The 57,671-nt window shown below is 48.5% G+C and carries 48 protein-coding genes and 2 other annotated features (1 of these 50 running past the window's edge); of the genes, 45 read left to right on the top strand and 3 right to left on the bottom strand.

Annotated elements, in window-relative coordinates; genetic code table 11:
- From hemC to hemB, 3 genes are all read left to right on the top strand, one after another.
- Positions 1-894 carry the 3' portion of a hydroxymethylbilane synthase gene (gene hemC, locus B9Y93_RS22395; protein ID WP_085498471.1) on the top strand. Its footprint begins 39 nt before the window's first position, so only the last 894 of its 933 coding nucleotides appear in the window; the start codon falls outside the window, past its left edge; it ends in the stop codon at positions 892-894.
- Positions 895-898: 4 nt separating this feature from the next.
- Complete coding sequence (gene cobA, locus B9Y93_RS22390; RefSeq protein ID WP_085498469.1) at positions 899-2,476, top strand: uroporphyrinogen-III C-methyltransferase; 1,578 nt, start codon at positions 899-901, stop codon at positions 2,474-2,476.
- A 213-nt stretch (positions 2,477-2,689) separates the two neighbouring features.
- Positions 2,690-3,691 carry a porphobilinogen synthase gene (gene hemB, locus B9Y93_RS22385; protein ID WP_085498467.1) on the top strand — a complete coding sequence of 334 codons (1,002 nt, stop codon included), beginning with the start codon at positions 2,690-2,692 and terminating at the stop codon, positions 3,689-3,691.
- A 269-nt stretch (positions 3,692-3,960) separates the two neighbouring features.
- Here the strand turns inward: hemB and B9Y93_RS22380 are convergent, their stop codons facing one another.
- On the bottom strand, positions 3,961-4,638 hold the full coding sequence (locus B9Y93_RS22380; RefSeq protein WP_085498465.1) for a Crp/Fnr family transcriptional regulator: 678 nt from the start codon (positions 4,636-4,638) through the stop codon (positions 3,961-3,963).
- Positions 4,639-4,737: 99 nt separating this feature from the next.
- Here B9Y93_RS22380 and hemL point away from each other — a divergent pair, with 99 nt between their 5' ends.
- The 3 genes from hemL to B9Y93_RS22365 all read left to right on the top strand — a co-directional run bounded on the left by hemL (position 4,738) and on the right by B9Y93_RS22365 (position 9,038).
- The gene (hemL, locus tag B9Y93_RS22375; protein WP_088548567.1) at positions 4,738-6,036 is read left to right on the top strand and encodes a glutamate-1-semialdehyde 2,1-aminomutase; all 1,299 of its coding nucleotides are present in this window, start codon (positions 4,738-4,740) and stop codon (positions 6,034-6,036) included.
- 225 nt (positions 6,037-6,261) lie between these two features.
- Positions 6,262-7,152, top strand: a complete 891-nt coding sequence (locus B9Y93_RS22370) for an RluA family pseudouridine synthase (RefSeq protein WP_085498461.1) — start codon at positions 6,262-6,264, stop codon at positions 7,150-7,152.
- Positions 7,153-7,298: 146 nt separating this feature from the next.
- Entirely contained in the window at positions 7,299-9,038 is a 1,740-nt protein-coding gene (locus B9Y93_RS22365; RefSeq protein ID WP_085498460.1) for a LysM peptidoglycan-binding domain-containing protein, read from the top strand.
- A 316-nt stretch (positions 9,039-9,354) separates the two neighbouring features.
- On the opposite strand, the gene B9Y93_RS24715 is transcribed toward B9Y93_RS22365, so the two are convergent.
- Complete coding sequence (locus B9Y93_RS24715; protein ID WP_169026474.1) at positions 9,355-9,519, bottom strand: hypothetical protein; 165 nt, start codon at positions 9,517-9,519, stop codon at positions 9,355-9,357.
- A 187-nt stretch (positions 9,520-9,706) separates the two neighbouring features.
- Positions 9,707-10,012 (top strand) — a binding site (T-box leader).
- Between the two features lie 134 nt (positions 10,013-10,146).
- Here B9Y93_RS24715 and B9Y93_RS22360 point away from each other — a divergent pair.
- The 4 genes from B9Y93_RS22360 (at position 10,147) to B9Y93_RS22345 (ending at position 16,765) form a co-directional block, all read left to right on the top strand.
- Complete coding sequence (locus tag B9Y93_RS22360) at positions 10,147-12,813, top strand: valine--tRNA ligase (RefSeq protein WP_085498458.1); 2,667 nt, start codon at positions 10,147-10,149, stop codon at positions 12,811-12,813.
- Positions 12,814-12,947: 134 nt separating this feature from the next.
- A complete protein-coding gene (locus B9Y93_RS22355) occupies positions 12,948-14,324 on the top strand; it encodes a bifunctional folylpolyglutamate synthase/dihydrofolate synthase (RefSeq protein WP_085498456.1) in 1,377 nt (458 codons plus the stop codon).
- Between the two features lie 3 nt (positions 14,325-14,327).
- Entirely contained in the window at positions 14,328-15,701 is a 1,374-nt protein-coding gene (gene murC, locus B9Y93_RS22350) for a UDP-N-acetylmuramate--L-alanine ligase (RefSeq protein ID WP_085498454.1), read from the top strand.
- Between the two features lie 110 nt (positions 15,702-15,811).
- A complete protein-coding gene (locus B9Y93_RS22345) occupies positions 15,812-16,765 on the top strand; it encodes a serine/threonine protein kinase (protein WP_176229005.1) in 954 nt (317 codons plus the stop codon).
- Between the two features lie 89 nt (positions 16,766-16,854).
- Here B9Y93_RS22345 and B9Y93_RS22340 read toward each other — a convergent pair whose 3' ends face one another.
- Positions 16,855-17,052 carry a hypothetical protein gene (locus B9Y93_RS22340; RefSeq protein ID WP_085498450.1) on the bottom strand — a complete coding sequence of 66 codons (198 nt, stop codon included), beginning with the start codon at positions 17,050-17,052 and terminating at the stop codon, positions 16,855-16,857.
- Positions 17,053-17,416: 364 nt separating this feature from the next.
- Here B9Y93_RS22340 and B9Y93_RS22335 point away from each other — a divergent pair, with 364 nt between their 5' ends.
- The 35 genes from B9Y93_RS22335 (at position 17,417) to B9Y93_RS22165 (ending at position 57,293) form a co-directional block, all read left to right on the top strand.
- Complete coding sequence (locus B9Y93_RS22335; RefSeq protein ID WP_085498448.1) at positions 17,417-18,754, top strand: SPOR domain-containing protein; 1,338 nt, start codon at positions 17,417-17,419, stop codon at positions 18,752-18,754.
- 287 nt (positions 18,755-19,041) lie between these two features.
- Positions 19,042-19,659, top strand: a complete 618-nt coding sequence (locus B9Y93_RS22330; protein WP_085498446.1) for a Maf family protein — start codon at positions 19,042-19,044, stop codon at positions 19,657-19,659.
- A 91-nt stretch (positions 19,660-19,750) separates the two neighbouring features.
- Positions 19,751-20,437 carry a RadC family protein gene (gene radC / locus B9Y93_RS22325; RefSeq protein ID WP_085498444.1) on the top strand — a complete coding sequence of 229 codons (687 nt, stop codon included), beginning with the start codon at positions 19,751-19,753 and terminating at the stop codon, positions 20,435-20,437.
- A gap of 98 nt (positions 20,438-20,535) precedes the next feature.
- Positions 20,536-21,570, top strand: coding sequence for a rod shape-determining protein (locus tag B9Y93_RS22320; protein WP_085498442.1), 1,035 nt, complete (start codon positions 20,536-20,538; stop codon positions 21,568-21,570).
- A gap of 96 nt (positions 21,571-21,666) precedes the next feature.
- The gene (gene mreC / locus B9Y93_RS22315) at positions 21,667-22,578 is read left to right on the top strand and encodes a rod shape-determining protein MreC (protein WP_085498440.1); all 912 of its coding nucleotides are present in this window, start codon (positions 21,667-21,669) and stop codon (positions 22,576-22,578) included.
- Positions 22,575-23,105, top strand: coding sequence for a rod shape-determining protein MreD (gene mreD / locus B9Y93_RS22310; RefSeq protein WP_085498438.1), 531 nt, complete (start codon positions 22,575-22,577; stop codon positions 23,103-23,105). Before mreC ends, mreD begins: the two co-directional genes overlap by 4 nt.
- A 206-nt stretch (positions 23,106-23,311) precedes the next feature.
- Positions 23,312-23,968, top strand: a complete 657-nt coding sequence (minC, locus tag B9Y93_RS22305; protein ID WP_085498436.1) for a septum site-determining protein MinC — start codon at positions 23,312-23,314, stop codon at positions 23,966-23,968.
- Positions 23,969-23,973: 5 nt separating this feature from the next.
- A complete protein-coding gene (minD, locus tag B9Y93_RS22300; RefSeq protein ID WP_085498434.1) occupies positions 23,974-24,768 on the top strand; it encodes a septum site-determining protein MinD in 795 nt (264 codons plus the stop codon).
- A gap of 6 nt (positions 24,769-24,774) precedes the next feature.
- Positions 24,775-25,929: an FtsW/RodA/SpoVE family cell cycle protein gene (locus B9Y93_RS22295; RefSeq protein ID WP_085498432.1), complete on the top strand. Its 1,155-nt coding sequence runs from the start codon at positions 24,775-24,777 to the stop codon at positions 25,927-25,929.
- A 199-nt stretch (positions 25,930-26,128) separates the two neighbouring features.
- Entirely contained in the window at positions 26,129-27,121 is a 993-nt protein-coding gene (locus tag B9Y93_RS22290) for a M23 family metallopeptidase (protein ID WP_176229004.1), read from the top strand.
- Entirely contained in the window at positions 27,114-27,998 is an 885-nt protein-coding gene (locus B9Y93_RS22285; protein WP_085498428.1) for a M50 family metallopeptidase, read from the top strand. Before B9Y93_RS22290 ends, B9Y93_RS22285 begins: the two co-directional genes overlap by 8 nt.
- A gap of 114 nt (positions 27,999-28,112) precedes the next feature.
- Positions 28,113-29,357 (top strand): Rne/Rng family ribonuclease, encoded by a 1,245-nt coding sequence (locus B9Y93_RS22280; protein WP_085498426.1) that lies wholly within the window; start codon positions 28,113-28,115, stop codon positions 29,355-29,357.
- 79 nt (positions 29,358-29,436) lie between these two features.
- Positions 29,437-29,520, top strand: a sequence feature (ribosomal protein L21 leader region).
- A gap of 11 nt (positions 29,521-29,531) precedes the next feature.
- A complete protein-coding gene (rplU, locus tag B9Y93_RS22275) occupies positions 29,532-29,843 on the top strand; it encodes a 50S ribosomal protein L21 (protein WP_085498424.1) in 312 nt (103 codons plus the stop codon).
- 8 nt (positions 29,844-29,851) lie between these two features.
- Positions 29,852-30,184, top strand: coding sequence for a ribosomal-processing cysteine protease Prp (locus B9Y93_RS22270; RefSeq protein ID WP_085498423.1), 333 nt, complete (start codon positions 29,852-29,854; stop codon positions 30,182-30,184).
- Between the two features lie 14 nt (positions 30,185-30,198).
- Positions 30,199-30,510 carry a 50S ribosomal protein L27 gene (gene rpmA, locus B9Y93_RS22265; RefSeq protein WP_085498421.1) on the top strand — a complete coding sequence of 104 codons (312 nt, stop codon included), beginning with the start codon at positions 30,199-30,201 and terminating at the stop codon, positions 30,508-30,510.
- A 160-nt stretch (positions 30,511-30,670) separates the two neighbouring features.
- Positions 30,671-31,414, top strand: coding sequence for a Spo0B domain-containing protein (locus B9Y93_RS22260; RefSeq protein ID WP_244903539.1), 744 nt, complete (start codon positions 30,671-30,673; stop codon positions 31,412-31,414).
- 15 nt (positions 31,415-31,429) lie between these two features.
- On the top strand, positions 31,430-32,746 hold the full coding sequence (gene obgE, locus B9Y93_RS22255) for a GTPase ObgE (RefSeq protein ID WP_085498417.1): 1,317 nt from the start codon (positions 31,430-31,432) through the stop codon (positions 32,744-32,746).
- A gap of 37 nt (positions 32,747-32,783) precedes the next feature.
- Complete coding sequence (locus tag B9Y93_RS22250) at positions 32,784-33,926, top strand: GntR family transcriptional regulator (protein ID WP_169026482.1); 1,143 nt, start codon at positions 32,784-32,786, stop codon at positions 33,924-33,926.
- A 383-nt stretch (positions 33,927-34,309) separates the two neighbouring features.
- The gene (locus tag B9Y93_RS22245; protein ID WP_085498413.1) at positions 34,310-35,728 is read left to right on the top strand and encodes an ABC transporter substrate-binding protein; all 1,419 of its coding nucleotides are present in this window, start codon (positions 34,310-34,312) and stop codon (positions 35,726-35,728) included.
- 82 nt (positions 35,729-35,810) lie between these two features.
- A complete protein-coding gene (locus B9Y93_RS22240) occupies positions 35,811-38,753 on the top strand; it encodes an extracellular solute-binding protein (protein ID WP_085498411.1) in 2,943 nt (980 codons plus the stop codon).
- Positions 38,754-38,842: 89 nt separating this feature from the next.
- Entirely contained in the window at positions 38,843-39,736 is an 894-nt protein-coding gene (locus tag B9Y93_RS22235) for a carbohydrate ABC transporter permease (protein WP_085498621.1), read from the top strand.
- Between the two features lie 6 nt (positions 39,737-39,742).
- On the top strand, positions 39,743-40,612 hold the full coding sequence (locus B9Y93_RS22230; protein ID WP_085498409.1) for a carbohydrate ABC transporter permease: 870 nt from the start codon (positions 39,743-39,745) through the stop codon (positions 40,610-40,612).
- Positions 40,613-40,624: 12 nt separating this feature from the next.
- Positions 40,625-42,688 carry a YIP1 family protein gene (locus B9Y93_RS22225; RefSeq protein ID WP_244903538.1) on the top strand — a complete coding sequence of 688 codons (2,064 nt, stop codon included), beginning with the start codon at positions 40,625-40,627 and terminating at the stop codon, positions 42,686-42,688.
- A gap of 12 nt (positions 42,689-42,700) precedes the next feature.
- Positions 42,701-45,310, top strand: a complete 2,610-nt coding sequence (locus B9Y93_RS22220) for a DUF5696 domain-containing protein (RefSeq protein ID WP_139829211.1) — start codon at positions 42,701-42,703, stop codon at positions 45,308-45,310.
- Complete coding sequence (locus tag B9Y93_RS22215) at positions 45,307-46,194, top strand: carbohydrate ABC transporter permease (protein WP_085498405.1); 888 nt, start codon at positions 45,307-45,309, stop codon at positions 46,192-46,194. Before B9Y93_RS22220 ends, B9Y93_RS22215 begins: the two co-directional genes overlap by 4 nt.
- Positions 46,195-46,208: 14 nt before the next feature.
- Positions 46,209-47,159 carry a carbohydrate ABC transporter permease gene (locus tag B9Y93_RS22210; protein WP_085498402.1) on the top strand — a complete coding sequence of 317 codons (951 nt, stop codon included), beginning with the start codon at positions 46,209-46,211 and terminating at the stop codon, positions 47,157-47,159.
- A gap of 151 nt (positions 47,160-47,310) precedes the next feature.
- Positions 47,311-48,489, top strand: a complete 1,179-nt coding sequence (locus B9Y93_RS22205; RefSeq protein ID WP_244903537.1) for a LacI family DNA-binding transcriptional regulator — start codon at positions 47,311-47,313, stop codon at positions 48,487-48,489.
- Between the two features lie 9 nt (positions 48,490-48,498).
- Positions 48,499-49,476 carry an aldo/keto reductase gene (locus B9Y93_RS22200; protein WP_085498400.1) on the top strand — a complete coding sequence of 326 codons (978 nt, stop codon included), beginning with the start codon at positions 48,499-48,501 and terminating at the stop codon, positions 49,474-49,476.
- Positions 49,477-49,683: 207 nt separating this feature from the next.
- Positions 49,684-50,121 carry an ACT domain-containing protein gene (locus tag B9Y93_RS22195; protein WP_085498397.1) on the top strand — a complete coding sequence of 146 codons (438 nt, stop codon included), beginning with the start codon at positions 49,684-49,686 and terminating at the stop codon, positions 50,119-50,121.
- A 33-nt stretch (positions 50,122-50,154) separates the two neighbouring features.
- On the top strand, positions 50,155-51,441 hold the full coding sequence (locus B9Y93_RS22190; protein ID WP_085498396.1) for a homoserine dehydrogenase: 1,287 nt from the start codon (positions 50,155-50,157) through the stop codon (positions 51,439-51,441).
- Positions 51,442-51,666: 225 nt separating this feature from the next.
- Positions 51,667-52,737, top strand: coding sequence for a threonine synthase (gene thrC, locus B9Y93_RS22185; RefSeq protein WP_085498393.1), 1,071 nt, complete (start codon positions 51,667-51,669; stop codon positions 52,735-52,737).
- Positions 52,734-53,699, top strand: a complete 966-nt coding sequence (gene thrB / locus B9Y93_RS22180) for a homoserine kinase (protein WP_085498391.1) — start codon at positions 52,734-52,736, stop codon at positions 53,697-53,699. The genes thrC and thrB overlap by 4 nt, the downstream gene beginning before the upstream one ends.
- Positions 53,700-53,746: 47 nt before the next feature.
- The gene (gene pheA / locus B9Y93_RS22175) at positions 53,747-54,628 is read left to right on the top strand and encodes a prephenate dehydratase (RefSeq protein WP_085498389.1); all 882 of its coding nucleotides are present in this window, start codon (positions 53,747-53,749) and stop codon (positions 54,626-54,628) included.
- 2 nt (positions 54,629-54,630) lie between these two features.
- Positions 54,631-55,512: a branched-chain-amino-acid transaminase gene (ilvE, locus tag B9Y93_RS22170; protein WP_085498387.1), complete on the top strand. Its 882-nt coding sequence runs from the start codon at positions 54,631-54,633 to the stop codon at positions 55,510-55,512.
- Positions 55,513-55,805: 293 nt separating this feature from the next.
- Entirely contained in the window at positions 55,806-57,293 is a 1,488-nt protein-coding gene (locus B9Y93_RS22165) for a LysM peptidoglycan-binding domain-containing protein (RefSeq protein WP_085498385.1), read from the top strand.
- The last annotated feature ends 378 nt before the right edge of the window (positions 57,294-57,671 follow it).

Genomic DNA, 57,671 nt, shown 5'->3' with positions numbered 1-57,671 from the left:
GCGCTGACACAAACAGGACAAGTGATTCATGAGCTTGAGCGATTATGTGAAGAATATAACCTTCCATTTACTTTTGAAACTCATAAGATTGTCACTAAAGGTGACCGTATTCTGGATGTCACTCTTTCCAAGGTTGGAGGCAAGGGCTTATTCGTAAAGGAAATCGAGCAGGCTCTTCTTGATCAGACGATTGACATGGCTGTGCACAGCATGAAAGACATGCCTTGGGAGCTTCCGGAAGGACTCATCATCGGTGCGATTCCAAAGCGTGTGGATTCGCGGGATGTGCTTATTATGAAATGTGGAACATCTCTTGATGATTTGCCACCTGGAGCAAAGGTAGGGACAAGCAGCCTTCGTCGTGCATCTCAGCTTCAGGCACTTCGAAAGGATCTTGTGATCGAGCCGGTTCGCGGCAACATCGACACGCGCATCAAGAAGCTTGAGACGGAAGGGTTTGATGCGGTTGTTCTGGCAGCAGCTGGCCTTCATCGAATGAACTGGGAGGACCGCATTACATGCTACCTCCCTAAGGAAGTATGCATTCCAGCTGTTGGACAAGGGGCATTGGCAATTGAATGTCGAGGCGAAGACCAAGAGCTTCTTGCTTTGTTAACGAAGTATCATCATGAGGAGACGGCTCTGCATGTTCGCGCGGAGCGGGCTTTTCTTGGCAAGCTGAACGGGGGCTGTCAGATTCCGATTGGCGCTTATGCAGAGCGTGATGAAGAGTCGGGCGTCCTTAAGCTGACCGGCTTGGTTGGCGCGCCAGAAGGGGATCCAATCCTCATTGCTGCAATGTATGGGGAAGATCCAGAGCAATTAGGCAATGCTGTAGCAGATAAGCTCTTGGAGGCAGGGGCAGATCAGATATTGGATCGATTGCGAGGTTGATGTCATGGGAGAACGTTCGAATGCAGAAGGGATCGTCTATTTAGTAGGAGCAGGACCAGGGGATGCAGGACTGATTACAGTCAAAGGCATGCGTTGTCTGGAAGAAGCGGATATTGTCGTATATGACCGCTTGGCAGGCCCTCGATTGATTCAAATGGCTAAGCCGGACGCGGTAAAGATATATGTAGGCAAACGGCCTGATCATCATGCCATGAAGCAGGGACAAATTAATCAGCTGCTTGTAGAGCTGGCTAGAACAGGCAAGCGAGTGGTTCGGCTTAAAGGTGGAGATCCTTGTGTATTCGGACGTGTAGGAGAGGAAGCGGCTGTTCTGAAGCAGCATGGCATTCCTTATGAGATCGTGCCCGGTGTGACTTCTGCGGTTGCCGTGCCGGCCTATGCAGGCATACCGGTTACCCATCGCGATCGCGCTTCTTCTTTTAGTGTCATAACAGGTCATGAGACGCCTGAACGCTTGGAGGAGAGAGTGGATTGGGACGAGCTGGCTAGAGCGACAGGCACCTTGCTGTTCCTAATGGGTGTCGGGCATATTCGCTCGATTGCAGAGCAGCTGATGCGGTGTGGACGCTCGCAGGACACGCCTGTAGCGCTTGTTCGCTACGGAACTCGTGCTGAACAAGCGACGCTTGTGGGCACGCTTGCGACGATAGCAGATGAAGTGGAGCGAGTAGAGTTTCGCGCTCCTGCTGTAATTATCGTAGGAGAGGTTGTATTAGAGCGTGAAGTGATGAAGTGGGCAGAGAGCCGTCCTTTGTTCGGACAGCGTGTGCTGGTTACGCGCGCGCGAGCTCAGTCAGAATCGTTTATACGTGCTATTGAAGCATTGGGCGGCGAGCCGTATGAGTACCCTGTTATTGAGACGAAGCTCCCTAGCGACGCTGCTAGACTGGCAGACATAGAGGAGGCCCTCTATGAGATATCCTCGATGGATTGGCTCATTCTTACGAGCGCCAATGGCGTACATGCGTTCATGGATCATATGAAGCGAGTGAAGATGGATGTGCGCAAGCTAGCATCCGTACGCATCGTGGCTGTAGGTCCGAAAACACGTGAAATCATTGAATCCTACGGACTTATTCCAGATTATACGGCCGAGCAGTTCAGTCAAGAAGGCGTCTTTGAACTACTTAAGGACAAAGTAAGCGCGGGCGAACGTGCACTCATTGCAACTGCAGATCTAGCTAGACGCTGGCTGCGCGATCAATTGCAGAATGAGGGGCTAGAGGTTATCGATCTAGATACGTATCATACAGTGCTGCCAGACTATGAAGACTATCATATCGCTGAGCTGCTGCTGGAAAATAGCATACAGCTCGTTCCGTTTACAAGTTCATCAACGGTCACTCATACGCTTGAGATGCTTAAGCGCCATCGTGTGGAAGATCCAGTGGAGGCGCTTAATCGTACGGCTATCTTCTGCATTGGCGAACAGACGGCAAAAACAGCCCTTGAAGCAGGATTAAAGATTGCAGCTGTAAGCGAAGCATCCACCATGGATGGCTTGCTTCAAGCGATGCTTCAATGGGTACAAAGCCATCATCAGGCAGCCGCATGGTCTTGATGGTCCATAATTTCAGCTGATAGACAAGAACAGTCATACACATAATCATGCAATAAAGCGAGAGATTCGTGCGCAGCGAAGCAGATGTGTTAGCAGAAGCAGAATGGGCTTGCGAAGGTCTTGCTTTACTTATAGATATTTACTGCTCCTAAGAACAAACTTCTTAAGAGAACCGCACAGCACGGTAATAAAGGACCAAGGAGGAATACGAAGATGGCATTTCCAACAACAAGGCTGCGCAGATTGCGCAAAACAGCAGGTATTCGCAACATGGTACGAGAGACAAGCTTGAGTGTGCATGATCTTATCATGCCTATTTTCGTTACACATGGAACAAATGTGATGGAACCGATCACTTCGATGCCGGATGTATACCATTTCTCATTGGACAACTTAAATGATGAGGTGGATCGAATCGCAGCGCTTGGCATTCCAGCGATTATTTTGTTTGGGGTCCCAGATCATAAGGATGCGACAGGAAGCTCAGCTTACGATCATAATGGCATTGTGCAGCAGGCAACAAGACAAGTGAAGGCTCGTCATCCTGAATTGGTCGTTATTGCGGATACCTGCCTGTGTCAATTTACCGATCACGGGCATTGCGGTGTTGTGCATGTGCATGAAGTGAATGGCCATCAGATTGGTGAGGTGGACAATGATGCCTCCCTTGCTTATCTTACACAAGCGGCAGTCGCTCAAGCAGAGGCTGGTGCTGACATTATTGCGCCTTCGAATATGATGGACGGCTTTGTGCATGCGATCCGAGCAGGACTTGACGAGGCGGGATATCAGGATGTTCCGATTATGTCATATTCGGTCAAGTACGCCTCTGCTTTTTATGGTCCTTTCCGTGATGCCGCTCATTCGACTCCGCAATTTGGCGATCGCAAGGCTTATCAGATGGATCCTGCGAACGTCCGTGAAGCACTGCGCGAGGCGGAAGCTGACGTTGTTGAAGGTGCGGATATGCTAATGGTGAAGCCTGCGCTTGCCTATATGGACGTGCTGCGCTTATTGAAGGACCAATTTGACCTTCCGTTGGTTGCTTACAATGTAAGCGGTGAATACTCAATGGTAAAGGCTGCTGCAGCGCAAGGATGGATTAATGAGAAGGAGATTGTGTCCGAGATGCTGCTTGGCATGAAGCGCGCAGGGGCCGATCTTATTATTACTTATTTTGCAAAAGATATGGCAGAGTGGCTGCAGAAGCCTTAATGAATGCAGCGGGGGCGTTGCAAAGTGCCGGTGGATCGTGCATCCTAGCAGTCAAGGGATTGGATTGGCATTCTGAGACGGCGGAACAAGCTTCTAGGTACATATGCTTTCTTTATAAGCAGCTGCCCTGCTTGCCAATGCTTACTCCGTGTGGCGGCACATGTTCAAGCTAGTGCTGAGCTTGCATGGCTGCTGCCTGCATAATTAAACAGGTCGGTGTAAAGAGCGCGCTGAGCTCTTTTGTTACCGACCTGTTCGTTCATAAGGCATTATAAAATATAATTGCTGTCATACAGCTTCGCTAAATCAATCGAATACTGATGTTCTTCAATTGACAGAATGCCTTCTTCTTGCAGATCTTGCAGCACCTCATCCAGAATATGAAGCTTGACGCCGGCGAGGCCTGCGGTAGCTTCTCTGCTGAAGGGCGTATGTACGATGAGCTTGTCCTCGCTTCGCTCGCCATGAAGCTTAGCGCTGCGGATCATATTCTTCACAATGCGGGCTGACGGCTCAAGAAAGGCCAGATCGTAGACGTGCGTATTTGTGGCTCTTAATCGGCTGCACAATTGAATGATGACCTTCTGTGCGATATCATAGTGCGCACGAAGGAGCAAGTGGAAGCTTTCATTGGTAACGGTAAGGAGAATCGTGTCCTCTAGGGTTTCGACTGTAGCGGATCTCGGCTTGCCATCGATCAGGGAGAGCTCGCCGAAGCTGTCTCCTGGATGGAATACGGCCAGAATCTTCTGATGTCCCTCGTCATTGGACGTGTATACTTTGACGGAGCCTTTTACGACAATGCAGAAGGCGCTTCCAGGGTCGCCGCGTTCAAACAGCACCGTATTCGGTTCGAATTCGAGCTGAGATGTAATGGATGTAATGATATCCAGCTGATCATCGGATAATTCGGAAAACAATGGCACGCGTTTGAGCAATTGGATCATGATCTCTTCCCTCATTTTATGTTATTAACGTATGATCGTTTTTTCTAAATAGTTTATCATACTCATAAGGGCAAAATATAGACAGGAGTGCATATGTTCATGGAAAATAACAGAGTTCGGCGCGATGAGCGCTCAAAAGCAGCTTTTGAAGAAGCTAAGCAGGTTATGCCAGGCGGCGTGAATAGTCCTGTGCGCGCATTTAAGTCTGTAGGCCTGACGCCTGTCTATATGGAGCGCGGGGTAGGCTCCCGCGTATTTGACATTGACGGCAATGAATTTATCGACTACGTAGCCTCTTGGGGACCGCTGATCCTTGGTCACGCACGTCCTGAAGTCATTCAAGCTATTCAAGAAACTGCTGCAAAGGGGACAAGCTTTGGTGCTCCGACGGAGATTGAAACCGCGATGGCGCGCCTTGTCTGTGAGCGTGTGCCATCAGTGGATATTGTTCGTATGGTGAATTCCGGCACCGAGGCCACAATGAGTGCGATTCGATTGGCGCGCGGTGTGACGAAACGCAATAAGATTGTTAAATTTGAGGGCTCCTATCATGGACACGCAGACAGCTTGCTGATTAAGGCGGGGTCTGGTGTTGCCACGCTTGGATTGCCTGACAGCCCTGGCGTTCCTGAGAGCATCGCTAGCAATACCATTACGGTTCCTTACAATGATCTCGATTCAGTTAGACTCGCCTTTGACAAGTTCGGCGAAGAGATTGCATGTGTGATTGTAGAGCCTGTGGCAGGCAATATGGGCGTTGTGCCGCCGGTACCGGGCTTCTTGGAAGGTTTGCGTGATCTGACGACGACCTATGGCAGTCTGCTAATCTTCGATGAAGTGATGACGGGCTTCCGCGTCCATTACCACTGTGCGCAGGGCCGCTTTGGCATTACACCGGATCTGACCTGCTTTGGCAAAGTAATCGGCGGCGGCCTTCCTGTTGGTGCTTATGGCGGTAAAAAAGAGATCATGGAGCAGATCGCCCCTAGCGGCCCGATCTATCAAGCAGGGACGTTAAGCGGGAATCCGCTTGCGATGATTGCAGGCTATACGACGCTGTCGCTGCTTACTCCTGAGGTCTATGACAATCTGGAGGCGAAGGGCGCGAAGCTGCAGGCAGGTATTGAAGACAATGCGAAGCAGCTTGGCATCCCTAGCACAGTGAATCGTGTGGGCTCGATGGTATGTCCGTTCTTTACGGATCAAAGCGTAACCAATTATGATGTGGCGAAGAACTCTAACCTGGAGCACTTCAAGGCGTATTTCGGGCATATGCTCAATCATGGCGTGAGCGTGGCTCCGTCACAGTTTGAGGGCATGTTTGTGTCTAATGCTCACACAGACGAGGATATTGAGCTTACGATCGAGGCGCATTACCAGGCCTTGAAGCTATTGTAATTTATTAGTTGGTCACATATGAGAATTCAACATGGGCATATCCTGCAGCTTGGCATGTCCGACATATGTGAAGGATAAGAGATAGGGGCCGCGTTAACTCGTATCATCATTCATACAAAATGGATGATTTGTGGATCATAACCATGAATGCGGCCGTTCATCGCCAAGACTTGGGCGTTATGCCATGCGCTTAACATATCGCATCGATGTGAAAGGAACGTGAAGATGCAAGTTAGACACTGGAGAAGACGAGGGGAATGGCTTGAGCTTACGCCAGGCCGCTCGGTTCTAAAGGATGAACAACAATTAGAGCACTGGATGAGGCACACGCTTGGTGTGCCTCTTCATATGATCAAGACATGGAAGCATGAGAAGAGGCTCAGCGTTGCGGGAGATCGTCTCCGGCTTCCTGTCTTTATGCCAGAGCAAAGTGATGCAGCGCCCGCAGACGAGCCTGCTCAACTTCTGTATGAAGACGACAGCTGTCTTGTGGCATACAAGGAAGCGGGGATGCCTGTTCATCCTGCTGATCAAGAGCAGGACCAAGCGCGAATGGCGCTGTCTCATGCAGTGGCTTGTCATTACGCATGGACAGGCCAAGAGGTGCGAATTCGGCATATTCATCGACTGGATGCGGATACAACAGGACCGGTGCTGTATGCCAAGACCGCGCTCTCTCATGCTATCTTAGACGAGGCGATGAGAGAGAAGCGCATTCATAGAACGTATCTCGCTGTCGTTGAAGGTGAAGTCAAGTCATCAGAAGGAACTATAGAAGCCCCGATCGGCAAGGATCGTCATAAGCGCAATCGCCGCGTTGTTACACCTGCAGGAGATCACGCCATCACGTACTACAAAACGCTAAAGTGCTCTTCTCAACTATCGCTGGTTCAACTTGAGCTTGGGACAGGTCGCACCCATCAGATTCGAGTACATATGGCCCACCTCGGACATCCTCTTGCAGGCGATGTCTTATATGGGGGAAGCAGCAAGCTTTTTCACCGTCAGGCTTTGCATGGCCTTTCGCTACGGTTTCCTCATCCCTTCAGCGGGGAGGAATTGATCGTTGATGCTCCTCTGCCTGAGGATATGAACCTATTGATTCAAAAAATATAGTCATGCTCTCCAAGCACCGCCCATATGATGAGAGTAAGGAACGGTCTCTGACCTATGGTGCACCTATACTTCAATCGTACGAGCGTACGTAGATCTCATGGGCATCTGTCAGATGGCATGATGAACTGCGGGAGGAGGAGCAGTCTGTGTATGATGAATCTTATGGTTTAAGATTTGATATTTATGAGCGTGTTCACTTATCAGACGATCTGGTAGGTATTGATCAGTTAGAGGAGGTAGAGCTTACCCCTCATATTCAGGTCATCCCTTCAGGAGAGCAAGTAACCGTCAGAGGGAGTCTATTGCTTGCTGGTGTGTATGTGGGTTCCTCACAAGAGCGAAAAAGCGAATCACTGGAACATTGGATCCCTGTCGAGATTACGCTTCCGTTGAATCGCGTTCGCAGCTTAGAGGACATATGTGTGGATATTGAGCATTTCGACGTCGATCTCTTATCGACCCGTTCACTCAATGTTACAGGCGTGCTGTCGCTTAAAGGGATTACGGTCGAGGAGCCTTCAGCTCCAGCGTGGGAACCCGAGCAAATTACGGTCATGCATGAATCTGCAAGAGAAGGAGAGGAGCCTGTATGGATAAGAGATTATGATCAAGCAGGTGACCGGCCATACTTAACGAATGAGGTTGTTCCGCAAGCGTCGCTGCGAGCGACAGAGGGACCGCCACAAGCACAGATCTCGAGTGCTGCCGAGGATACGCAAGCGTCTCAGCCAGCCGAACAGCAAACCGGCGATATCGGGCAGGTTAGCGAGCAATACGCGAGTACGTTCTATCAGCAGCAGCTGAATCAGCAGCCGGCACCTAGCGAGGTGACAGCCTTCACTGATCGTATTGGCGAAAGCTCATCAGGCCAGGAGGCGAACCCGGAAGCGATTCAAGCACAGGATGCAAGTGCGATGGTGGATGCAGATCGAGACGAAGCCTTGAGGCAGGAGTCTGAGACGGCTTCTCCTACTGTCTCACAGTCTGTAGAAGGGACACCTGAGCCGCTGCAGGCCTCCACTGCACAAGAAGAGGAGGAGCGAATCTTTGCTGTGAACAAAGAAGCGCTCACAATGGAGACGGAGACAGAGCAGCCGCTATGGGGCGACCTGCTTGCCAAGAAGGCGCAGCAGCCTATGAAGCCAGAAGCCAAGCCGGAAGCTGCCTCTCAGGCACAAGCTCAAGCTGTCGTATCCGGTGAGTCGTCCACATCATCCGCAGCGTCCGTGTCACAGCCGTCGACCAACCTGACATGGTCAGATACCCCGTGGTCAAAGGCAAGTGTGGCGCCAAACGCGAATGAAGCGGTTGAGCCGGTTGAGGATTTAAGAGGCGAATCGGAGAAAGCGACGGAGCCTGTGGACATTCCTGAATCCACGATTGAAGAGGTTCAGCGCGAAGCGGAAGCCATTCTGTCGGCAGAAGAGCAAGAACGCGAGCAGTCTGAAGTCATGGAAGCTGAGGCTCACGAACCTGAGCTTGAAGCAGCACCTGTTGTTCAAGAGAAGAAAGAGATGAAGGTGGCTATTGGCAGCTCCAAGCCAACCTCCAGCGCTCCAGGTACAGAGCCAATAGGCTACAGCAGCATTCTTGCATCAAGCAAGCAGAACAAGGAGAAGGAACGTGAAGCGGAGCAGCGTATCAATGAAGAAGAGCAGCAGATGGATGCTCCAGCCGCTGAGGATGTGAATTGGCAGTCCTTGTTCCTTAACCGCGTGCAGGATGATCGAGGGTTCCGCAAGGTGCGCATGTGCATTGTGCAGCGCGATGAGACGCTCGATACGATTGCAGGCCGTTATGAGATGAATCCGCGCGAGATTGCCATGTACAATCGCTTAGAAGAAGATGCTCTAACGCAAGGCCAAGTTCTGTATATTCCATCTTGAATAGGTGCATAGCTCCCCTGTCAACAATAGCGAGGCGGGGGAGCTTGATTTGTTAAGTGATGATGGTACAAGTGAGTATTCAGGTAGATATTGAAGTAAACGAGCGATATCTGAGCTGATTAGCTTGGAAGGTTAGAATCGTATGCGTTGGATGAAGCTTTGAAAAGCAAAGCGAAAAAGAGGCGGTCGCTCCCATGCTTTATTAGGGGAGCACGCCTCTTTTTCATGGGATAACATAAGGCCGGGTATCGCCATATCCCTATTTACCTATCATGATGATGACGGGCTGTCTTGCGTTCTATAGCCGTTACGACGACTAGAACACCTCGAATAAGATGCCCAGATAAAGCAAAAACATTGCGAATAAGAGCAGCACATCAAAGCCTGTCGGGAACAATAGTGTTCGAATAAATTGAAGGCATATGAGTGGGAAGATAACGCTTTTGACCGCATATCTAGCTCGCATCCACCAGCGTTCCATGGCAGCACGCTCCTTTTTAATCCTCAAAACACTCCTTTCTAAGAAGGTATTTATACAAGCCCTCAAATAGTACAGGTTATAAGAAACGTTTTTTTAGGAGATGCTGGGCAATAGAGTCGAAAATACGCGATCTTCTATTGACTTTGCTATATTGGCAAATGTACAATATGGTGTAAATGTTTAGTCAATAAAGACATAGAACAGGAAGAGTAAGCATGACTGCCCCTTACAGAGAGCAGTGCAGCTGGTGGAATGCCTGCAGGAGTGTGGATGCTGAAGTCGCCTGGGAGTTGTCCTGTTGAACACAGCGCTGATTCATGATGAATCAAGGCGTCTTGAGTAGGCAGGGACGGTAGCAGCCGTTATGTGCGAATGAAGTGCTGCAGCTTGGCTGTATTCGAAGCATCGATGCGAATACAGTTGTGACCGGCTTAAGGAATTGAGCCCTGCAGAATGAAGGTGGTACCACGGAAGCAATCCTTTCGTCCTTTGCGGCGAAAGGTTTTTTTGTGTTCAGAGATAAGCATGGGCTCTAACAGATGCGTACCTGTTCGCCTCAATAGCACGGTGTGATCTTCGTCATCACCCTAACATAACATGACTAGACCATTAATGGAGGGATTAAACATGGCTGACAATCAAGAACAGCTGTCTATGCCGACAACGTATGATCCGAAGGCAGCAGAACAAAAATGGTATGACTACTGGATGCAAGGCGGCTATTTCCAAGCAGGCCGCAATAAAGACGCGGAGCCGTTTACAATCGTGATTCCGCCTCCGAACGTAACAGGCATGCTCCATATCGGTCATGCCTTGGACTTTACGCTCCAGGATATTATTATTCGCTCGAAGCGCATGCAGGGCTATGATGCGCTCTGGCTGCCAGGCACAGACCACGCAGGCATTGCGACTCAATCCCGTGTGGAAGCCACTCTTCGAGAAGAAGGCATCTCCCGCTATGATCTTGGCCGCGAGCAGTTCCTTGAGAAAGTATGGGAGTGGAAGGATACTTATGCGAACCGCATCCGCTCACAGTGGGAGAAGATGGGGTTGTCTTTGGATTACTCCCGCGAGCGTTTCACACTCGATGAAGGCTTATCGAGCGCTGTTCGCGAAGTATTCGTAAAGCTCTATGAGAAGGGGCTTATTTATCGCGGAAAGTACATCATCAACTGGGACCCGGCTGCGCGTACTGCGCTTTCTGATATTGAAGTAGAATACAAAGAAGTTCAAGGTGCGCTCTATCACCTGAAATATCCGCTCGCCGATGGCTCTGGCTCCATTACGGTTGCGACTACGCGTCCGGAGACGATGCTTGGCGATACAGCGGTTGCGGTGCATCCGAAGGATGAGCGCTACCAGCACATGATCGGCAAGACGCTCCTGCTTCCAATTGTGAATCGTGAGATCCCGATTATCGCGGATGAATATGTAGACAAAGAATTTGGTTCTGGCGCTGTTAAGATTACGCCTGCTCATGATCCGAACGACTTTGAGGTTGGCCTTCGCCATGATCTTCCTCAAATTCTAGTGATGGACGAAAGCGGCAAGATGAATGATCAAGCAGGACCGTACGAAGGCTTGGATCGTTTTGAAGCGCGCAAAAAAGTGGTGGCTGATCTTAAAGAACAAGGCGTATTGATCCAGATTGAGGAGCATGTGCATCAAGTCGGACACAGCGAACGCAGCGGTGCTGTTGTTGAGCCTTATTTGTCTACTCAATGGTTCGTGAAGATGAAGCCGCTCGCGGAGCGTGCAATTGAAGCGCAAAAGTCCGGCAAAGGCGTAAACTTCGTTCCTGATCGCTTTGAGAAGATCTATTTGAATTGGATTGAAAATGTGCGCGACTGGGTTATCTCAAGACAGCTGTGGTGGGGACATCGCATCCCGGCTTGGCACTGCCAAGATTGTGGACACATCAATGTAGCTAGCGAAGACGTTGCGGCATGTTCTTCTTGCGGCAGCCACAACTTGCAGCAGGATAACGACGTATTAGATACGTGGTTCAGTTCTGCACTATGGCCATTCTCGACGCTTGGCTGGCCGGACACGGACAATGAGGACTTCAAGCGCTACTACCCGACCAATGTGCTTGTAACGGGATATGACATCATTTATTTCTGGGCTGCTCGCATGATCTTTACGGCGCTCGAGTTTACTGACCAGATTCCATTTAAGGATATTCTGTTGCATGGACTTGTGCGTGATGCGGACGGTAAGAAGATGTCCAAATCGCTTGGCAACGGGGTAGATCCTCTAGAAGTCATTGATCAATATGGCGCTGATGCGCTTCGCTATATGATCTCCACCTCAAGCACGCCTGGTCAGGACCTTCGCTTCCGTTGGGAAAAGGTAGAGCAAGCGCGCAACTTTGCGAATAAGATCTGGAATGCTTCTCGCTTTGCGCTTATGAACCTGCAGGGCTTCACGTATGCTGATATTGATATTACGGGCGAGCTTGGAACAGCGGACCGTTGGATTCTCCATCGCCTGAACGAGACGACTCGCGATGTGACGCGCATGCTTGATGCATATGAGTTTGGCGAGACGGGACGCCTTCTTTACAACTTCATCTGGGATGATCTTTGCGACTGGTACATTGAGTTTGCGAAGCTTAGCTTGTATGGCCAAGATGAAGTACAGAAGAAGCAAACGAAGTCCGTGCTTGCCTATGTGCTTGATCGTACGATGCGCTTGATTCATCCGTTTATGCCATACATCTCCGAAGAGATCTGGCAGCATCTTCCTCATGAAGGGGAGACGGTAACCTTGGCAGCATGGCCGACTTACGATGAGAAGCTGGAAGCGGCGGGTGCGGTAGCAGAGATGAACTTGTTGATGGATATGATCCGTGCTGTACGCAATATCCGCGCTGAGGTCAATGTCCCGATGAGCAAAAAGGTTGAACTTATGGTGAAGCCTGCGGATGAGAATACCTACAACAACATGAACCGCAACATTGAATTCATAGAGCGCTTCTGCGGAACGTCTAAGCTTGATATCGATCTAGCGATCGAAGCTCCAAGCAAAGCGATGAGTGCGATGGTGACAGGGGCGGAGTTATATTTGCCGCTTGCAGGTCTCATTGACATCGAGCAGGAGATCGCTCGCTTGAATAAAGAGATGGAGCACCTGAACAAGGAAGTCGAGCGAGTAGAGAAGAAGCTCTCTAACGAAGGCTTCATGGCGAAGGCTCCAGAGAAGGTTGTTGCTGAGGAACGTGCGAAAATGAATGACTACAGCGACAAGCGCGATAAAGTTAAAGCGAGAATTCAAGAGCTGCAAGAGGTATAATAGGATGGAAAGGGCGATAGCCTTACTTCACGTAAGGCTCGTTCTTTCCTTCATGCATTTATGAGCCTTAATCGTAGATGCGCCATCATGGCGATCTATCGTAAGGCGATCACTTCGCACAAAGGATGATGATCATGGTAGCAGCGAATGGAACAGGTACATATGTCCCTTTCACAGAGGTGGAGCAGGCGATCGATTGGATTAATTCCCTTATTCCTTTCGGTATTCGTCCAGGACTTGAGCGCATCGAGCTGCTGATGGAACGCATAGGCCACCCTGAACGCCGTCTCAAATTTATTCATGTTGCAGGGACAAATGGCAAAGGATCCACATGCGCAATGCTGACCAGCGTATTGATGGCCGCAGGCTATGATGTAGGTACCTTTACCTCTCCATATATTGAACGATTTACGAATCGATTCAAATTCAACAATGAAGATATTAAAGACGAGACCTTAGTTGAGATTGCGAATCGGCTTCGTCCGCTGGTGGAAGAGATAGCTGCAACTGAGCTTGGCTCGCCAACGATGTTTGAAGTCGCTACAGCCGTAGCGCTGGTATATTACGGCACGGTAGTGTATCCAGATGTTGTTGTATTGGAGACGGGACTTGGCGGCCGTCTTGACGTGACGAATATCGTAACGCCTATAGTGTCGGTCATTACGAACATCGGTCATGACCATATGGATGTGCTGGGGGATACGATTGAGAAGATTGCCTTTGAAAAGGCTGGCATTATAAAGGCAGGCGTTCCCATTGTTACGACAGTGGAACAGCCGGAAGCACTTGAAGTCATTCGCAAGAAAGCAAGCGAGATGAAATCCACGCTGTATGCCTTGAAGGAGCAGTTTAGCTATGAGGCCGTTTCTTCTTTTGAAAATGAACAGATCTTTTCTTTCAACGGGCCCTTCCGTCAGATTGAAAAGGTGGGCATAACCCTTAATGGTGCTCACCAAATCACGAACGCGGTGTTGTCCTTGATGACGCTTGAAGTGCTTCGCCAGTACATGGCATTCGTGATCGACGATGAGGTGCTGCTTGAGGGCTTTAAGCGTGCTGCATGGCCTGGCAGACTGGAGATGATCCGCACCTCGCCAAGACTGCTGATCGATGGGGCTCATAACCCGGAAGGAGCAGAGACCTTGGCGCAAGCGCTTCGGGATACGTATCGTTACGAACGCTGCCATATCATGATGGGAATGCTGTCAACCAAGCATCATCATGATACGCTTCGTCATATACTGCCATTAGCGGATACGGTGATCTTTACCGAGCCGAACTTCCGTAAGAAGATGGATGCTGAACAGTTGGAGGCGATCGCTGAAGAGGTGCTGTCTTCTGAGGCAAAGCGTCCAGAGATGATCATAGAGCCGGATTGGAGACTCGCGCTAGAGAAGCTGACGGCATTAACGAAGCCTGGGGACTTGTCAGTTGTCACAGGAACGTTATACTTAATTGCTGATGTGCGTTCGCATATCTTATATCATACTGAATCTGAAAAGGGCTGGTGAGTCGTGTTGAAGACGTTGGAGCATGTTCATTTTATTGGCATCGGGGGCTATGGAATGAGTGCTATTGCCCGTGTGATGCTGGAAATGGGCTATACGGTCACCGGATCGGATGTCGCTAGACAAGATTTGACGGATAAGCTCCAAGCAAAGGGAGCCGTTATTCATATTGGGCATGACCCTGCTTATGTGCAGGATGCAGATATTGTGGTATATTCTACGGCCCTTCCAAAAGATAATGAAGAGCGTGTAGCAGCGGAGCAGCGAGGCATTCCAGTGCTGCATCGTTCTGAGATGCTGGCGCGCCTTCTGAATGCCAAACAGGGGATTACGATTGCAGGAGCGCACGGAAAGACCACGACCTCTTCCATGATCGCATTTGTGCTGGATCGCTGCGGGGTAGATCCTACCTTTATTATCGGTGGCGAAGTTACGAATCTAGGCACGAATGCGGCGGCAGGCCGCGGCGATTTTGTTGTGGCCGAAGCGGATGAGAGCGATGGCTCCTTCTTGGCTTATCATCCTCAGATGGCGGTTGTAACGAATATTGAAGCTGACCATTTGGAGAATTATGGCGGGGACTTTAATAATCTGAAGGCAGCTTATGTGCAGTTTCTCAGCCAGATCAAAGAGGATGGAGCAGCGGTGTTATGCGGCGATGATCCTATCATTCGCGAGATGATGTCAGAGCTCAAGTGCAATGCAATCACGTATGGCATTGATGAGAAGGCAGATTATCAGGCTGTGGATATAGAAGCTGTGGATCGTCATATTCGTTTTACGATGATGAAGGGAGAAGAGGCTCTTGGAATGGTGGAGTTGTCTATCCCAGGAAGACATATTGTGCTGAATGCGATGGCAACCATCATTGTCAGCATGCAGGCGGGAGTAGCCTTTGAACAGGCTGCTGCGGCCATTACAGACTTTACCGGAGCGAAGCGACGCTATCAAATTATTGGCTCAGCCCAAGATGTCCTGATTGTAGATGATTATGCGCATCATCCGACGGAGATCGAAGCGACGCTGCTTGCTGCTAAGGCTTCAGGGAAGCGAATCGTTGCGGTGTTCCAGCCGCAGCGTTACTCGCGCACCTACTTCCTGTTCGACCAATTCAGTCGCGCATTTAGCCATGCTGATGAGGTGCTGATTACCGATATATATTCACCAGCAGGAGAGCAGCCTATTGAAGGGGTTCATTCCTCGAAGCTCGTGGAGAGCATTCGCGAGCATAGCAACGAGCATGCACAGTATATTGCGGATAAAGAAGAAGCTCTCTCTTATTTGAAAGAGCATACGAAGCCAGGCGATCTTGTCATTACGATGGGAGCGGGAGACATTTGGCGCGTAGCTTACCAGCTGGCGGATTACTATAAGGCATAAAGCATAAGCTTCATTACCAAAAGCATATCATCTAGATGCTTTCCAACCTGACAGACTGCGAGACTTCACCCTGAAGGCGCAGTCTGTTTTTCGTAGCGAGGAGGATGGTTGTGCTGTCTTTAATTCAGAGAATGCGAGATAGATGGCTGGATTTCCCTTATCAGGATAGCCGCGAGATTGGACAAGACCGATACCGCATAGAGCATGTTATTGGGATGGGAAGCTATGGTATAGCCTATTTGGCTAAGCAGACTGAGAAGAGCATGCCTTGTTTGATCAAGCAGAGCCGGCCGAGCAAGAAGGAGAAGGGGCGAGAGCTTCTTCGAAGAGAGGCGGAATTTCTTAAACGGATGAACCACGACCGTGTACCTCAATGTGTGGATTACTTTGTTGAGGGCAGGGATGAATGCTTGGTCATGACCTACATCCAAGGATCAACAGTGGAACAGCTGCTTTTTGAGGAGAAGAGGCCATTCACTGAAGCAGAGGCGTTGTTGTTTATACGAGAACTTGGGCAGCTTGTGTATGCGGTGCATCAAGCATCGATTGTGCATTTGGATGTGCGTATTCCCAATGTGCTGGTGCGAGCCGGCGAGCTGTATTTGATTGATTTTGGGTTGGCAGAGACTTATGAGCCTGAAGCTGTTCATGCTGTACAGCAGCAGCTTGGAGAGCGTGGCTGGAGAACACAAAGGAAGACCCTCTTTGCCGCCAGAACCAAGCAAGAAGATGACCTATTGAAGCAGCAGATGAGAGCGCCTTTGTACAGCAGTGACTGGTTTGCTGTAGGTCATCTGCTGCTGTTTATCCTCTATTCCAGCTATATGGAGGAAGACGAGCAGGAGGAGCATCCTTGGGAGGAGGAGCTTGATCTGCACCCTGCCACAGTGAACCTGCTCAACCTCTTGCTTCAGCGCGAGAGCGAGGACGATGCGGTGTATCAGCGTCACATCGAGCAAGCCTGCGAGGCGCTTGAAGTGAGTCGTTACTCGCTAAAGCAGGCGCTTTGTGGTCCAAATGTTCAAAGTAAAGTTATACCCCAAAATAGCACCCTATCCACGTAGAAGCGCGGGACAGTCTAGAGTCCTTCGTGCCGTGGAATAGGGTGCTTTTGATTGGCTGCGTATCATGTGCTCTCTTTATTTTAAATGGATTAACTGGAAAAATAACTGCTAAAGCTCTTGGATTTGCGCTTGTAGTGCTTATGCCCATAACGCTGCGGTGGATAAGAATGATTGTGGTTCTGAAACGGACCACGATGCTTTTTGTATTTATAATCGCTGCTGTCATATTTATGGTGTTGGTGTCCTTTCACGGAATGCATTAATCGCTTCAACATATTCTTAAGCATGTATTCACCTCCTCCATGCTGCAGTTGAACTGCATATTTATTATGTACATACGGAGGATAGACAGGTGTGTTTCGGAAAAATTGAAGAGCACCTCCACTCCTTACAGCCAGAGGTGCTCTTCAAGCGCTGTGAGAAACACGAAACGAGAAACGCTAGCATAGTTAGTGCTCAGTGCTCATGAAACGAGGGGTGACGCTTCTCCAACTGCCTCTGTTCTCTATCCCTTACATCCTATGAATGGCTGCTAGATTATGCTTCCGCGAATCTAGAATAATCTTTAAAAAAGGATAGAGCGATGCGTTCTATTTTCTATGAATCTACCATATACGTAGTAATAACCAATGGATCGAAGGATGGTGAATCATGATGGAGCGCAATACAGCCAAATTAACGTTTCGCTTCCCTGTGCAAGCGGACGACAGCAATAAGCAGGACATGAAGAGCGAGGAAGTGAAACGGCAGTCGATCGACTGGAGCGACTGGCAGTATGAACAGATGGAGGCAGGCACGGATAAGGAGAAGGATATAGAATCTACTAAGATAAATGCTTTGGAAATCGCAGAGGATCCCCATGATCCCGTTTTGCAAGATGAAGAGAAAAGATTGCTAGCACAAGAGTCGCCTTCCATAATAATACCGCCTAAGGACGTTGAAGATGAGATTGATCGCATTGAACGCATGATTCGGGAGACTGGCGGCACGCAAGCGGATAGAGAAGAGATAGTTGTGTCAGCAGAAGAAGCGTCATGGGGCAAGACGGACAAGCTGGAAGAGGAATGGACAAGAGAAGCGCCCAAGCTCGAATATGCGGCGATCAGCCAGGCGGGCGCAAGGTCTTCGCGTCCAACGTTGATTCGAGTGGCCTTGTCTGTCTTTGGAGCAGTTGCAACAGGACTTGCTCTTGGTCTTCTGACCTTGTCATTATTTAAGGGGGACACACCGCTTCCCGACCTGAATCGAGACATGGCTGTCATGGGAACGGTATCTGATAAAGATGCAGGTGCGAACCATAACGATGAATCGGCAGCCGCCGCGCAGAATGAGCCCTCTAAGCTAGCTGATGCCGTGAGCCTTAGCATACCGGCTCGAACTACACATGTTCTGCAGTATGGGGTGTTCAGTCAAGCCGAGGGAGCTAAGAAAGCAGAAGAGGAGCTTCGTTCGCTTGGGCTTGCAGCAGTTAGGGTTCCAGGAGAAGAGAAGGGAACTGAGCGAGTATTTGCCGCTATTGCCGATAGCCGCAATGCTGCTATGCTTCTCAGCGATGCATTGAAATCACAGGATCTGGAGTTGTATGTGCGTCCTCTAGAGCGTAAGGCGTACGAGACGCTCTATTTTACGGGAGATGCTAAGCTTCTAGAGACGTTCGTCAGCAAAGGAGACGTTGTCTTGGACTGGCTGATTGTGGAGTCTTCCTCCATGCTGCAGGCCAAGACCCCAGCCGCCTTTGACAAGGCAAGCATGGAGAACTTAAGAAATATCCATCAGCAATGGACAGAAGAAGGCCAACGCTTGAAAAAGACACTCAATAGCGTGGATGAGAAGGAATGGGCAAAAGTTGTTCAAGCGATGAACACCGCCATTAATGGAGTAAACGAATATAATAAAAAGCCTTCATCTGCTCAGCTCTGGAACATTCAGCAGGCCAGTATCCAGTATTCCCTGCTGGAGGGGACTTGGCTCAGTCGCTTGGCAGGATAAGGACCACGAAGACCTCCAATCGCTGCTGCAAGCAGGATAGGGGTCTTTTTTTGACAACAATAGTACGTCTTGTTCCATAGTAATTTGAACCACATTCTATGAGCGTAGAAACCTACCTCTAAACGGGATTATTCATCTGTTGGATGGCCACGACAAAGGATTTCTCATGCACGCTGACAGCTTGTGTTAACGAAGTGCAGAAGATGCAGTAGAAGCAGAAGTCTACATGGTGTATACTATTTGTCAAGCTGCAAAACAGAGCGTATAATAAGGAAAGGTGTCAAAAAATGGAGAAGATTCACCGAAATACAGAAGATTTGCCTCTTCTTGTCCTTGCATCCTCCTCACCAAGACGACAGCAGTTAATCCATCTGTTAGGTCTGCCTGTAGAGATTGAGACAAGCGATGTAGAGGAAAAGGTTGAGGCGGAGTGGACACCTGCGCATGCAGTGGAACAGCTGGCAAGAATGAAGGCTTCTGCTGTGGTAGAGCAGCGTGGAGCAAGACAAGTGCAGGGACTTGTTATCGGGGCAGATACAGTTGTTGCGCTTGAAGATCAGATTCTAGGGAAGCCGACAGATGATACGGATGCACTTCGGATGCTGAGAATGCTTCAAGGTCGGGCTCATGATGTATATACAGGTATCGCATGTATGGATATGGTTACGGGAACGGTGTTAGTAAGGCATCGTCGCACGCGTGTGTGGATGCGTCAACGGACAGATGAACAGCTGCTCTCTTATATTGCGACAGGAGAACCTCGGGACAAAGCAGGTGCTTACGGGATTCAAGGCGTAGGCTCAACAATGATAGATCGCATTGATGGATGTTACTTCAATGTGGTGGGTCTGTCTGTATCCCTTCTTTCAGAGATGCTGGAATCCTTCGGTATCGAAACTCCTTGACCTTCTTGCAGTATAATCTTTATGGGCTGTTATTTGTGAGGCATCTGCCAAGGCTAACCATCTTAACAATAGGTTGAGAGGAGCGCTTGGAATGACACACCAGCCAATGCTAAGGGATTTGCCAGAAGAAGATCGTCCAAGAGAACGAATGAAACACGCTGGAGCAGAAGCGCTCAGCCTTGTAGAGCTGCTCGCTATTCTGCTTCGGACAGGAACGAAGAATGAATCTGCACTGCTCGTTGCACAGCGAATCCTGAATCATACAGGCAGTCTGCATAACCTTGCGGATATGACGTTTGCGGAGCTTACTGCCATTAAAGGAATTGGGACAGCGAAGGCGCTTGAATTGCTTGCTTGCCTTGAATTGGGTCGGCGCATGGCCAAGACCCGTATGGAGGAGCAAGCGCTTATTAGACGACCGCAGGATGCTGCCATGCTTGTGATGGAGTCGATGCGCTATTATAAGCAGGAGCACTTTGTTTGCTTGTTTTTAAACATTAAGAATAAGGTGCTGGCCCAAGAGACCATCTCCATTGGGACCTTGGATGCCTCCCTTGTGCATCCTAGAGAGGTGTTTCGCGCAGCGATTCGTCACGGGTGTGCTTCTGTGATCTGCATTCACAATCACCCAAGCGGGGATCCAACGCCAAGTCATGAGGATATTGCCATCACGAGAAGGCTGATGGAGGCGGGCGAGCTAGTCGGCATTGAAGTGCTGGATCATATTGTCATCGGCGATAAACGCTATGTAAGTTTGAAGGAACAAGGGCATATGTAATATAATGTTTAAGTTGTTTACATCTAGAGAGAAAAATACAGAATATTGAAGTTGTTCAAGGGTAGCTTGAATACGCAAGTTAAAGGAGATTAGACATCATGTTTGGTGGTTTTAGCAAAGATTTAGGTATTGATTTGGGCACTGCAAATACATTGGTATATGTTCGTGGAAGAGGAATTATCGTACGGGAGCCGTCAGTTGTAGCGATTCGCACCGATACGAAGACGATAGAAGCAGTTGGTGAAGATGCAAAGAAAATGATCGGGCGTACACCAGGCAACATTCGCGCGATTCGTCCAATGAAGGATGGGGTTATCGCTGACTTCGACACCACGGCTACGATGATTAAGTATTTTATCAGACAAGCGCAGAAGCAGCGCTCTCTTTTCCCGCGCCATCCTAATGTGATGGTCTGTGTACCGTCTGGCATTACTGCGGTGGAGCAGCGTGCGGTAGAAGATGCTACGAAGCAGGCAGGAGCGAGAGAAGCGTATACCATAGAAGAGCCGTTTGCAGCCGCTATTGGCGCGGATCTTCCTGTCTGGGAGCCTACAGGCAGCATGGTGGTCGATATCGGCGGCGGAACGACAGAAGTAGCGGTTATCTCCTTGGGCGGCATCGTGACAGCACGCTCGGTGCGTGTAGCTGGCGATGACATGGATGAAGCGATTATTCAATACATCAAGCGCCAATACAACTTAATGATCGGGGAACGTACGGCTGAGCAGTTGAAGATGGAGATCGGCTCTGCGCTGCAAGCCGAGGAAACGACAACGCTGGAGATTCGCGGACGCGACTTGTTGACGGGCTTGCCGAAGACACTGACCATCTCCTCTAACGAGATTACGGATGCACTGGCTGACACCGTGAGCGCAATTGTGGAAGCAGTGAAGGTGACATTGGAAAAATGTCCGCCTGAGCTCGCTGCGGATATTATGGATCGCGGGATCGTGCTGACAGGAGGCGGGGCACTGCTTCGCAACCTAGACAAGCTGCTGGCAAAAGAGACGGGCATGCCTGTTATTGTCGCGGAGAATCCGCTCGATTGTGTTGCGATTGGAACAGGCCGCGCGCTGGACAACATCCATCTCTTCAAAGCACGCAGCAGTTCCGCCCTTCGAATGAAGCGTTAAGCACCGGTATGTATTTATGGCGCCGCACTGGACCGTTCCACCAGTGCGGACCCATATGTATAGAGCCACGGAACGAATCTGCATGACGATGAGAAGGTGTTGACACTGTTTAAGCTGTTAGGCAACAAGCGTTTGTTTATTTTGATGGTTGGACTTATTGTATTTATCGCAATCATGGGCTTTACGCTTGGAGCCCGCGGTAAGGTGTCATGGCCGGAGAAATTCGTGCACGACACCGTTACGTTCGTTCAGAAGATATTCTACAAGCCAGCGTCAGCCATTTCTGGTTTTATTGATGATGTCTCGAAGTTAAAAGAAACGTATGAAGAGAATGAGAGATTGAAGGTTGCTTTAGCGCATTATACTCGCGACAAGGGTGTGTACAACGCCTATAAAGCAGAAAATGAACGGCTTAAGGAAGATTTGAAGTTCACAGAACGCCAAAAGCAAAAAAGCGATCCTTATGAGTATCGCATTGCTCAGGTAAACTCGATTAACGTGGCCGATCCATTCAACCAGACCATCAACATTGACCTGGGAGAGAGCGACGGCATGCGTGTTGGAATGCCTGTCATCTCGATTGACGGCGTTGTCGGCATGATTAGTAGAGTTTATCAATTCACCTCTACAGTCGAGCTCTTGACGAACATGGATGACAAGGACCCGAATTCACGTTCAATCGCGGTGACTGCGCTTGGAAAGGAGAACAAGTCCTTTGGGATGATTGAATCTTATGACCAAAGCGAAGGCATGTTCTTGATGACCCGGATTGAAGAAGATGATCCGCTTGAAAAAGGGGACATTATTGTATCGTCGGATTTGGGACAGTATTTCCCGCGAGGACTGGTCATTGGTAAAGTAAAATCCAAAGAGCCGGGAGACTTCGGATTGACCTATACGGCAAAGATCGAGCCAAGTGCCTCTTTTGAGAATTGGAGGGAGCTGTTTGTCGTTGTCGATCATGCCGCTAGGGATGATGAGGCAGACAAGAAGGAGAAGACCCCATGAATCGTAACTGGATGATTCTCTTTATGTTCCTTTTATTCTTGATCGAAGGAACATGGCTGCCCTTTGTGATCCCAGACGTATGGTCTGATCGCTTATTCCCTCAGCTTGTCTTCATCGTGGTGCTGTACCATGCGGTGTACAAGCATCGTCATACAGCGCTGATGATGGGGCTTGGCTTCGGATTGCTGCAGGATATTGTGTATTATGGCCATATGATTGGTCCGCATACCTTCTCGATGGGGCTGCTTGGCTATCTTGCAGGCTTGCTGTTCTCCACCCGAAACACCTCCATGATGGTCATGATGATGATATCCTTTATGGGAAGTTTCATTTATCAAACGATTATTTTTGGAATCTATGCGCTGTTTAGCGTTCAGCATTTGGAATTCAAGGATGCGCTGTTGAATTACATGATCCCTAGTTTGTTTATTCAATTGCTGTTTGCACTCATTATTTATGTGCCGATGCGCAAATGGTTTGAAACTGCTCCAGTGACTGATTCCACTGAGGATAAAGAAGCGTCATAGCCGTCTTGGAATCAGATCCGGGCGGCTTTGTTTGCTGTTTGACAGGCTAGAGAACTGCAGAGGCATGGAAGTACGAGCTTATTGAACCGTCAACATGAATTGACATTTTGCAGGGGATATCTCATCGTTTTTCCTATGATTTTGTAAGTCGTTGCAGGAACTTGCCTCATGCGTAACGAAAGAGATTACGTTGGGAGGGACGAACGATGACGGCCAAGTCACTAGTAACGATAAAAGGTGTCAAAGACGGCCTCGTGTTCCTGCTTGACGATAAGAGCGATTTTAGCGATGTGCTGCATGATTTGCGCGCTAAGCTTGAACATACATCTCAGTTCTTTAGTGGACCTATCGTGTATGTGGATGTCAAGTTGGGGGCTCGCTCCGTTGTAGACGAGCAAAAGACAGCATTAGTAGAGATATTGAGACAGAGAGGAAATTTGCTCATACGGTCTATACAATGTGATGCTGAGTCTAAACCGCAAGAAAAAGGCTATCAGGTACAGACTTTGACAGGAATTGTACGATCGGGTCAAGTATTACGACATGAGGGCAACTTGTTATTTTTAGGTGATGTGAATCCGGGTGGACTGATTGAGAGCACAGGGGATGTCGTAGTATGTGGCGCATTGCGCGGAACCGTGCACGCTGGTGTTAATGGTGATGCGAATGCCGTTATCGTGGCGAGCTTGTTCGCACCAACGCAGCTCCGAATTGCTGATGTCATCAGCCGACCGCCAGATGAGTGGGGAGTCAAGCAAGCTCAGATGGAATACGCCTATGTGCGGGAGGGGCAGATGCAGATTGATAAGGTTGCGCATTTGCACCGGATTCGCCAAGACCTGAATATGTTCAAAGGAGTGTAGATTGCATGGGAGAGGCCATTGTCGTCACTTCGGGAAAAGGCGGTGTCGGTAAGACGACGACATCTGCTAATCTAGGTACAGCCCTTGCACTGCAAGGCAAGAAGGTGTGCATGGTAGATACGGATATCGGACTTCGCAACCTTGATGTTGTGATGGGACTTGAGAATCGTATCGTTTACGACATCGTTGATGTTGTAGAGGGCCGCTGCCGCTTGAATCAAGCGCTGGTGAAGGATAAGCGCTTTGATGAGCTGTACATGCTGCCGGCTGCCCAGACGAAGGATAAGCTTGCGGTGTCGCCGGAGCAGGTGAAGGATATTATTTTGGAGCTTAAGAAAGAATTTGAATACATTATTATCGACTGTCCTGCTGGTATTGAGCAGGGCTTTAAAAATGCGATTGCAGGAGCTGACGCAGCCATCGTGGTGACGACTCCAGAAAATGCTGCCGTTCGTGATGCAGATCGGATTGTAGGCCTGCTCGAAAGTGCGAACTTGGGGTCGCCGAAGCTGATCGTGAACCGCATTCGCCCCAATATGGTCAAGAGCGGTGAAATGCTCGATATTGAAGATGTGCTGCAGGTGCTTAACATCGATTTGATCGGCATTGTGCCTGATGATGAGCTCGTCATCAAAGCGGCGAACAGCGGAGAGCCTACGGTGATGAATCCTAACTCCAAGGCAGCGATTGCTTACCGCAATATTGCTCGTCGTATCCTGGGAGATACGGTGCCGTTAATGCAGCTTCATCAGAAAAAAGGGATGATGACGAAGATGAAGAAGTTTTTTGGAATAGGATGATAAGCCTTGCTGAACAAGATTAAGCGAGTAGATTGGATTATTGTTGGAATATTGCTTTGTTTCGCCGTGTTCAGCCCATTGCTTGTCTACAGCTCTACCCATGGCAGTACGACGATGGATGCGTATTCCATGGCCATGAAGACAATTATTTTCTTTGCGATAGGCTTTGGCATGATGTTTTTGATCGCACTGGTGGATTATCGACTTTATTTAAAATGGTGGCCTGTCACATTCGGCATTACGATCCTGCTGCTCGTTGGGCTGTATTTCTTTGGCGCTTATATCAATGGTGCGAGAGGCTGGTATCAGCTAGGCTCATTAAGCTTTCAGCCTGCCGAGGTGGCGAAGATCGCGATTATATTCGCCGTTGCGCAGATGCTTGGCAAGCGCAACGGCGAGCCCCTCACGTTTACAAGGGATCTTGTGCCGATCGGGCTTGTCGTGTCGATTCCATTTGGTCTTGTTGTAGCGCAGCCAGACCTTGGGAATGCTGTCATTTATGCTGTGATCCTGATCGCGATGCTGTGGATTGGCGGTCTGAAGTATCGTCATATGCTGGTAGGCACCTTAATCGTCGTAGGCTGTGTGGCACTGGTATTTTTCAGCTTTACAAGCTTCAAGGATCAGACGGAGGCTTTCTTTAAGGAAACGCTTGGTCAGCAGCACTGGTTTGAGCGTATTAATACCTTTGTTAGCCCGGATTCGGCATCAAACGATGAACGCCATCAATCGGAATATGCGATGACAGCGATTGGCTCTGGCGGCTTATCAGGAGATGGCTATCTGCAAGGGGAGTTGAAGCGAAGAGGGTATGTGCCGTTAACCTACTCCGATGCGATCTTTGTCGTGATTGGAGAGGAGTTCGGTTTTCAGGGCGGCGCGATATTGCTGCTGCTGTATTTCCTTTTAATTTACCGCATGATACTCATCGCCTTCCAGTGTTATGATCGCAGGGGCTCCTACATGATTATTGGTATCGTAGCGATGTTTGTCTTTCAGATATTTGAGAACATCGGCATGATGATCGGGCTTATGCCGATTACCGGGATTACCCTGCCATTTATAAGCTATGGTGGTACTTCGCTCATGCTGAACATGTGCTGTATTGGACTTGTCATGAGCATCCGGATCTATCAGGAAAAGTATCAGTTGGAGGATTAAACCCGGGGCTGATTGCAATGAAATATAGAGTTTTGCCAGGCACGCTTTTAATCTACACCGTATCGGTGAGGTGAAGGCGTGTTTTTTGTGCTGCATCCGTGTAAAAGCAAGGATGAAGCTTAAATGCTAAAGCATATTCGCTTCTCATTGTCCATACATATAGCTACAAGAGGAAATGGACAAGGTGGGAGGGTCGAGCATGAAAAAAGATATAAGAAAGCGAAGACAAGAGCGGATACGCGAGTTGATGATGGGACAAGCGCCTGAGCATGCAGAAGAGCGTTGGAAGGGAACCAAATATTCTTATCAATCGGATCGTTCGATAGAGATGCCAAAGCCAGCAGATGATCCGTGGAACAGCGAGCCAAGAATTCACGTGGAGCCATTAGGTGAGCGGGGATTCCAAGTATCGGGATTAGATGGTGTCGGGATGGAAGCTTGGCCTTCGGACGAGACGGGCAAATTCGAGCGTTCACAACTTGATGACCCCGAGCAGGCATGGAAGACTTCGCGAGCAAGCTGGGAGGAGCGTTATGGCTGGAGTGATAAGCCTGATAAGCCTGGGAAGCCAGTCGCGCCGCGTTGGCTGCGTACGCTGAAGTGGCAGCTGGCGGGAGCCCTCATCCTAGGGATAGCAGCCGTAGCTTCTGTTCAGCTGACAACGCCGTGGCAGGCAAAGGCAAATGCCTTTTTGAGCGCATCCTTAACGGAGAACATGAATTTGGAACCAATTGCTGTTTGGTATAGAGAAACTTTTGGCGGCTCACCTGCGTTTATTCCTATATGGGGTTCTCACGCACAGGATACGAAGGAGGTTCAAGCAGCAAGCAAGCTCACACCTCCGATCGCTGGACAGGTCGTCCAATCATTTGCTGTGAATATGAACGGGATCGAGCTGGCGCCGACAGGTGCAGACCGACTGGTGCGCAGTGCGGCTACCGGACGCGTGATCAAGGTTGACCTGGATGACAAGGAGCACATGACAGTAACGATTCAGCATGCGGATGGATATTATACGGTTTATGGTCATTTGGCCTCAACTGAGGTGAGCAAGGACGATTGGGTGGAAGTGGGAACGGAGCTTGGCACGCTTTATGAAGATTCAACAACGGATCAAGAGAAGACCCTATACTTTGCTGTCATGAAGAATGGGCAGTACGTTGATCCGGTGGATGTGATGGATCTTGATTAATTGGGGCGGCACCACTTACTCCATTCATCCGCTCTTTGTGATGCTGCTTGCCTTGTCTGCCATCACAGGGCATATCCTAGAGCTGGTTACCCTATTTGTTATCGTCATCGTCCATGAGATGGGACATGTGCTTACGGCGAAAGCCTTCGGTTGGAGCATTGAGGAAGTAAAGCTGCTTCCTTTTGGCGGTGTTGCTGAGACGAAGGATGGTGCGGTTGCGCCTGGATGGCAGGAGTGTATCGTTGCAGCGGCTGGACCGCTGCAAAACGGAATCATGATTGTGATTGCCCTATGGTTTGCCCACATGGGCATTTGGTCGTTAGAATGGGCGAATTATTTTATCGAAGCCAACATGCTGATCGCATGCTTTAATCTGCTGCCGATCCTGCCGCTGGATGGGGGACGGATGCTTCAAGCTAGCTGTGGAAGGCTTGTCAGCTATCATCGTATGCTCATTATGGGCGTGTGGTTTAGTTTAGTATCGAGCACTCTGCTTGGAATATTTGCTCTATTGCCGCTGTTCAATAAAGAACCCTTGCACCTGAACATGCTCGTGCTGTCTATCTTTTTAGCATGGAGCAATTGGGTGGAACGCAAGCATATTCCATATCGCTTTGTTCGCTTCTTAGTCAATCGCCCGAAGCGGCTGAGACGCTGGGAGCAAGAGATACATCTTGGGCAGCCGATCATCACGGAAGCAGATAGGCCAGTATCTGCGATCTTAAAAAGATTTCGAAGAGATATGTATCATTTGATTTATATCATGGGCCAGAATGGCCGTATTGAAAAAATTATTCCCGAGCAGCAGTTGATTGATGCATACTTTGATGATCCGAATTCTTCGCCTGAGCAGAGCCAAAAACCTACAAAGAGATAGACAAGATGAGGTGAAGAGGATGAAAATTATTACAACGTACGTTAAAACCTGCATGTTCATCACTTCCTCCTTCATGTTACAATGGAGTGAACGCGCTTGAGTAGAGGTGATGCCATGAAACAATTAATTGTTCACTGTAAAGATCAAGTGACACAGATGGCGTTGTTAGAGCATGGGCGTCTCGTAGAATATACAGTTGAACGAGCCGAAGGCACGACGCTTGTCGGCAGCTTTTACAAAGGTCGCGTAGTCAATGTACTTCCAGGAATGCAGGCTGCATTTGTCGATATTGGGCTTAAGAAAAATGCTTTTCTATACGTGGATGATTGCTTGCACCCTCATCTAGAGAAGCAGCCAAAGGAGAAACCCTCCATTACAGAGCTGCTAAAGCCAGGCCAAGAGCTCATCGTTCAAGTGATGAAGGAGCCGCTTGGCGGCAAAGGCGCACGCGTAACGACTCATTATTCGCTTCCAGGTCGGTTCTTGGTGTATATGCCAAGTGCGGACTATATCGGGGTATCGAAGAAGATCGAGCAGGAGTCTGAGCGCAGTCGGCTGAAGCATCTAGGAGAAGCTATTCGCATGAATGAAGAAGGGGTCATTCTTCGAACGGCAGCAGGGGATGAGAGTCATGGGGCATTGGAGTCGGATATTCAATATTTGCGTGAGCTGTGGTTGAAGATACAGGAGCGGGCGAAGCAGGCTGTTGCTCCTTGCTTGATTCACCATGATCGCAATGTGATTGAACGCTATATCCGCGATGCCTTCAATCGCGAGGTACAAGAGCTCGTCATTGATGATGAGCGACAAGCGAAGCAATTGCTTGCTTATGTACGAACATTTGCGCCAGAGCTTAGCAATCGCGTGCACGTGTACCGGGGCAGAGATTCTGTCTTTGAGCGATACGGCGTTCGGGACAAGCTTAATAAGTCATTTCAACGGAAGACATGGCTGCATAGCGGCGGCTATCTTGTATGGGACCAGACCGAAGCGCTGACTGTTGTGGACGTGAATACGGGAAAGTATACGGGAACGAGTGATTTGGAGGAGACCGTGTATCTGACCAACAAAGAGGCCGCAGAGGAGCTTGCGCGTCTCATTCGTTTAAGAGACATTGGCGGAATCATTATTGTGGATTTTATCGATATGTCTTCAGAAGAGCATCGCGAGGATATTGTCCATGTGCTTGAGGAACATATGAAGCGTGATCGCACAAAATGCCTTGTTGTAGGCTGGACGAAGCTCGGGCTTCTAGAGATTACACGCAAGAAGGTTCGCGAGCAGGTGATGGATCGTATGTATACGCTCTGTCCTGCATGCGAGGGGACAGGCAAGAAGCTGAACTCCTTTCCTACATAGGTCTTTTCCAAGTCTTATCATTGACTTATGATTAACATCGTGTTACTATCATCAAGTATGTGTTTAGTTATAAGCTGCACACATGCTGTAACCGCACGGAACAGGTATGAAGCATGGCTGCTTGTACAGCCATCACCTGAATAAGGCGAGTCTGAGACATGAGGAGGTGCAACAATGTACGCAATTATCGAAACAGGTGGCAAGCAGTACAAAGTTCAACAAGGTGATGTATTGTACATCGAGAAGTTGAGCGCAGCAGACGGCGAAAGCGTAACTTTCGACCGTGTATTGGCAGTGTCCAAAGACGGAAGCCTAGTAGCAGGTACTCCAGTTGTAGCGGGTGCAACAGTTACAGGTAAAGTTGAAAAGCATGGTAAAGGTGCAAAAATTACCGTGTATAAGTACAAGCCTAAGAAAAACTACCGTCGTAAGCAAGGTCATCGTCAACCTTACACTAAGGTTACGATCGAAAGTATCCAAGCGTAAGGTGTGACATGATTCGTGTCACGATTACTCGGAATCCCGACGGTCTGATTGATAGCTTCACGATTCGCGGACATGCAGGATTTGCTCCTCATGGAGAAGATATTGTATGTGCTGGCGTTTCCGCTGTAACGGTGGGCGCTGTAAACGCGATTGAAGCATTGACTGGCGTGTCCTTGGACAGCAAGGTGAAGGATGGGTTCCTGAACGGCTTCGTGCCGAGGCTTCAGGATACCAGACAGATCGAGCAGGTTCAACTGCTGCTGGAATCCATGATTGTCAGTCTCAAAACAATTGAAGATTCATACGGAACGTATCTTCAAATAAACGAACGAAATAAGTAAGGAGGTAGACTACGATGATGAAACTTAACCTTCAGTTGTTCGCATCCAAGAAAGGTGTAGGTTCCACGAAGAACGGTCGTGATTCCCACTCCAAGCGTCTTGGTGTGAAGCGCGCTGATGGCCAACTCGTTACAGGTGGTAGCATCTTGGTTCGCCAACGCGGTACTAAGATTCACCCTGGAACTAACGTAGGCATCGGTAAAGATGACACTTTGTTCGCGAAAGTAGAAGGCGTTGTGAAGTTCGAACGTTGGGGTCGCGATCGCAAGAAAGTGAGCGTCTACCCAGTTGAAGTAGCACCAGTTGCAGCAGCTGTGGAAAAATAAGACGTTTTCTAAAACCCTCGGCTCATGCCGGGGGTTTTTTTGCGTGGATTTGCTTGATCGGAAGGATTGGCACGGCGCCCTTTTGGACGACTACTCCTAGACATGCTATACTGTATGACGAGAGTTGGTAACTATTTGGTTAATGAGTGAGGGGCATGCAATGGGGAAAGCCTGGAACGTGCAGTGGATCTGTGGTCTGCTGGCATTCGGATGTGCCGTGGCACTTGGCGGTTGGAACCTTACGATGATCTGGCGAATTCTTGCCATGCTGCTGCTGATAGGCAGTATCGGCATAGGAGCGCTGCTTTATTGCAAAGCGAGAATAGCCAGTGAGAAGAAGAAAGTGCACAGCGCTTATCAGAATGCGTTAGATGTCATCAATCATCAGCGTCATGACTGGATGAATGAGCTTCAATTGCTATATGGCTATGTACGACTCAAGAAGTTTGATAAACTGCCGGATTGTGTGGAAAGCATAAAGGAAAGAATGGCGGAAGAGAGCCGGATATCGAAGCTGGGATCTCCCGAGCTTGTTATCTATTTGCTGCGCAATCGAGTGTCGGGCCTGATGATGCCGCTTGAGGTGGAGATATCCGACACGATTGAATTACCGCGCATCGGTGCCGATCAGGATCAATTAACGGATCTCATCATCGATGCAGTTCAAGTGTTTCGCTATGCACCGAAGATTAACGGACAGCATGTATCTCCGCTCCGAATATCCATGAGCGTTGAGGAAGATGGCTTGTGGATTGACTTCGATTATCAAGGAAAACTGCTTCGGCCGGACGAAGTGGCAAGTCAATTACAACAGATGGCAACTGAACGCGGCGCGCGGCTGAAGCAGTTGTCGAATCAAGAGCAAGATCAGACATACAGATGGATTATTCCCTGTACAGCATAAAGAGGTGGAAGAACGGTGTTTGTAGATAAAGCGAAGATATATGTTAAAGGCGGAGATGGTGGAGATGGTCTAATCTCCTTCCGTCGTGAGAAGTATGTACCGAATGGCGGCCCGGCAGGTGGAGACGGCGGACGCGGAGGCAGTGTTATTTTCCGTGTCGATGAAGGGCTTCGTACCTTGGTTGACTTCCGTTACCAGAAGCACTTCAAAGCGAAACGCGGAGAAAAAGGCCGGACGAAGAGCCAGCACGGCGCAGGTGCTGAGGATATGATCGTACGTGTTCCACCAGGAACGGTAGTTGTGGATGATGATACACAAGAGGTTATTGCTGATCTAACACGTCAAGGCCAAGAAGTAGTGGTTGCCAAGGGCGGACGTGGAGGCAGAGGCAATATTCGCTTTGCGACACCAGCGAATCCAGCACCAGAGCTTGCGGAGCATGGAGAAGAAGGTCAGGAGCGCTGGGTTGTGCTTGAGCTTAAGGTTATGGCTGATGTTGGTCTTGTAGGCTTCCCGAGTGTGGGCAAGTCCACGCTGTTGTCGGTAGTGTCTGGAGCTAGGCCGAAGATTGGCGCTTATCATTTTACAACGATTACCCCGAATCTGGGTGTGGTTGATGTCGGGGACGGAAGAAGCTTTGTCATGGCCGATCTCCCAGGCTTAATTGAAGGCGCGCATACTGGAATCGGGTTAGGACATGAGTTCCTGCGCCATGTTGAACGCACAAGAGTGATCCTTCATGTTGTGGATATGGCTGGAACAGAAGGCCGTGATCCGTTCGAAGATTGGGTAAAGATTAACGATGAACTGAAGCTGTATAATGAGAAGCTGGCTGAACGCCCGCAGATCGTGGCTGCCAATAAGATGGACATGCCAGAGGCAGAAGAGAACTTGGAGCGATTCCGCAAGCAGGTTGAAGAACTTCGAGATGATGTTCAGATTGTACCGATCTCTTCTTTGACGAAGATGGGTGTTCAAGAGATGATTTATAAGACGATGGATCTTCTGGAGCAAACACCTGATATGCTTGAAGTGGAAGAGGTTGCAGAGGTTGAAGAACGCAAGATCTACCGCATGGAGAAGAAAGAGGAAGGTCCGAAGTTCACCATTCGTCGTGAAAATGAAGGCTTTGTGATTGAAAGCGAAGCAATCGAGAACATGATGAAGCGGATGCAGATGACTTCTCATGAAGCCATTCTGCGCTTCGCCCGCACCTTGCGCCATATGGGAGTTGACGAGGAGCTCCGCAAGCTTGGAGCTGAAGAGGGGACGATTGTTCGTATCGCTGATTTCGAATTTGAGTTTGTCGAAAGCAGTGGCTATTACTACTAAGATGCAAAAAAGTTAACAGGTTGGAATGGTGTTGATCATGAACAAACCTTTATACGCTCAAATTGCAGAGCATCTGATCCAACTGATTAATGCAGGACAATACCATCCCAACGACAAAATTCCGACGGAGATGGAACTGGCTGAGCAGTTTGGGGTTAGTCGCATAACGACAAAAAGAGCCTTGCTCGAACTTGAGAATCGAGGATATATTTATCGGAAGCGTGGGAGTGGAAGCTTCGTGAAGGAGCCTTCCATCACCCCTGCTCCTCAGGTGAATATGAATATGGATTCATCACATACGAGGCGGCATTTGTCTATTGTGCTTCCTTATGTTGATGCAGGCAAAGATCTGCATTACTTTAGAGGTGTGGCAGATTATATTGAGAAGCAGGGGATTATGCTTAGTCTCCATTTTACCGATTGGCGGGCAGACAAAGAGCGAGATGTGCTGCTTCATCTGAGGAACTATGGAACAGGTGGGATTATTTGGTACCCTGTTAATTCAAACAACAATGTAGACATTGCTCACATCCTGCATGCTGAGAGGCATCCGCTTGTGCTGCTGGATCAATATTATGACGGCTTAGCCGTCCCGAGTGTCGTGTCGGATAATCGGGCAGGGGGCTATGCTGCTGCAGAGCATCTCATTAAGCAAGGACATCGGCGAATTGCGTTTGTGTCAAGCATCCTGATTGAGCAGCGAAGCTCAGTAAGAGATCGGTTCTTGGGCTATTGTCAGGCCCATATGGATTATGGAATACCGCTTCATCCAGAGTATATCGTTGCAGGATTCCACCAAGAACTATGGGCGCAAGGAAAGAGTAAGTTCTATTCGGGGCTCATTCAGCCTTTGATCAATATAGGGGTTACGGCTATACAGGCAGAGCATGACTATATTGGCTTGGACATCATTGACGTAGCAATGGAGCTAGGCATGAAGGTCCCTGAGCAATTGTCAATCATAGGCTATGACAATATTAGCATTGCAGGCACACATCAAGTGCCGTTGACAACGGTTAATCAGAATTGCTACGAGATCGGTCGCAAAGCAGCTGAGCTTATGTATTCGATGATGAGTACCGAGCAGGGGATGAGTGCAGGGGAGCATGGTGTGGTCTCTATCCCTGTGCAATTCATTGAACGTCAGTCCACTTCTCCTGTGACAGAACATGACATGTAAATCGAAATACCGTATTAATGATGAGGACAGCTCATTCGTTAATACGGTTTTTTTTGTATGAAAATGCTGAAATAGACGGAATATTAGGCATATCAACTTCGGGAAAACGCTATGTTTCCACATTGCTTCGCATTCTTTTTATGATAATAAGGTATATCATATTAGTCAAGATTATTATTTTTATACCAAAAAGGGATTTACAAAATGGGATAAAGCGGATATTATAATCCCTGTAAGCGCTTACCGATATCCATATTTTATGATTTATGCTACGGATAACATCCTTTTTGTCCAATTTGGTATGTTATAGGTCATATTATTGTAATTATGGTATATCAATATGTTAGGGGAAACTCATTATCGAGAGGGGATGAAGAGAAGGGATGAAGGGGATTAAAGTCTTTCTCATGTGTACGTTGTTTTTGTTAACGCTTGCAGGTTGCGGTGGTACGAGCAATGGGACGACAGAGTCAGCAGCGAACACGCAAAAAGAAAATTCTTCAACAACTTCGAATCAAAATGAGGGCACAAGCTCAACAACAAACACTGAGGACGAGAAAAAATTTGATCTTCAGGGAGCGACCATCAAAATTGGTCAGTGGTGGGATGGTGCTGATCCACGAGATGTACCGGAAGAAGAGCGTTCCATTGGCGTAGAGGAATCCATTAAAAAGCTTGAGGAAGTTGAAGCAAAATATAACGCTAAAATTGAATACGTGACATTTGCGGATTATGGGAAATACGTAGAAAACTTCACAACGACATCGCTTGCTGGCGAGCCATTCGCTGATATCGTGGTGCTTGAACTGTTCTGGGCATTCCCGCAGCTTGCGAAGAAAGGCTTCATTGCACCGCTTGATGATTATCTTGATCTGAGTGATCCGAAGTACAACGCATGGATGAAATCCGGCGGCTCCTTTAACGGAAAACAATATGGATTCTATGACGGTGTTCCATCTCCTTACGGATTCTTCTACAACAAGACGATGGTGGAGGAGATGGGTCTAGAGGATCCATTTGAGCTTCAGCAAAAGGGTGAGTGGACATGGGAGAAATTCCGTGAGCTTGCCAAAAAAGCAACCAAAGACACGAATGGCGATGGCAAGATCGACGTATACGGCATTGCCGGGGCTTACGGGAAAGTAAACTATATGGGCGAACAATTTATCTACAGCAATAAAGGTTCTGTGGATCGTGATGAGAGCGGCGAGATGAAGTTCTCAATGGATTCCAAAAATTCCATTGAAGCGCTGCAGTTCCTGTCTGATCTATATAACGTAGACAAATCCATCATGCAGCCTGTGCCTGATGATGCGGCCAAAGAATTCGTAGCAGGCAAAGGCCTGATGTACGGCGGATTCAACTGGGAAATGGGCGGGCTCATGGAGAAGATGCCAGGCAAAACACTTGGATACGTCTTCTTCCCGAAAGCGCCACAAGCAGATGATTATATGAGCTTTACGCCATTTGGCAATATGTACATGGTATCGAAGTATTCAAAAAATGCTGAGGCAGCAGCACATATTCTCGATGAAATCAGCCTCTTCGGACGTGGAGAAGAGATCGCGCTGCAATCACTTGAAGAAAAAATGCCAACAAAAGATATCTTCGAGACACGCAAGCTTATGCGTCAGAAGATTGACTACTCCGGTGGATATTATGCGCTTCCTGATTCCGGAAAATTATTTGAAAGCGTTATCGATGCCATTATTAAAGACAAAGCATCTCCAGCGACAGCTGTTGAAAAAGTGAAGCCGCAATTTGAGGCTAGCTTAAATAAGCTGCTTCAGGATAGTAAATAGCACACACCTTAAGAACAAGGCTTGCTCCTGCTACAAAGCCATCATGTACACAGCAGGAGCAAGCGATACAAGGGGGAAGCAAATGCTGCACCGTAAGAAGATTGCATTCTTGCTCATTGTCGTGATTGCATTGGCGGCAGTTGTCGTCTTGTGGATCACATCGGGCCGCTCCAGCGAGACGGTAATCGATTACCCCATAGACAGTTCAGGTCTACTATCAGTTGGAACCTATCAGAAGAAGGATGGATATCAAAGCTACATCAATCATTACGCGAAGGAAGAACGACCGCTGGAGGAGATTCTCATACCAGCAGAATCCTATACGATGGTTCAGGGGATGGACGAACCAACGCCTGAAGCGATACAAGGCCTGACACAACGAGCTGTACGGACAGGCGCTGACGGAGCGATGGAATGGCAATTCCATGTGAAGAAGGCAGGGCTATATCAGATCGATATGACGGTATCACCTGCAGCTGGCAAGGACTCGGACGTGGAGCGAGAGCTTCGAATTGATGGAGAGCTGCCTTTTACAGAAGCAAAGAGCTTGATGTTTCAACGAATTTGGAAGGACGAATCAACGGAAGTCGTGCGGGATGCACGCGGGAATGATCTCACGCCAAAGCAGATGGAAGAACATCTGTGGCAGACGATTCCATTAAAGGATGGAGCGGGATACGAGCCGAGGCCGTTCCTTTTTTATTTTAGCGAAGGGGAACACACGCTGCAGCTTATCTCGGTCAAAGAACCGATGGACATTGCGAATATTAGAATCTACAACCCTCTAGACCTTCCAACTTATGAGGAGGTTGCGAAGGGTTATGAATCAGAGAATATACCGATGCCAAGTGATGTCATGATTAAGGTTCAGGGAGAAGACGCCAGCCTCAAGTCCTCTCCATCTCTGCTGCCATTCTATCATCGTGCGAGCCCTGCCGTGGAGCCATATTCAGTATCCAAGCAGCGCAATAACGTTATTGGAGGCTATGCATGGCGAGCGCCAAGCCAATGGCTGGAGTGGGAGATCGAAGTGCCTGAGGATGGATTGTATACGCTGTCTATGAAATATTTGCAGAACTTCGTAACCGGTTCCTCCACGCTTCGATCGTTAACGATAGATGGGGATCAGCCGTTTAAGGAAGCAGAGCGCATCGGATTTCCATTCAGCACTTCCTGGCAGATGAAGACCCTTGGCAAAGATGAACATACACCTTATTTGTTCCATCTCACGAAAGGCAAGCATGCGGTACGACTTGAGGTATCGCTTGGCGAGTATGCGCCAATTATTCGGGCGGTCGAATCAAGCATTCTTGAGCTTAACAGCATGTATCGTGAGATTATCAGCTTTACAGGTACTGTTCCAGATACCTATCGGGATTATCAGTTGGATCAGCGGATTCCGGAGATGACATCTGTATTCCAAAAACATAGCGAGACCCTGTTGCAGATTGGAGAGATGATTCAAAGTCCAAGCGGAGGCAAGGAGCGAGCCGCTATCTTGAATACGCTGGCTTATCAACTGCAGGATATGGCCGCAAGGCCAGATACGGTTCCGTCGCGAATCGAGACCTTCAGCACGAATGTAGGCGCACTAGGGGCGTGGATTCCTACCTTGAACGAGCAGCCGCTTACGATTGATTATCTTATTGTCGCTTCGCCTGACGTCAAGCTGCCTGATCCGGAGGCATCACAGATGAGGAAGCTGTATACAGGCGTACAGCAGTTCGCGGCTTCATTTGTTGAGAAGTATGATCAGTTTAGTTTGACGGAGGAAGAGGACAAGGTAATTAACGTTTGGGTAACGACAGCAAGAGATCAGGCGCTGATTCTGAATCGGCTAATTGCTGATCGATTCACACCGGACACAGGCATTCACGTTAATCTGAAGCTTGTACCCGCAGGCGTTCTGCTGCCTTCGACCATTGCAGGCAAAGGTCCAGATGTGGCGCTAGAAGTCGGCAATGAATTGCCAGTCAACTATGCGACACGCAATGCGGTAGCAGACCTTACGCAATTTGACGATTACGAGAAGGTCACGGAACGGTTTCATCCTAGTGCAACAGTACCTTATCAATTTAATGACAAGGCCTATGCGCTTCCTGAGACGCAGACTTTTCCTGTCATGTTCTATCGCAAAGACATTCTCGTTGACGAACTCAATCTAGAAGTGCCGCGTACATGGGATGAGTTGATGGCTTTAATACCGAAGCTGCAAAAGCGCAATCTCCAGGTCGGCCTGCCAGAACGTCCGCTCAATACGATGGGCAATGAGACGGCGAACACGGATGTGGTGACGCTCCCACCGAATCCGACCTACAGCATGCTGCTGTTCCAGAATGGCGGATCACTGTATAAGGATGATGGCATGGAGAGTGGACTGGATGAAGAGATCGCTGTTCAAGTCTTCAAGAAGTGGACGGATCTGTATGTGAACTACAAGCTCCCGATCCGTTCTGATATCGCGAACCGATTCCGTACAGGTGAGATGCCTGTTGTCATCAGCGATTACACGCTGTTTAACAAGCTGAACGTATTTGCTCCGGAGATCAAGGGATTGTGGGAGTTTACTTCTGTCCCAGGCGTGAAGACGGCAGCAGGCGCGATTCACAAAGATGTAGGAAGCAGCGGGACGGCGGCGATCATGATGGAATCCTCAGAGAACAAGCAGGAGGCATGGGAATTCCTGAAGTGGTGGACAACGAAGGAGACACAGGTTGCGTTTGGCCGAGAACTGGAGATTCGAATGGGGGCATCGGCAAGATACCCAACAGCGAATCTAGAAGCACTCGATGAGCTTCCTTGGCAGACAAGCGATCTGAACAACCTAAAGGAGCAATTCCAATGGGTAAGAGGGATTCCGGAGGTTCCAGGCGGATACTTCACGGGGCGTCACCTTGACAATGCCTTCCGCAAGGTTGTTGTTCAAGGCGAGGATGCGCGGGAATCGCTTGATTATTATTTGCGCTATATCAATGAAGAAATTACATTGAAGCGTCAGGAATTCAATCTTCCCTATAAGAAATGAGGGATCACATGAATGCAATCTACGAACCGAATCCGAATCTGGATCAGAATAAAGCGCCGCTTGCTGCCAAACATCGATTAAAGGCAAAGATGCTCGGCCATTGGAAAGATGTTAAGCGCAACAAGCATGCACTCGTTTTATTAGCGCCCTATTTCATTATTTTCTTTACCTTTACCGTATTGCCGGTCCTGATGTCGCTTGTGCTTAGCTTTACGTATTTCAATATGCTCGAAGCGCCGCGCTGGATCGGCTGGGCGAATTACGCGCGGTTGTTCGCTCAAGATGATGTCTTTCTCATTGCCTTGAAAAATACGCTGCTCTTTGCCGCGATTACCGGACCAATCAGCTATATGGCCTGCTTTTTCTTTGCTTGGCTGATCAACGGGCTTCCGCCAAAGCTAAGAGCATTTCTCACCTTGGTGCTTTATGCGCCATCTATTGCAGGGAATACCTATCTCATATGGACTTTGCTGTTCAGCAGCGACTCCTATGGGTATATGAACGCCTTCTTAATGAAGTGGGGCTTTATTTTAGAGCCTGTACAGTGGCTGCAGGACCCAAGATTTATGCTGGCTATCCTTATTCTCGTTCAACTGTGGCTAAGTCTTGGTACCGCATTCCTTGCCTTTATCGCAGGACTGCAAAATGTCGATCGCACCTTGTACGAAGCGGGAGCTATTGATGGGATAAGAAATCGCTGGCAGGAACTGTGGTTTATTACGCTGCCAGCGATGAGGCCGCAATTGATGTTCGGTGCGGTTATTCAAATTACGAATGCCTTTGCTGTTGCGGAGATCTCCATCTATCTGCTTGGCTTCCCAAGCGTGGATTATGCCGCGCATACGATCGTCACGCACTTGATCGACTACGGTACGATTCGCTATGAGATGGGGTATGCCTCTGCCATTGCGACGGTTCTCTTTGTTATCATGCTGTCCACAAACTTGATTACGCAGAAGCTGCTTCGGAAAGTGGGGGATTAAAGACAGATGAAGGGGATAAGCATCCGAAGTAAGCGAGTCAACCGATCTTGGTTGATGGATATCTTTTTATTTTTGCTGCTTGGGCTTGTGGCTGTATTTATGGCCTTGCCTTTAGTCTTTACGATCAGCAATGCGTTCAAGCCGCTTGATGAGATCTTTATCTTCCCACCAAGATTCCTGGTGCGGAATCCAACCTTTGATAATTTTAGAAACCTGGTCATTTTGTTTGCGGATACATGGGTTCCATTTTCAAGATATGTTTTTAATACTTTCTTTATTGCCATCCTGGGGACAGTCGGGCATGTCATCATCGCCTCCGCTGCGGCATATCCGCTTGCGAAGGTGAGATTTCCAGGGCGCAATATTTTATTTAGCTTGGTGGTCATGGCACTCATGTTCACTCCTTACGTCACGCAGGTGCCAAACTATATGACTGTCACTTGGCTTGGCATGGTGGATACCTATTGGGCTGTCATACTGCCTGCCTTCGGGATGACGCTTGGCTTGTACCTGATGAAGCAATTCATGGAGCAGATCCCCGATGCGCTGATTGAGGCCGCCAAGGTGGATGGTGCAAGCGAGTACCGAATCTTCTGGCAAATCGTGATGCCGATTGTAAAGCCGGCATGGCTGACGCTGATTATTTTTTCCTTGCAGAATCTATGGACAGGAAATTCCGCTGCCACGAGATTTATCTATAGCGAGCAGCTCAAAACCGTCGATGCCGCATTCAGTCAGATTGCCGCAGGCGGCTTGGTGCGCACCGGACCCGTTGCGGCCGTTACGCTGCTTATGATGCTCGTGCCGATTACCGTATTTATCGTTACGCAAAGCAACATTATTCAAACGATGTCCACGTCTGGCATAAAGGAATAGGAGGGGAGCGACATGACGACGATCAAGAAATCTGTAGCTGCAATCTGCGTGATGATCCTTGCGCTCTTGACGGCGGGAAGCGCATATGCTGCTCCTGAGGACAGCTATACCTACTCCTATTGGGGAGACCCCGTTCCTTCACCTTCGCCATATGCGGCAGTATCGGTTCTATATGGCAAGGACATGGGCGTGGACAGCTTGAATATGCCGCAGGATATGTTCGTCAGTACGAATGGCGATATCTACATTGCAGATACAGGGAACAATCGAATTCTCGTGCTCGATTCGAAGTGGCAGGTAACACGCACGATCACGGAGTTTGACAATAATGGCGCACAGGATGCGCTAAATGGCCCTGAGGGTATTTACGTAAGCGAGCAGGGAGACCTCTATATCGCTGACACGCTGAATAAGCGCGTACTTCAGCTCTCGAAGGACGGCAAAGCTGTTCTCGACATACGAAAGCCTGAATCCTCGCTTATTCGCTCAGGCTTCGAATACACGCCGACGAAGATTGCTGTCGACCGCGAAGGTCAAATATATACCGTCAGCCGAGGTTCTTATGAAGGAATTATGATGTTCGACAGCGATGGCGCCTTCGAAGGCTTTATTGGCACGAATCGCGTCAAGTTCAACCCTATCGACCTGTTCTGGAAGCGAATCTCGACGAAGGAACAGCGGAGTCAGATGGAGATGTTTGTTCCACTAGAATTCAACAATTTGTCTCTTGATGAGGATGGATTCATCTTCGCCACGACATCGGAGGAAAACTCGGACTCTCCAGTGAAGCGGCTTAATCCATCAGGCGTGGACATCTTGCGAAGCAAGGGTTACTTTCCGGTAAAAGGAGATATCAATACGCTTCAAGTCAGCAGTGCGCCGGGCAGCTCTATTATGATTGATGTCGCATCCGACAAGGGGGGGATGTATTCCTTGTTGGACTCGAAGAGAGGCCGTATCTTTACATACGACAAAGAAGGCAATCTGCTCTACGTATATGGCGGTTTGGGAAGCAAAATTGGCAAATTCAGAACGCCGTCTGCCTTTCAAATGCTTGGGGAACGCATGCTGGTGCTGGACAAAGGCTTGAATAGACTGACGGTGCTTGAGCCTACAGAGTATGGCATGGCTGTTCGTGATGCGGTTACGCAATTGTACAATGGCCAAGTCGAGGCATCGACGGAAGCCTGGCAGCGCGTGCTGGCTTTAAACGGGAACAATGATGTGGCTTACATCGGCATAGGCAAGTCATTGTTGAAGCAAGGCGACAATGCCGGGGCGATGAGCTACTTTCAGCTTGGCAACCATCGGGAATGGTACTCCGAAGCCTTCAAGCGCTTCCGCAAAGATATTCTTATGGAGAACTTTGGCACGATCGTGATGACAATTGTGCTTGGTATCGCGGCTATCGTAGGCGCAGTGAAGCTGTTCACGCGCAGAGTGGAGGGTCACTATGATGAGGTTGGAGTCATTCGCAATCCCTTCTACACGATGATTCATCCCTTCAATGGATTCTGGGAGATGAAGTATGAGAAGAAGGGCAGAGTGAAGATAGCGCTGCTGCTCGTTATCCTGCTCGTTATTTTTACGATTATTAAAAAGCAATACAGCGGCTTTGTTGTCAATATGAACAACTTGGCGGATATGAACAGCCTGCAGGAGCTGCAATACATCGCTCTTCCTTTCCTGCTGTGGTGTGTAGCGAATTGGTCGCTCACAACACTAATGGATGGCGAGGGGAAATTCAAGGATATCGTCATGGCGACAGGTTATGCCTTGATGCCGCTCGTTATCATTTTGATTCCACAGACGCTGCTTAGCAACGTTATGACGCAAGGAGAGAGTGCGCTGTACTATCTGCTTGACGGTATTGCCTATGCATGGTGCTTGGCGCTGCTATTTGTTGGTACCATGACGGTGCATCAATACTCTCCAGGGAAAACGCTGGCGACGATGCTTCTGACGCTCGTTGTCATTGGGATCATATTGTTCTTGTCCCTATTGTTCTTTAGTATGATGCAGCAGATTGTGAATTTCGTGGTGTCGATCTATCGCGAGATTTCATTCCGAATGTAAGGAGGGACGGATGTGATTCGAATACGGCAACGGATGAAGGTAATCGTATACTTGCTGCTGCTTGTCGGTGCTCCGCTAATCATTGCTTTCATGTGGAGTGGCAAGCTTGAGCAGGCATCGACGGAAGCGGTGGGAGCTGTTCAGTCTCGAACGCTTCCGCAAACAACGAAAGTCGTACAGCTGGATATGGATAAGGATCAGCATAAGGATGCACAAAGCTTAAATACGGCAGAAGAAAAACAAGCGCTCTTGCAAATGGAGAAGATGGCGGAGAATGAGCATCTGAAGCTTTATCTGAATAAGACAACAGCAGAGATCGCAGTTGTAGACAAGAAGTCCGGATATACATGGTTTTCGAATCCGCAGTCAAGACAAGCGGATACGATCGCAACTCCGCTGTACCAAGCAGAGCTTGCTTCCCAGCTCATCGTCAATTATTTCAGTGAGAATGGGCAGCTTATCCGCATGAACAGCTATGACGAAAGTGTAATGAAGCAGCAGTTCAGCATTGAGCCTATGGATGACGGAGTTCAGGTAACCTATCTCTTGGGTGATGCGGGCGATAAGCGGGGGAGAATTCCCCAAGCCATTCATAAGGACCAAATGGAGAGCAAGATCTTGTCCAAGCTTTCAGATGATGATGCGCGCAAGCGCTGGTTGTCCAGATATCGTCTAGATGAGGGCACGGGAATATATCGGTTGCGCCAGCTTCAAGACTATATTGCGGAGGAAATGGCAGTTCAATTGAGCGAGATCGGATATACCGAAGAAGATGCTCAGGCCGATGAAGGCGAAGTTGAGATTGAACAGACTAAGACCAAGCAGAAGCCTGAGTTTGAGATTGTGATGCAATACCAGCTTGATGGGGAGCAGTTCATCGCGGCTGTGCCGACTGACAAGATTGTGTATAAGCCGGCATTTCCGATCGCATCGATTGATGTGCTTCCATTCTTCGGAGCAGCAGGCCAAGAGGCCAATGGCTATATGTTTGTGCCAGATGGTTCTGGCGCTCTGATTCAGCTTAACAGCAACAAGCTTAATGCGGAGCCCTTTGTCATGCCGCTGTATGGCTCTGATGAGATGTTTCAGATTGAAGAACAGTGGCAGGTTAACGAGAAGGCGCGCATGCCGGTGTTTGGCATGAAGCAAGATGATCAGGCTTGGATGGCCGTTATTGAAGATGGGGATGGGCTTGCGACGGTCTTAGCGGATATCAGCGGACGTAATCATTCGTATAACAGCGTATCTTCGCGTTATCGCGTGCTCGCCATGGATCGATATACGCTCACTTCCGGTACGAAGTCAAGCTCGGTTCCGATGTTTGAGAAAAAAGGATATGAAGGAGAGTTTCGTATTCGATACTCTTTCTTATCCAATGAAGATGCGGATTATACGGGCATGGCCAATATCTATCGCCAGTATTTATCCAACCATTATGGATGGAAGCCAATCAGCGGCAAGGAAGCACCATTTGTACTGGAATTGCTCGGTTCTTTTCCGAAGCAGAAGTCATTCCTTGGTATTCCTTATGAATCCAATGAAGCACTGACAACCTTCAATCAAGCGCAGCAGATAACCACGATGTTAAAAGACGCGGGAGTGGAAGAGATTGCTATTCGTTATGTGGGATGGTTCAATGATGGCATCCGCCATGAATCTCCGCGAAGTGTCAGCGTGGATGACGTCCTCGGAGGCAAGAAGGGCTGGCAGCAGTTGGCATCGTATGCAAAAGAACAAAATATTACGCTGTATCCAGACGTAGCCCTTATGCAGCAGTATGAGACATCCAAGCATGCTGCATATTATTTGACGCAGTCCAAGGGCCGCAAGTATGACTATGATCCTGTTATGAATATGCAGGACAAGAGCGGCTTCTCTTACACACTGCTTAGTCCAGCAAAGCTTGAGGACACAGCAGCAGCCTTTACGTCCCGGTTGATGAAGCTGGAAGCAGGCGGCGTATCCTTAAGGGATCTTGGCGATACACTGTATTCCGATTTTAATCCGTCTCAGATGATCTCCATACAAGATACGCTTAAAAAAGCGGCGGGAATGGCGAGGTCGATTCATGATTCGGGTGAGCGAGTTATGGTGAAGGGGGGCAATGCATACGTGCTGCCTGCTGCTGATGTTGTTGTCAATACGCCGATCATGAGCAGTCGCATGAACCTTGCTGATGAAGAGATTCCATTCTATCAGATTGTCCTTCATGGCTATGTGGATTTGGCTGGGGCGCCATTCAATCAAGGGAGTACGAATGATGTTCGCACGTCCATGCTTAAGGCGGCTGAGACCGGAATGAGCGTTTATTATTCTTGGTTCTACTCGGATTCGTCAGCTGTAAAAAATACGGATTATGACGGTTATATGTCTCATGCTTATGCGCTGTGGAAAGATGAAGCGATCAAGCAGTATAAAGAGCTTGCAGAACTTCACGCGTTGACTCGTGGACAGATGATTACAGAGCATCAAAACCTAGCAGATGGTGTTACATTCACGAAATACAGCAATGGCGTCGAGGTCATTGTGAATTACAATGCGGATGTCGTAATTGAGGCAGCAGGCAAACAGGTGGAGCCGATGAGCTTTGTTGTAGGAACAGGCGGTGATTACTCCTCATGAAAAAGTTAACGATTAGTCAGCGTAAAGCAGCCGTAGGTGTTTTGTTTTGCTTGCCGCTTATGTTCGGCTTGCTCCTGCTGTTTATTCTTCCTTTAGTCCAGTCCTTCCGCTACAGCTTAAGTGATCTGAATTTGGTTCAGGGCGGGTTTGAACTGGAGTACAAAGGGTTCAGTAACTATGTCAGCTTGTTTGTATCTAATCCAACCTATATTCGCGAGCTGACAGAGGCTGTTGTTGATATGGTCGTCAATGTGCCGATTCTGATTATTTTCAGCTTGTTTTCCGCTGTGCTGCTTAATCAAAAATTCAAAGGAAGAGGCTTTGTCCGCGCAGTGTTCTTCCTTCCTGTTATTCTCGCGTCAAGCGCGATTGCAAACATGGATATCAGCTCTTTTGTTGGCAGCTCTACGCCAGGTTCAGGCTCTGGAGCTGAGGGCAGCATGCTGCAAAGCTTTGAGCTGAAGAAAATGATGCTTGAAGCAGGGCTTGCCGAAGTGTTTGTTGATTATTTGACCGGAGCGGTAGACCGCATATACGAGATTATCAGTACGTCAGGCGTTCAGATGCTTATTTTCCTAGCGGGGCTGCAATCGATATCTCCATCGCTCTATGAAGCCTCGAAGATTGAAGGGGCGACTGGCTATGAGATCTTCTGGAAGGTGACGTTTCCGATGATGACGCCTTTGATTCTTACGAATACGGTATATTCCATCATCGATACCTTCAGCCGCAACAAGATTAGCTTAACGATCTCTGAAACGGCCTTTAAAGTGTTTGATTTTGGCTTGAGCTCAGCCATGTCTTGGGTGTATTTCCTTGTCATCACGCTGCTGCTTGCGGTTGCGGCAGGATTGATCTCGCGCAAAGTGTTCTATTACGATTGAGGAGGCCGGATGCCATGCAGCAACTATCAAAATCCATGGATGCGATCGTCATCCGCTTCAACCCTGCGAAGAAGAGCAAGGAATGGACGTGGAAGGTGCTTCGAACCTTATTGGTAACAGGGTTTTGCTATATTATTTTGTTTCCGATTTTTTTGCGGCTGTCTGTTGCATTTCGAGATCGGATCGACGTTTACGATCCTGCTGTGCTGTGGATACCAAGGCATTTTACACTCGATAACTTTCGAATTGCAATGGAGACGACCGATTTCTTCGGTGCGCTCCGCAATACACTCTTAATATCCGGAAGCACCACGATCATCCAGATTATCTCGTGTGCGATGGCGGCTTATGCATTTGCCAGGCTGAAGTTCAGGGGCAGCGGCATCTTGTTTGGACTCGTTATATTTACGATCATTGTGCCGCCGCAAACCATTATGATTCCGCTGTATATGACGTATCGCTACTTTGATTTATTTGGCCTGGTGCCAGTACTTACGGGTCAAACAAGCTTTAATCTAATTGATACATTCTGGCCTTTCATTCTATCATCAGCTACTGGCATGGGACTCAAGAACGGGCTGTACATTTATATCTTCCGCCAGTTTTTCCGAGGCGTGCCAAAGGAATTGGAGGAGGCAGCGTTTGTGGATGGAGCAGGCATCGTGCATACTTTCTTTCGCATAATGGTGCCTAATGCAATACCGGCTGTTATTACGGTCGCCCTCTTCTCCTTTGTGTGGCAGTGGAATGACAGCTACTATGTCGGGCTTTTCTTGAACGATGTCAAGGTGCTGTCCACTCAGCTTATGAATATGGGGGTCAATCTGGAGGAGCCCGACCCGGTTCTGCAGTCGATTCTGCTGAATACAGGCGTGCTGCTGATTACCGCTCCGCTGCTTATCATGTATTTGTTTGTGCAGCGCTACTTTGTAGAGAGTGTGGAACGTACCGGGATTGTCGGCTGATCGGCTTGGGATGTTAACGAACCTGTGCGGTATCCGGCAGCATTGGCCTGCCGGATATTTGCATAGGCTCACAAAGGGCCTAATAAGCCAAGATGGCTAGACATTGCAAATAACGTTATATTACGCTTTTTGCTGATAGGAAGAGGTGACGGTGTTGAATCAAAGGCCTATGCCTCTCTATGCCCAGATCACGAAATATTTAAGAGAGCGTATTGAGGAAGGGCACTATGTGCCTAATCAACAAATTCCTACGGAAAAGGAGCTGGCTCAGCTATTCCAGGTTAGCCGAATTACGACGAAGCGGGCGCTTGAAGAGCTGGAGCGAAGCGGCTACATTTATCGGAAACGTGGGAGTGGAAGCTATGTGAAGGAACGAGAGGGAATTGGAGAAGCGGGAACGACAGCAAGAGCTGAGCGCATCTCTACGAAACAAATCATCTCTATGATCTTTCCATATACGATGGACAATGGCTATGCGGGCTTTCTCAAGGGGGTATCTGATCAATTAGAAGCAAAGGGCTTATACTTAAGCGTACATTCCTCTGACTGGAATCCCCTAAAAGAAAGAGAGCTGCTGCTTCGATTGCCCGAGGAAGGGTTTGATGGCGTTATTCTGTATCCATACAGTTCCATTGATAATATGGATGTGGTTTACTCCCTGATGATGCGCGAGTACCCTCTCGTACTGATCGATCAGTACTTCCCTAATATTAATGTGGGAAGCGTCGTTTCTGATAATCGGCGTGGAGGCTACTTAGGCACGGAGCACCTTATTCAGCTTGGCCATCAGAAGATCGCATATGTGTCGAGTATTGACCTGCACATGCGGACTTCGGTTCGCGACCGATTCTTTGGTTATGGTCAAGCGCTGAGAGATTATGGACTCCCTCTTGATACAAGGCTTTGTGTATTTAATTTTTATGAACATGTGAACGATGAGAACAAAGACACCTACTACCAGCACCTCATACACCATCTTCTTCGACGCGGTGCGACTGCTGTGATGGCAGAGCATGATGAGCTTGCGCTTGATCTCATGCGAGCTTGCGCGAAGGGAGGCATCCTCGTTCCAGAACACCTTTCTATTCTTGGCTTTGATGATATCGACCTTGCAGAACATCATGATATTCCCTTAACAACTGTTGCACAGCACTATTATGATATTGGCAGGTTGGCAGCGGAAAGAATTACTCATCGCGTGCTTCGCACAGATTGGAAGGATGAGAAGGAATGCATGAAGAGTCTGGTGCCGGTTACGTTAAAGCGAAGAGTATCTACTGCGCCTCGAACTGAAATGATATACAATGGAGGGACACCCATTATATCTTAGGAGGCCATCATGAGCGTAATTCCTTTACAACAGCATGGATTCAACACGAGCCGTCTCATCTTGGGATGCATGTCTTTTGGCGGGGGCTGGAACAGCGATCCGATTACAGAAGACGATTTGCAAAAGGCAGAGAAAGGCTTGGACGCAGCGCTCTCCATTGGCATTACGATGCTGGATCATGCCAATATTTATACACGCGGCAAGGCGGAAGCGGTCTTTGGGAAGATCTTCAAAGAAAAGCCTGGCCTTCGTGAGCAGCTTGTCGTTCAATCGAAATGCGGCATTCGCTTCCAAGAGGGGGACATTCCTGGGCGCTATGATTTTTCCAAAGAGCATATTGTCCGTTCCGTAGAGGATTCTCTTCAGCGCCTGCAAACGGATTATCTTGATATTGTATTGCTTCACCGCCCGGATCCCCTAATGGAGCCTGATGAGGTTGCGGAAGCGTTCGGCAAGCTGAAGGCTGAAGGCAAGGTAAGGGCGTTCGGAGTATCCAATATGAGTGCCTCTCAAATTCGATTCTTGCAGCAGTCGTTGTCTGAGAAGCTTGTCGTGAATCAGCTTGAGATGAGCCTGTCGCATCTGCATTGGCTGGATCAAGGGGTGCATGTGAATCAGAATGCAGGCACTACAGTCAGCTTTGCGGAAGGCTTGATGGAATATTGCCAGATGGAGCGGATTCAGCTGCAAGCCTGGGGGCCGTTATCTCAAGGCCGCTTTACAGGGCGAGCGGTAGAACAAGAGCCAGAGCATGTGCAGCGTACGGCTGCGCTTGTAGAGCAGATGGCAAGAGAGAAGGAGACGACCCCAGAGTCGATCGTGCTCGGCTGGCTGATGCGTCATCCTGCCGGCATTCAGCCGATTATTGGTACAGCAAATGTGAACCGCATCTTGGCTTGTCAGGATGCAGAACAGCAAGCAAAGAACATGACGCGTGAAGAGTGGTATGCCTTGTATGTATGTGCGCGTGGACATCACTTGCCATAAGAAGCAGCTCAAGCGAAGAAGACCTTGCAGAGGTCTTCTTTTTTAGTAGAATGGCCGTTTTAGGTTGAGGTGGAAAAATTCACTTAAACTCTTGGAATATCGTGTATAATGTATTCAACTTTATTTGATGCCTATTGCCAATCTCCAGTAGTTTCGATATAATGTCCTCTATGAATATACAAAAGTCTTTACACGGAGGACGTAACAATGTCTGAACGTTATTATCTCGTAAGAGAAGATATTTTGCCTGAAGCGGTCGTGAAGACGGTGAAGGCCAAGCAGCTGCTGGCTGCTGGGGAAGTGAAGACCGTACATGAGGCTGCAGAACGCGTAGATTTGAGCCGAAGTGCTTTCTATAAATATAAAGATGGCATTTTTCCTTTGAATCAATTAGAGCGGGAGCGTATCGTCACGATCTCACTGGATCTTGATCATCGTTCGGGTATTCTGTCCAAGGTGCTCGGGTCAGTGGCGAATTATGAAGGCAATGTTCTGACCATTCATCAGACGATTCCTTTGCAGGGAATAGCCAATGTGGTCCTTTCCGTAGAGACATCTTTGATAGCAGAGCCATTTGGGCAGATGCTTGATGCGCTGCGGGAAATTCCAGGAGTGAAGCGGGTTATGGTAATAGGCCAAGGTTAACATTTAGATGCATGGGAATGGGAGGAACATGGGATGAGACCAATTAAGGTAGGATTACTAGGAATGGGTACAGTGGGTACCGGTGTTGTCCGCATTGTCGAAGGTCATCAAGAGGATTTAAGCAGTCAAGTAGGCTCTCCAATTCAGATTAGCAAGATTCTTGTCAAAGATCTTGCGAAGCAGCGTCATCTTCATGTCAACTCTGAAGTGATGACAGAGAACCCATGGGATGTTATTTATGATCCGGACATTGACGTTATCGTTGAAGTGATGGGCGGCATTGAGCCAACGAAGGGTTATATCATTGAGGCATTGGATCGCGGGAAGCATATTGTGACAGCTAATAAGGATCTTATGGCGCTGCATGGTGTTGAGATTATGGAGAAAGCGAAAGCCAATCAATGTGATGTCTATTATGAAGCCAGTGTCGCTGGCGGCATTCCAATTATTCGTACCTTAATGGAAGGTTTCTCTTCTGATCGCATCACGAAGATCATGGGGATTGTGAATGGCACAACCAACTATATCTTGACCAAGATGAGTCAGGAAGGTGCCGCCTATGAAGATGTTTTGAAGGAAGCGCAAGCGCTTGGATACGCTGAGTCCGATCCAACCTCTGATGTTGAGGGGCTGGATGCCGCTAGAAAGATGGCGATTCTAGCGACGCTAGGCTTCCATGCCAATGTAGCGCTAGAAGATGTATCGGTGCGCGGAATCTCTAACGTGTCGAAGCAGGATATCCTGTACGCGAAGCGTCTTGGCTATGAGATGAAGCTGCTTGGCATTGCTGAGCGTCAAGATGATCAGATTAGCGTTGTGGTTCAGCCTACAATGGTAAAGAGCTCTCATCCGCTCTCTTCAGTCAATGGCGTGTTCAACGCTGTATATGTATATGGTGAAGCTGTAGGCGAGACGATGTTCTATGGACCAGGAGCTGGGGAGATGCCAACTGCAACCTCTGTCGTGGCAGATTTGGTGGCGGTTATTCGCAATATGCGCCTTGGTGTAACGGGCCAGCAAGCCCACCATGCCTATAAAGAGAAGAAGTTGAAGACAGATGATCAGATCGCATACAAGAACTTTATTTTGCTTGATGTGCACGATAAGGCGGGCGTGCTTGCGAAGATTACACAAGTATTCACGAAGTTCAACGTGAGCTTGGAGTCTGTCGTTCAGCAGCCGAATCCCCATAATCCGGATGCGGAAATTGTCATTGTGACGCATGAGGCAAGCCAATCGAGCATGAACAAGGTGTTGAATGAGTTCAATCAACTGGATGTCATCAAGTCGATCAAGAGCGCCTATCGTGTAGAAGGTTAAGCATTTAAGAATTCTACTCAATCTATGGTTTGAAATATAAGGAATTGTACGGTAAGGCAATGAACTGCTGAACGGCATGTGATATTAGGGACGTAACGAAGGTTGGTCTTGGGTTTAATAAGCAAGTGAACAACCAAGATATCGTGCCTGATTTACGCAAGACATGGGCGAACCTAATCACGATGCTGCTTTCAGTGATCAATCGTATAAATGGGGGAGAAACCGATGAGATATATGGGACTATTGCACACTTATCAATCCATGCTGCCAATAAATGAAGCGACTCCGATGCTTACACTCCATGAGGGCAATACGCCGTTAATTCATGCTGAAGCGTTGTCTAAGGAGCTTGGCATTAATATCTATTTAAAATATGAGGGCTTGAATCCGACTGGATCTTTTAAGGATCGCGGCATGGTGATGGCAGTTGCAAAGGCAGTCGAGGAAGGAAGCCGTACAATCATGTGTGCTTCTACGGGCAATACTTCCGCGGCGGCAGCAGCTTATGCGGCTCGTGCTGGTCTTAACTGCATCGTGTTGATCCCTAACAACAATATTGCACTCGGCAAGCTCGCGCAGGCGATGATATATGGAGCTAAGGTTATTGCTATTGAAGGCAACTTTGACCGTGCGCTTGAGATTGTTCGTGAAATAACGGCAAAGCATCCGATTACACTTGTAAACTCCGTGAATCCATACCGGATTGAAGGGCAGAAGACGGCTGCTTTCGAGGTATGTGATCAGCTTGGAGATGCTCCTGACATGCTGGCTATTCCAGTAGGGAATGCGGGCAACATTTCCGCGTACTGGAAAGGATTTAAGGAATACCATGAAGCGGGAAGATCCACCAAACGCCCGCGCATGCTGGGCTTTGAAGCAGAAGGGGCGATGGCTATCGTTAAAGGTGAGCCGATCCTTGAACCGGAAACGATCGCTACTGCTATTCGCATCGGCAACCCTGCCAGCTGGAAGACAGCTGTGGAGGCAGCGCAGCAATCGGAAGGACAGATCAATTACGTGACGGATGAACAGATATTGTCTGCTTACCAGCAGCTCGCAGCCAAAGAAGGCGTATTTGCAGAGCCGGCTTCTGCTGCCTCGCTGGCTGGGGTGATCAAGCTTCATCAAGAGGGTTACTTCACAGGCGGAGAATCCGTTGTGTGCGTATTGACAGGCAACGGCCTTAAAGATCCAAATGTCGCAATCAAGACCGCTGGGATAGAGCCGCTTGTTGTTCCAGATACCGAAGAAGCGGTAATGGAGGCTATTCAACGGCTGGAGCGTGAAGAGGGATGATGCGTGAAGAAGGTGTTCTCGTAAGAGTACCTGCCAGCACTGCCAATCTGGGGCCAGGATTCGATACACTCGGTCTGGCCCTGTCTCTTCATTTATGGATCGGCATGAAGCCGGCTGAGAAGACAATTGTTCGTATGTACGGCAATCATCTGGAAGGGCTGCCTAGCAATGAAGACAATCTGATCGTGAAGGTGGCGCATCGTCTGTTCCGTGAAGTGGGGCAGACGATCATTCCACTTGAGGTAGAGGTCTACAGTGAGATTCCGCTCACGCGAGGATTAGGCAGCAGTGCGACGGCTATTGTCGGGGCGCTGTTTGCAGCCAATGCGCTGCTTGATGAGCCGTTGTCCAAGCAAGCGCTTTTCGATATGGCAACGAATATAGAGAAGCATCCGGATAACGCGGGAGCTTCCTTATATGGAGGTCTTATTGTTGCAGCATGGGATGGCAAGCAGGCCTATGGGCTGAATCTAGCGCTATCAGATTCATTAACAACAGTAGCAGCTGTGCCGCGCTTTCATCTGGAGACCAAAAAAGCACGAAGCATTCTTCCCTCGCAATATGACATGAAGGATGTCGTGTTCAATGTAAGCCGGTCTTCTCTCCTAGCTGTGGCTCTGTCGACAGGCCAGCATGATCTATTGGGTGTTGCGATGCAAGATCGCATGCATCAGCCCTACCGGGCAAGTCTCGTTCCTGGTCTTGATGAAGTGCTCAAGCACGCCGTCCGCCACGGGGCTCTTGGCGCAGCGCTTAGCGGCGCTGGACCTACAGCAATCGCGCTTGTTGAGCGCGATGAGGCGAAGATTGCTGGACTCATTCAATATATGAGCGATACGCTGGCTCAGCATGGCGTAGAAGCCGATGTATTCCAGCTTGATCCTTGCACAGAAGGTGCGGTATGGTTAGAAGGACAAGCTTCAAATATCCATGATCATATTCCTGTATCCTCTTCATCGTAGCATGCGGGAACTGGAATTGAAGAAGATAAGGGAAGGCGTGAGTTGGTATGGCTCGTATTGCTTTATTGCCAGCAGGGTCTGTCTCTCACGAGGCAGCTGTTCATTTGCTTGGAGATAAGCACGAATTGGTTCATTATAAATTGATCTCAGATGTGTTTACATCGACAGCAAACGGAGATACAGATTACAGTGTCATTCCGATTGAGAATACAATAGAAGGCTCCGTTAATCTCCATATGGATTGGCTGGTGCATGAGGTGGATCTGCCTATTCAAGCGGAATGGGTATATCCGTCCATCCAGAATATTGTAGGACGCAAGCAAGAGATACAAGGAGACTGGACAACGGTCAAAAGGGTACTGTCACACCCAGTAGCGATGGCGCAATGCACACAATTTCTTCGCAAATATCTTCCGCATGCGGAGCAAGAGCATGTAAGCAGCACTTCAGAGGCGATCCGTATGGTGAAGAACCATTCTGAGGAAGGTTGGGTAGCGATCGGAACACGACTTGGAGCAGCTACCCATCAATTGGATGTGCTGGAGCCGAATGTAACGGATCACGACAACAACTTTACCCGGTTCATTTTGGTAGGGCAGTCACCTGTTACTTCTGCTGTTGAATCTGCTGCCAAGACGACGATGCTCGTCACGCTGCCTGAGGATTTCCCTGGTGCGCTTCATCAGGTGCTGGCGGCCTTTTCTTGGAGAAGAATCAACTTGTCGAGAATTGAATCACGGCCGACCAAGCGTCAACTGGGAAGCTATTATTTTTACATCGATGTGGAGCTGTCGTTGGACTCAATTCTGCTCCCCTCGGCGATTGAAGAGATAGAGGCGCTAGGCTGTCAAGTACGCGTACTGGGCTCCTATCCTAGCTATTCAAGCAAAAGTTGGGCATTAGAACAACCACATAACTTGGAGGTGTAAGTATGACACAATGGATTTATCTTGATGGTCAATATGTTACAAAGGAAGAAGCCAAAGTATCTGTGTACGATCACGGCTTTTTATATGGCGACGGCATTTTTGAAGGCATTCGCATCTATGAGGGCAATATCTTCAAGTGTCATGAGCACTTGGTTCGCTTGTATGATTCGGCAAAGTCGATCATGCTTAATATCCCTCTTACAATGGAAGAGATGGAAGAGGTGCTCTGTGAGACGATTCGCCGCAATGAGCTCAAGGATGGATATATTCGCCTCATCGTATCGCGTGGCGCAGGCAATCTGGGCCTTGATCCGCTTCGCTGTCCACAAGCAAGCGTTATTGTTATCGTTGAACAGCTTGCCATCTATCCTGAAGAAGCCTATTTGAATGGTCTCAGAACGATCTCAGTGTCCCAGCGCCGCAATATTCCAGACGCTCTGAATCCGAAGATTAAGTCGCTGAACTATCTGAACAACATTCTGGTTAAGATTCAGGCGAATCATGCAGATGTAGGCGAAGCGATCATGCTGAACGCTCAAGGGTATGTAGCTGAGGGATCAAGCGACAACATCTTTATTGTGAAAAATGGTGTCGTATTTACGCCTCCTTGCTACCTGGGGGCTCTGGAGGGCATTACGCGCAACACAATCATTGAGCTGTGCGAAGAGCTTGGCTATAAGTTGAAGGAAGAACCATTTACTCTGCATGATGTCTATGTTGCCGATGAAGTGTTCTTTACAGGTACGGCCGCAGAGGTTATTGCGGTTCGAGAGGTTGATGGAAGAGTGATTGGAACCGGACAAGCCGGTCCTATTACGCTATCCTTGCTGAAGCGTTTCCGCGAGGTCGTTACTCAAAACGGCAAGAAGGTATATGAAGCTTAATTATCTTTTGATGTTGACGTCTCTCTCCTTATATAGGAGATGAGACGTTTTCTCATTTTACCATCAACTAGGTTTCAATCCTACATTCATAATTGATAATAATCAAAAGAGCGGGCTTGTTTGTCTCATCAGATATGGGCTGTTAAGTAGAAAAAGAAGATGAATTCAGTGTGTGGTGAAAGTTTTAAGAAAGAAGGGATGTCAAATGCCTAAGTGGTGCATAGAATGTATCAATGGAGTTACGGGCAATTGTCCCGTGTGTGGAATGATGTTCCCTTAGGAGGTAACGGCACGTGAAAATTCATATTGTAAAACAGGGCGATACCTTATATTCGCTGTCGAAGAAATATGGTGTAACGGTAGAGGAAATGATAAAGCTCAACCCGCAGCTAAAGGATCCGAATAAGCTGGATGTTGGCATGAAGGTGAAGGTTCCTTCTACAAAGCTCCCAACGGGAGGCTATGAAATTATCCATAAGCATGTCGTCAAAGAAGGCGACACGATGTGGAAGCTCGCAAAAGCATGGGGAATTCCGCTTGATGTGATGATTGCAGCTAATCCGCATTTGAAAAATCCAAATGTATTGCTTATTGGTCAGGTCGTTAATATTCCAAAGCCAAAAGATGAGCATGCCGTGGACCATGTTCAAGAGAATGCAGGGGCAAATGCTTCTTCTCCCAATATGATGGCTGCTGAAAATGAAGCTCCTGCCAACATCGCTCCACTAGCCGCGAATGAAGCGGTGCCGGAAAAAGAGAAGCATGAGGCTAAAGAAGCCAAAGAGTCGAATGAATCTCATGAAGTGAAGGAATCGAATGCTCCAAAAATGGAGAAAGAAGCAAATGAATCCATGGAGGTTCCTATTCTAACAGAGCAGGCTAAGAATGAAGCGGTTATTATGCCTCAAGCGAAGACAGCTCCAGCCGTCATTGAAAACACTCAAGCAAAAATGCCTGAAAAGCAGGCTTCCCCAGTTGCACCACAAATCCTGACAGCCCCAACAGTCACGACAACGATGCCTTCGATTCCAGCACCTTCGCTAAAACCGACAACACCAGCTCCTTCTTCCATAACAGCGAAAGGAGCACTAACGCCAATATCCTCTTCTGCTCCTCCTAATCCCATGCAGCCTGCTCAAAACTGTGGCTGCGGTGGCCAGCATGACGAGCAGATGATCGCGCAGTATCCGCTGGAGTCGTACAACAATTGGCCGGGGTACCATGCAGTGTCTCAAGGCTATGCCAATTATTCAATGGCTCCAGCCAACTACTCCGCATACTCTGGCTATATGCCCATGACTGCTCAGCAAGGTTATATGGGAATGCAGGCCGGTCCTTGCACGTGCCAAGATCCTTACGCTGCACAAGTTGTTCCTGCCCAGCCTTATATTGAGCCTTCAAACTGGTCCAATCCGTATATGCAAGGCATGCCTAACTTTGCTCCTGCTTATACGCAGCAGCAAGGGTATATATCGAGCGCGAATCCTTCTTATACGCCATATGCTAATGTTTCGTATAGTCCCAATATGTACGGACCAGAATCATATGCAGGGAATGGCAATGATGCAGCAGCGGGTTTTCCCTCTACTCAGCCGCGTGAGGAATTGCTGACAGAAGAGGCTTCACAGATCGAGCCGAATACAACAATTGCTCCAGAAGTGAAGAAGATACCAAGTGCGAAGAAAATATCAAAATCAAAGAAAAAAGCAAAGATTCGTTCTATTGATTCATCTTCAAGACAGACGGGCAAGAAAAAGAGCATGCCTTGGATAAATGGATAATAAGAGGTGTGGGATTGTAGACTGCCGCTTGGCTTACAAGCAGGCGGTTATTTTTTTGCAATAGCCATAAATAGGGTCTTGATTAGAAAAGTTGTTCTATGATATATTAAAATCCTGTTTTGGGAGCTGGGCTTTTGAAGCCGTCTCAAACAGGTTCATATCTACTTCATAAAAGAGAGAGTTGCCGAAAGTTTTTTGAAAAAAATGTTGACTCCTAGAAAACGATATGATATATTAATTAAGTCGCCGCTGAACAGCGGTGAATAAATGAAAGTAACTAACTTTGTTCTTTGAAAACTGAACAACGAGTGAAACATTATTGAGAATTAATTTCTCGTCAGCAATACCAATGAGCAAGTCAAACACTTTAATGGAGAG

It is taken from the genome of Paenibacillus aquistagni, assembly GCF_900177815.1.
Classification (GTDB): Bacteria; Bacillota; Bacilli; order Paenibacillales; family Paenibacillaceae; genus Paenibacillus_B; species Paenibacillus_B aquistagni.
This window is presented reverse-complemented; position numbering and strand designations above follow the sequence as displayed.

Excerpts from the sequence above, each read along its gene's own strand:
- cobA (WP_085498469.1), top strand. The coding sequence starts at position 899 with ATGGGAGAACGTTCGAATGCAGAAGGGATCGTCTATTTAGTAGGAGCA.
- hemB (WP_085498467.1), top strand. The coding sequence starts at position 2,690 with ATGGCATTTCCAACAACAAGGCTGCGCAGATTGCGCAAAACAGCAGGT.
- B9Y93_RS22380 (WP_085498465.1), bottom strand. The coding sequence starts at position 4,638 with ATGATCCAATTGCTCAAACGCGTGCCATTGTTTTCCGAATTATCCGAT.
- hemL (WP_088548567.1), top strand. The coding sequence starts at position 4,738 with ATGGAAAATAACAGAGTTCGGCGCGATGAGCGCTCAAAAGCAGCTTTT.
- B9Y93_RS22370 (WP_085498461.1), top strand. The coding sequence starts at position 6,262 with ATGCAAGTTAGACACTGGAGAAGACGAGGGGAATGGCTTGAGCTTACG.
- B9Y93_RS24715 (WP_169026474.1), bottom strand. The coding sequence starts at position 9,519 with ATGGAACGCTGGTGGATGCGAGCTAGATATGCGGTCAAAAGCGTTATC.
- B9Y93_RS22360 (WP_085498458.1), top strand. The coding sequence starts at position 10,147 with ATGGCTGACAATCAAGAACAGCTGTCTATGCCGACAACGTATGATCCG.
- B9Y93_RS22355 (WP_085498456.1), top strand. The coding sequence starts at position 12,948 with ATGGTAGCAGCGAATGGAACAGGTACATATGTCCCTTTCACAGAGGTG.
- B9Y93_RS22340 (WP_085498450.1), bottom strand. The coding sequence starts at position 17,052 with ATGCTTAAGAATATGTTGAAGCGATTAATGCATTCCGTGAAAGGACAC.
- B9Y93_RS22335 (WP_085498448.1), top strand. The coding sequence starts at position 17,417 with ATGATGGAGCGCAATACAGCCAAATTAACGTTTCGCTTCCCTGTGCAA.
- B9Y93_RS22330 (WP_085498446.1), top strand. The coding sequence starts at position 19,042 with ATGGAGAAGATTCACCGAAATACAGAAGATTTGCCTCTTCTTGTCCTT.
- radC (WP_085498444.1), top strand. The coding sequence starts at position 19,751 with ATGACACACCAGCCAATGCTAAGGGATTTGCCAGAAGAAGATCGTCCA.
- B9Y93_RS22320 (WP_085498442.1), top strand. The coding sequence starts at position 20,536 with ATGTTTGGTGGTTTTAGCAAAGATTTAGGTATTGATTTGGGCACTGCA.
- mreD (WP_085498438.1), top strand. The coding sequence starts at position 22,575 with ATGAATCGTAACTGGATGATTCTCTTTATGTTCCTTTTATTCTTGATC.
- minC (WP_085498436.1), top strand. The coding sequence starts at position 23,312 with ATGACGGCCAAGTCACTAGTAACGATAAAAGGTGTCAAAGACGGCCTC.
- minD (WP_085498434.1), top strand. The coding sequence starts at position 23,974 with ATGGGAGAGGCCATTGTCGTCACTTCGGGAAAAGGCGGTGTCGGTAAG.
- B9Y93_RS22290 (WP_176229004.1), top strand. The coding sequence starts at position 26,129 with ATGAAAAAAGATATAAGAAAGCGAAGACAAGAGCGGATACGCGAGTTG.
- B9Y93_RS22280 (WP_085498426.1), top strand. The coding sequence starts at position 28,113 with ATGAAACAATTAATTGTTCACTGTAAAGATCAAGTGACACAGATGGCG.
- rplU (WP_085498424.1), top strand. The coding sequence starts at position 29,532 with ATGTACGCAATTATCGAAACAGGTGGCAAGCAGTACAAAGTTCAACAA.
- B9Y93_RS22270 (WP_085498423.1), top strand. The coding sequence starts at position 29,852 with ATGATTCGTGTCACGATTACTCGGAATCCCGACGGTCTGATTGATAGC.
- rpmA (WP_085498421.1), top strand. The coding sequence starts at position 30,199 with ATGATGAAACTTAACCTTCAGTTGTTCGCATCCAAGAAAGGTGTAGGT.
- B9Y93_RS22260 (WP_244903539.1), top strand. The coding sequence starts at position 30,671 with ATGGGGAAAGCCTGGAACGTGCAGTGGATCTGTGGTCTGCTGGCATTC.
- B9Y93_RS22250 (WP_169026482.1), top strand. The coding sequence starts at position 32,784 with ATGAACAAACCTTTATACGCTCAAATTGCAGAGCATCTGATCCAACTG.
- B9Y93_RS22245 (WP_085498413.1), top strand. The coding sequence starts at position 34,310 with ATGAAGGGGATTAAAGTCTTTCTCATGTGTACGTTGTTTTTGTTAACG.
- B9Y93_RS22240 (WP_085498411.1), top strand. The coding sequence starts at position 35,811 with ATGCTGCACCGTAAGAAGATTGCATTCTTGCTCATTGTCGTGATTGCA.
- B9Y93_RS22235 (WP_085498621.1), top strand. The coding sequence starts at position 38,843 with ATGCTCGGCCATTGGAAAGATGTTAAGCGCAACAAGCATGCACTCGTT.
- B9Y93_RS22230 (WP_085498409.1), top strand. The coding sequence starts at position 39,743 with ATGAAGGGGATAAGCATCCGAAGTAAGCGAGTCAACCGATCTTGGTTG.
- B9Y93_RS22225 (WP_244903538.1), top strand. The coding sequence starts at position 40,625 with ATGACGACGATCAAGAAATCTGTAGCTGCAATCTGCGTGATGATCCTT.
- B9Y93_RS22215 (WP_085498405.1), top strand. The coding sequence starts at position 45,307 with ATGAAAAAGTTAACGATTAGTCAGCGTAAAGCAGCCGTAGGTGTTTTG.
- B9Y93_RS22210 (WP_085498402.1), top strand. The coding sequence starts at position 46,209 with ATGCAGCAACTATCAAAATCCATGGATGCGATCGTCATCCGCTTCAAC.
- B9Y93_RS22200 (WP_085498400.1), top strand. The coding sequence starts at position 48,499 with ATGAGCGTAATTCCTTTACAACAGCATGGATTCAACACGAGCCGTCTC.
- B9Y93_RS22195 (WP_085498397.1), top strand. The coding sequence starts at position 49,684 with ATGTCTGAACGTTATTATCTCGTAAGAGAAGATATTTTGCCTGAAGCG.
- B9Y93_RS22190 (WP_085498396.1), top strand. The coding sequence starts at position 50,155 with ATGAGACCAATTAAGGTAGGATTACTAGGAATGGGTACAGTGGGTACC.
- thrC (WP_085498393.1), top strand. The coding sequence starts at position 51,667 with ATGAGATATATGGGACTATTGCACACTTATCAATCCATGCTGCCAATA.
- thrB (WP_085498391.1), top strand. The coding sequence starts at position 52,734 with ATGATGCGTGAAGAAGGTGTTCTCGTAAGAGTACCTGCCAGCACTGCC.
- pheA (WP_085498389.1), top strand. The coding sequence starts at position 53,747 with ATGGCTCGTATTGCTTTATTGCCAGCAGGGTCTGTCTCTCACGAGGCA.
- ilvE (WP_085498387.1), top strand. The coding sequence starts at position 54,631 with ATGACACAATGGATTTATCTTGATGGTCAATATGTTACAAAGGAAGAA.